The sequence below is a fragment of the Tistlia consotensis USBA 355 genome, from assembly GCF_900177295.1.
Lineage (GTDB): Bacteria > Pseudomonadota > Alphaproteobacteria > Kiloniellales > DSM-21159 > Tistlia > Tistlia consotensis.
Genome location: NZ_FWZX01000036.1, coordinates 1 through 55,964, shown reverse-complemented (window position 1 = coordinate 55,964; position 55,964 = coordinate 1). Strand labels below are relative to the sequence as shown.

Annotated in this window: 51 protein-coding genes (1 of these 51 running past the window's edge); 26 read left to right on the top strand and 25 right to left on the bottom strand. The window is 71.5% G+C overall.

All coding sequences use genetic code 11. From position 1 onward, the window contains the following. Both B9O00_RS27945 and B9O00_RS27940 read right to left on the bottom strand, forming a co-directional pair. Nucleotides 1-934 carry the start of an efflux RND transporter permease subunit gene (locus tag B9O00_RS27945; protein WP_085126018.1) on the bottom strand. The gene continues 2,216 nt to the left of window position 1, outside the view, so 934 of the gene's 3,150 nt are visible here — the first part of the coding sequence; its start codon is at nt 932-934; its stop codon lies off the left edge, out of view. Between the two features lie 23 nt (nt 935-957). Beyond that, nucleotides 958-2,082 carry an efflux RND transporter periplasmic adaptor subunit gene (locus B9O00_RS27940; protein ID WP_085126017.1) on the bottom strand — a complete coding sequence of 375 codons (1,125 nt, stop codon included), beginning with the start codon at nt 2,080-2,082 and terminating at the stop codon, nt 958-960. 247 nt (nt 2,083-2,329) lie between these two features. Here B9O00_RS27940 and B9O00_RS27935 point away from each other — a divergent pair, with 247 nt between their 5' ends. The 5 genes from B9O00_RS27935 to B9O00_RS27915 all read left to right on the top strand — a co-directional run bounded on the left by B9O00_RS27935 (nt 2,330) and on the right by B9O00_RS27915 (nt 10,260). Then, the gene (locus B9O00_RS27935) at nt 2,330-4,015 is read left to right on the top strand and encodes a thiamine pyrophosphate-binding protein (RefSeq protein WP_085126016.1); all 1,686 of its coding nucleotides are present in this window, start codon (nt 2,330-2,332) and stop codon (nt 4,013-4,015) included. Nucleotides 4,016-4,039: 24 nt separating this feature from the next. After that, nucleotides 4,040-5,293, top strand: a complete 1,254-nt coding sequence (locus tag B9O00_RS27930; protein WP_085126015.1) for a Zn-dependent hydrolase — start codon at nt 4,040-4,042, stop codon at nt 5,291-5,293. Between the two features lie 529 nt (nt 5,294-5,822). Continuing rightward, complete coding sequence (locus B9O00_RS27925) at nt 5,823-7,511, top strand: pyrroloquinoline quinone-dependent dehydrogenase (protein ID WP_085126014.1); 1,689 nt, start codon at nt 5,823-5,825, stop codon at nt 7,509-7,511. A 10-nt stretch (nt 7,512-7,521) separates the two neighbouring features. After that, on the top strand, nt 7,522-8,784 hold the full coding sequence (locus tag B9O00_RS27920) for a c-type cytochrome (protein WP_085126013.1): 1,263 nt from the start codon (nt 7,522-7,524) through the stop codon (nt 8,782-8,784). 192 nt (nt 8,785-8,976) lie between these two features. Beyond that, nucleotides 8,977-10,260: an MFS transporter gene (locus B9O00_RS27915; protein ID WP_085126012.1), complete on the top strand. Its 1,284-nt coding sequence runs from the start codon at nt 8,977-8,979 to the stop codon at nt 10,258-10,260. 86 nt (nt 10,261-10,346) lie between these two features. Here B9O00_RS27915 and B9O00_RS27910 read toward each other — a convergent pair whose 3' ends face one another. Next, on the bottom strand, nt 10,347-10,691 hold the full coding sequence (locus B9O00_RS27910; protein ID WP_085126011.1) for a GNAT family N-acetyltransferase: 345 nt from the start codon (nt 10,689-10,691) through the stop codon (nt 10,347-10,349). Between the two features lie 44 nt (nt 10,692-10,735). On the opposite strand from B9O00_RS27910, the gene B9O00_RS27905 reads away from it, so the two are divergent. Beyond that, on the top strand, nt 10,736-11,188 hold the full coding sequence (locus B9O00_RS27905; protein ID WP_085126010.1) for a GNAT family N-acetyltransferase: 453 nt from the start codon (nt 10,736-10,738) through the stop codon (nt 11,186-11,188). Nucleotides 11,189-11,342: 154 nt separating this feature from the next. Here the strand turns inward: B9O00_RS27905 and B9O00_RS27900 are convergent, their stop codons facing one another. Together B9O00_RS27900 and B9O00_RS27895 are read right to left on the bottom strand one after the other, a co-directional pair. Beyond that, nucleotides 11,343-12,371, bottom strand: a complete 1,029-nt coding sequence (locus tag B9O00_RS27900; protein WP_085126009.1) for a histone deacetylase family protein — start codon at nt 12,369-12,371, stop codon at nt 11,343-11,345. Nucleotides 12,372-12,385: 14 nt separating this feature from the next. Then, the gene (locus tag B9O00_RS27895; protein WP_085126008.1) at nt 12,386-13,153 is read right to left on the bottom strand and encodes a GntR family transcriptional regulator; all 768 of its coding nucleotides are present in this window, start codon (nt 13,151-13,153) and stop codon (nt 12,386-12,388) included. A gap of 194 nt (nt 13,154-13,347) precedes the next feature. On the opposite strand from B9O00_RS27895, the gene B9O00_RS27890 reads away from it, so the two are divergent. The 6 genes from B9O00_RS27890 to B9O00_RS27865 all read left to right on the top strand — a co-directional run bounded on the left by B9O00_RS27890 (nt 13,348) and on the right by B9O00_RS27865 (nt 20,085). Beyond that, nucleotides 13,348-14,145 carry a class II aldolase/adducin family protein gene (locus B9O00_RS27890; RefSeq protein WP_085126007.1) on the top strand — a complete coding sequence of 266 codons (798 nt, stop codon included), beginning with the start codon at nt 13,348-13,350 and terminating at the stop codon, nt 14,143-14,145. Nucleotides 14,146-14,250: 105 nt separating this feature from the next. Further along, entirely contained in the window at nt 14,251-15,792 is a 1,542-nt protein-coding gene (locus tag B9O00_RS27885; RefSeq protein ID WP_089229828.1) for an ABC transporter substrate-binding protein, read from the top strand. Nucleotides 15,793-16,002: 210 nt separating this feature from the next. Next, the gene (locus B9O00_RS27880) at nt 16,003-16,977 is read left to right on the top strand and encodes an ABC transporter permease (RefSeq protein ID WP_085126005.1); all 975 of its coding nucleotides are present in this window, start codon (nt 16,003-16,005) and stop codon (nt 16,975-16,977) included. Between the two features lie 22 nt (nt 16,978-16,999). After that, nucleotides 17,000-17,851 (top strand): ABC transporter permease, encoded by an 852-nt coding sequence (locus tag B9O00_RS27875; protein WP_085126004.1) that lies wholly within the window; start codon nt 17,000-17,002, stop codon nt 17,849-17,851. Then, nucleotides 17,851-19,518 carry an ABC transporter ATP-binding protein gene (locus tag B9O00_RS27870; RefSeq protein WP_085126003.1) on the top strand — a complete coding sequence of 556 codons (1,668 nt, stop codon included), beginning with the start codon at nt 17,851-17,853 and terminating at the stop codon, nt 19,516-19,518. The genes B9O00_RS27875 and B9O00_RS27870 overlap by 1 nt, the downstream gene beginning before the upstream one ends. 27 nt (nt 19,519-19,545) lie before the next feature. After that, complete coding sequence (locus B9O00_RS27865; RefSeq protein ID WP_085126002.1) at nt 19,546-20,085, top strand: P-loop nucleotide/nucleoside kinase family protein; 540 nt, start codon at nt 19,546-19,548, stop codon at nt 20,083-20,085. An 83-nt stretch (nt 20,086-20,168) separates the two neighbouring features. Here B9O00_RS27865 and B9O00_RS27860 read toward each other — a convergent pair whose 3' ends face one another. The 9 genes from B9O00_RS27860 to B9O00_RS27820 form a co-directional block, all read right to left on the bottom strand. Next, a complete protein-coding gene (locus B9O00_RS27860; protein ID WP_085126001.1) occupies nt 20,169-20,513 on the bottom strand; it encodes a RidA family protein in 345 nt (114 codons plus the stop codon). Nucleotides 20,514-20,556: 43 nt separating this feature from the next. Beyond that, nucleotides 20,557-21,711 carry an NAD(P)/FAD-dependent oxidoreductase gene (locus B9O00_RS27855; RefSeq protein WP_085126000.1) on the bottom strand — a complete coding sequence of 385 codons (1,155 nt, stop codon included), beginning with the start codon at nt 21,709-21,711 and terminating at the stop codon, nt 20,557-20,559. 4 nt (nt 21,712-21,715) lie between these two features. Then, nucleotides 21,716-23,134 carry an FAD/NAD(P)-dependent oxidoreductase gene (locus B9O00_RS27850; protein WP_200808688.1) on the bottom strand — a complete coding sequence of 473 codons (1,419 nt, stop codon included), beginning with the start codon at nt 23,132-23,134 and terminating at the stop codon, nt 21,716-21,718. Next, nucleotides 23,134-23,475, bottom strand: a complete 342-nt coding sequence (locus B9O00_RS27845) for a (2Fe-2S)-binding protein (RefSeq protein WP_200808687.1) — start codon at nt 23,473-23,475, stop codon at nt 23,134-23,136. The genes B9O00_RS27850 and B9O00_RS27845 overlap by 1 nt, the downstream gene beginning before the upstream one ends. Further along, on the bottom strand, nt 23,453-24,607 hold the full coding sequence (locus tag B9O00_RS27840; RefSeq protein WP_085125998.1) for an NAD(P)/FAD-dependent oxidoreductase: 1,155 nt from the start codon (nt 24,605-24,607) through the stop codon (nt 23,453-23,455). The genes B9O00_RS27845 and B9O00_RS27840 overlap by 23 nt, the downstream gene beginning before the upstream one ends. Then, nucleotides 24,604-25,404 carry an ABC transporter permease gene (locus B9O00_RS27835; protein ID WP_085125997.1) on the bottom strand — a complete coding sequence of 267 codons (801 nt, stop codon included), beginning with the start codon at nt 25,402-25,404 and terminating at the stop codon, nt 24,604-24,606. The genes B9O00_RS27840 and B9O00_RS27835 overlap by 4 nt, the downstream gene beginning before the upstream one ends. A gap of 10 nt (nt 25,405-25,414) precedes the next feature. Then, a complete protein-coding gene (locus B9O00_RS27830; RefSeq protein WP_085125996.1) occupies nt 25,415-26,293 on the bottom strand; it encodes an ABC transporter permease in 879 nt (292 codons plus the stop codon). Further along, the gene (locus B9O00_RS27825; protein ID WP_085125995.1) at nt 26,293-27,381 is read right to left on the bottom strand and encodes an ABC transporter ATP-binding protein; all 1,089 of its coding nucleotides are present in this window, start codon (nt 27,379-27,381) and stop codon (nt 26,293-26,295) included. Before B9O00_RS27825 ends, B9O00_RS27830 begins: the two co-directional genes overlap by 1 nt. Before the next feature lie 129 nt (nt 27,382-27,510). Continuing rightward, nucleotides 27,511-28,560, bottom strand: a complete 1,050-nt coding sequence (locus B9O00_RS27820) for an ABC transporter substrate-binding protein (RefSeq protein ID WP_200808686.1) — start codon at nt 28,558-28,560, stop codon at nt 27,511-27,513. Between the two features lie 162 nt (nt 28,561-28,722). Here B9O00_RS27820 and B9O00_RS27815 point away from each other — a divergent pair, with 162 nt between their 5' ends. Next, a complete protein-coding gene (locus B9O00_RS27815; RefSeq protein ID WP_085125994.1) occupies nt 28,723-29,637 on the top strand; it encodes a LysR substrate-binding domain-containing protein in 915 nt (304 codons plus the stop codon). 6 nt (nt 29,638-29,643) lie between these two features. Here the strand turns inward: B9O00_RS27815 and B9O00_RS27810 are convergent, their stop codons facing one another. The 5 genes from B9O00_RS27810 to B9O00_RS27790 form a co-directional block, all read right to left on the bottom strand. After that, entirely contained in the window at nt 29,644-30,519 is an 876-nt protein-coding gene (locus tag B9O00_RS27810) for an O-methyltransferase (protein ID WP_085125993.1), read from the bottom strand. A gap of 79 nt (nt 30,520-30,598) precedes the next feature. Next, nucleotides 30,599-32,341, bottom strand: a complete 1,743-nt coding sequence (locus tag B9O00_RS27805; protein WP_085125992.1) for an ABC transporter ATP-binding protein — start codon at nt 32,339-32,341, stop codon at nt 30,599-30,601. Further along, nucleotides 32,338-33,165, bottom strand: a complete 828-nt coding sequence (locus B9O00_RS27800; protein ID WP_085125991.1) for an ABC transporter permease — start codon at nt 33,163-33,165, stop codon at nt 32,338-32,340. Before B9O00_RS27800 ends, B9O00_RS27805 begins: the two co-directional genes overlap by 4 nt. 15 nt (nt 33,166-33,180) lie before the next feature. Continuing rightward, a complete protein-coding gene (locus B9O00_RS27795; protein WP_085125990.1) occupies nt 33,181-34,137 on the bottom strand; it encodes an ABC transporter permease in 957 nt (318 codons plus the stop codon). A 30-nt stretch (nt 34,138-34,167) separates the two neighbouring features. After that, on the bottom strand, nt 34,168-35,757 hold the full coding sequence (locus B9O00_RS27790; protein WP_085125989.1) for an ABC transporter substrate-binding protein: 1,590 nt from the start codon (nt 35,755-35,757) through the stop codon (nt 34,168-34,170). A gap of 487 nt (nt 35,758-36,244) precedes the next feature. Between B9O00_RS27790 and B9O00_RS27785 the strand changes: the two genes are divergently transcribed. The 6 genes from B9O00_RS27785 to B9O00_RS27760 all read left to right on the top strand — a co-directional run bounded on the left by B9O00_RS27785 (nt 36,245) and on the right by B9O00_RS27760 (nt 41,377). Further along, the gene (locus tag B9O00_RS27785; protein ID WP_085125988.1) at nt 36,245-37,444 is read left to right on the top strand and encodes a COG1470 family protein; all 1,200 of its coding nucleotides are present in this window, start codon (nt 36,245-36,247) and stop codon (nt 37,442-37,444) included. A gap of 26 nt (nt 37,445-37,470) precedes the next feature. Beyond that, entirely contained in the window at nt 37,471-38,409 is a 939-nt protein-coding gene (locus B9O00_RS27780) for an ABC transporter ATP-binding protein (RefSeq protein WP_085125987.1), read from the top strand. Next, a complete protein-coding gene (locus B9O00_RS27775; RefSeq protein WP_085125986.1) occupies nt 38,399-39,352 on the top strand; it encodes an ABC transporter permease in 954 nt (317 codons plus the stop codon). The genes B9O00_RS27780 and B9O00_RS27775 overlap by 11 nt, the downstream gene beginning before the upstream one ends. Nucleotides 39,353-39,631: 279 nt before the next feature. Continuing rightward, a complete protein-coding gene (locus B9O00_RS27770; RefSeq protein WP_085125985.1) occupies nt 39,632-40,294 on the top strand; it encodes a class I SAM-dependent methyltransferase in 663 nt (220 codons plus the stop codon). 418 nt (nt 40,295-40,712) lie between these two features. After that, a complete protein-coding gene (locus B9O00_RS27765; protein WP_085125984.1) occupies nt 40,713-40,952 on the top strand; it encodes a FitA-like ribbon-helix-helix domain-containing protein in 240 nt (79 codons plus the stop codon). After that, complete coding sequence (locus B9O00_RS27760; RefSeq protein ID WP_085125983.1) at nt 40,949-41,377, top strand: type II toxin-antitoxin system VapC family toxin; 429 nt, start codon at nt 40,949-40,951, stop codon at nt 41,375-41,377. Before B9O00_RS27765 ends, B9O00_RS27760 begins: the two co-directional genes overlap by 4 nt. A 4-nt stretch (nt 41,378-41,381) precedes the next feature. Here B9O00_RS27760 and B9O00_RS27755 read toward each other — a convergent pair whose 3' ends face one another. Together B9O00_RS27755 and B9O00_RS27750 are read right to left on the bottom strand one after the other, a co-directional pair. Beyond that, nucleotides 41,382-42,284, bottom strand: a complete 903-nt coding sequence (locus tag B9O00_RS27755) for an NAD(P)-dependent oxidoreductase (protein WP_085125982.1) — start codon at nt 42,282-42,284, stop codon at nt 41,382-41,384. A 234-nt stretch (nt 42,285-42,518) separates the two neighbouring features. Next, a complete protein-coding gene (locus tag B9O00_RS27750; RefSeq protein WP_085125981.1) occupies nt 42,519-43,721 on the bottom strand; it encodes a mandelate racemase/muconate lactonizing enzyme family protein in 1,203 nt (400 codons plus the stop codon). A gap of 256 nt (nt 43,722-43,977) precedes the next feature. Here B9O00_RS27750 and putA point away from each other — a divergent pair, with 256 nt between their 5' ends. Next, nucleotides 43,978-47,802: a bifunctional proline dehydrogenase/L-glutamate gamma-semialdehyde dehydrogenase PutA gene (putA, locus tag B9O00_RS27745; RefSeq protein WP_085125980.1), complete on the top strand. Its 3,825-nt coding sequence runs from the start codon at nt 43,978-43,980 to the stop codon at nt 47,800-47,802. 90 nt (nt 47,803-47,892) lie between these two features. After that, nucleotides 47,893-48,519, top strand: a complete 627-nt coding sequence (locus B9O00_RS27740) for an exopolysaccharide biosynthesis protein (RefSeq protein ID WP_159460350.1) — start codon at nt 47,893-47,895, stop codon at nt 48,517-48,519. Between the two features lie 172 nt (nt 48,520-48,691). Here the strand turns inward: B9O00_RS27740 and B9O00_RS27735 are convergent, their stop codons facing one another. Beyond that, nucleotides 48,692-49,597, bottom strand: coding sequence for an ATP-binding protein (locus B9O00_RS27735; RefSeq protein WP_085125978.1), 906 nt, complete (start codon nt 49,595-49,597; stop codon nt 48,692-48,694). Nucleotides 49,598-49,915: 318 nt separating this feature from the next. Here B9O00_RS27735 and yajC point away from each other — a divergent pair, with 318 nt between their 5' ends. The 4 genes from yajC (at nt 49,916) to B9O00_RS27720 (ending at nt 53,301) form a co-directional block, all read left to right on the top strand. Continuing rightward, complete coding sequence (yajC, locus tag B9O00_RS27730) at nt 49,916-50,299, top strand: preprotein translocase subunit YajC (protein ID WP_085125977.1); 384 nt, start codon at nt 49,916-49,918, stop codon at nt 50,297-50,299. Between the two features lie 48 nt (nt 50,300-50,347). After that, nucleotides 50,348-51,919 (top strand): protein translocase subunit SecD, encoded by a 1,572-nt coding sequence (gene secD / locus B9O00_RS32765; RefSeq protein WP_089229826.1) that lies wholly within the window; start codon nt 50,348-50,350, stop codon nt 51,917-51,919. Nucleotides 51,920-51,931: 12 nt separating this feature from the next. Next, nucleotides 51,932-52,864: a protein translocase subunit SecF gene (gene secF, locus B9O00_RS32760; RefSeq protein WP_235017216.1), complete on the top strand. Its 933-nt coding sequence runs from the start codon at nt 51,932-51,934 to the stop codon at nt 52,862-52,864. A gap of 65 nt (nt 52,865-52,929) precedes the next feature. Continuing rightward, entirely contained in the window at nt 52,930-53,301 is a 372-nt protein-coding gene (locus B9O00_RS27720) for an Mth938-like domain-containing protein (RefSeq protein ID WP_085125976.1), read from the top strand. Between the two features lie 51 nt (nt 53,302-53,352). Here B9O00_RS27720 and B9O00_RS27715 read toward each other — a convergent pair whose 3' ends face one another. From B9O00_RS27715 to B9O00_RS27705, 3 genes are all read right to left on the bottom strand, one after another. Next, nucleotides 53,353-53,820: a DUF2231 domain-containing protein gene (locus B9O00_RS27715; protein ID WP_085125975.1), complete on the bottom strand. Its 468-nt coding sequence runs from the start codon at nt 53,818-53,820 to the stop codon at nt 53,353-53,355. 127 nt (nt 53,821-53,947) lie between these two features. After that, nucleotides 53,948-54,844 carry a fatty acid desaturase gene (locus B9O00_RS27710; RefSeq protein WP_085125974.1) on the bottom strand — a complete coding sequence of 299 codons (897 nt, stop codon included), beginning with the start codon at nt 54,842-54,844 and terminating at the stop codon, nt 53,948-53,950. Between the two features lie 42 nt (nt 54,845-54,886). Continuing rightward, a complete protein-coding gene (locus B9O00_RS27705; protein WP_085125973.1) occupies nt 54,887-55,360 on the bottom strand; it encodes a MarR family winged helix-turn-helix transcriptional regulator in 474 nt (157 codons plus the stop codon). 61 nt (nt 55,361-55,421) lie between these two features. Here B9O00_RS27705 and B9O00_RS27700 point away from each other — a divergent pair, with 61 nt between their 5' ends. Continuing rightward, nucleotides 55,422-55,877 carry a DUF2000 domain-containing protein gene (locus tag B9O00_RS27700; RefSeq protein ID WP_085125972.1) on the top strand — a complete coding sequence of 152 codons (456 nt, stop codon included), beginning with the start codon at nt 55,422-55,424 and terminating at the stop codon, nt 55,875-55,877. Nucleotides 55,878-55,964 lie beyond the last annotated feature (87 nt).

Below are 55,964 nucleotides of genomic sequence, written 5' to 3'. Positions count from 1 at the left end.
GCAGGGTCGGGTTGATCCTGGCGCTGAGCTCGCGCACCGCGCGCGCCACGTCCAGGGTGTTGGCCTGGGACTGCTTGATGACGCCGATGCCGACCATCGGCTCGCCGTTGCCGCGGAAGAAGGTGCGGGTCTCGACCGCCGCCTGCTCGACCCGCGCCACGTCGCCGAGGCGCACCAGGTAGCCGTCGGCACCGCGCTTCAGCACCAGGCGGGCGAAGTCGTCGGCGTTGCGGAAGCTGCGTTCGATGCGCGCCGTGAAGTTGCGCTCGACCGATTCGATGGAGCCGGCCGGCAGCTCGACGTTGTCGGCGCGCAGGGCGTCCTCGACGTCGGCGACGGTCAGGCCGCGGGCGGCCAGGGCCAGGCGGTCGAGCCAGATCCGCATGGCATAGGTCTGGCCGCCGCCGACCCGTACGCGCGCCACGCCGTCGAGGGTCGAGAAGCGGTCGACCAGGTAGCGGTCGGCGTAGTCGGTCAGCTGCAGCACGTTCATCCGGTCGCTGGCCAGGTTCAGCCAGATGATCACGTCGTCGCTGGAATCGGCCTTCTGGATGTCCGGCGGGTCGGCGTCGGCCGGCAGGTTGTCGACGACGCCGGAGACCCGGTCGCGGATATCGTTGGCGGCGGCGTTGACGTCCCGGTTGGCGTTGAACTCGATCGAGATGCGCGAGCGGCCGTCCTCGCTGTAGGACTCGATGAAGGCGATGCCCTCGATGCCGGCGATGCGGTCCTCGATGACCTCGGTGATGCGCGTCTCGATGACCTGGGCGGCGGCGCCCGGGTACTCGGTGTCGATGGTCACGACCGGCGGGTCGATGTCCGGGTACTCGCGCAGCGGCAGGCGCTGGAAGGCGACCAGGCCGAAGGCGACGATCAGCAGGCTCATGACCGCCGCGACGACCGGCCGCTTGACCGAGAGGTCGGAGAGCATCATGGCGTGGCGTGCTCCATCGCCGTTCAGCCGCCCGCCTTGCCCTTGAGGATCGCCGGCACCGGGTTGTCCTCGCTCTCCGTGCCGAGCAGGCGCACCGCGTCGCCGTCCTCCAGCTTCAGGGTGCCCTGGACGACGACCTGCCGGCCCTCGGCGAGGCCCTTCAGGATCTCGACCTCGCCCGGGCGCCGGGCGCCGGGCTCGACCTGCAGGCGCCGCGCGACCGTGCGGCCGGCCTCCTCGGCGACGACGAAGACGAAGTTGCGCCGGTCGTAGGGGACCAGCGCCTCCTCCGGCACGACCAGGGCCTGGCGCGGGTTCTTCAGCAGCGCCACGGTCATCACCAGCCCGGGGCGCAGGGCGCCGTCGTCGTTCGGCACGACCGCCCGCACGGTGATCGAGCGGGTCACCGGGTCGACCGTCGACTCGACGCTCTTGACCAGGCCGTCGAAGGTCCGGTCGGGCAGGGCGGTCGAGCGGGCCTCGATCGCCAGGCCGGGCTTGAGCGCGGTTAGGAAGCTCGAGGGCACGGCGAAGTCGAGCTTGAGGGGCGAGAGGTCGCTCAGGGTGGCGATCGGGTCGCCCGGCTGGACCAGGGTGCCGACGCTGACGTTGCGCAGGCCCATGACGCCGTCGAAGGGCGCCAGGATCGTGCGGTCCTGCAGGCGCGCGCGGGCGATCTCCAGGTCCGCCTCGGCCTGCTGCAGCGCGGCGCGCCGCTCGTCGAGCTGGGCCGCCGTCGAGAACTGCTGCTGCTGCAGCTTGGAGGAGCGGCCGAAGGCGGCCTTGCGCTCGGCCAGCACGGCCTCGGCGGCGCTGACCGAGGCGCGCTCCTCGGCCTGCTCCAGCAGCACCAGCAGGTCGCCCTGGCGGACCTGCTGGCCGTCGTCGAACAGCAGCTCGACGATGCGCTCGCTGACGTTGGCGGAAAGGATGACGGTCTCGTTGGCCTTGAGGCTGCCGACCGCCTCGACCCGGTCGTAGAAGGTCGTGCGCTCGACCGGCTTGACGATCACCGGCACCGCCGGCCCGGCCCGCTGCTGGGCCGCCGCGGGGGACGCCCCAGGGGCCGCCGCCAGCAGCAGCGCCGCCAGGACGGCACCGAGCCGGCATCCGACCGTCGAAGCCTGCGCCACCCCGTCTCGGGCCATCGGCGATCACCTTTCCGAACGCTGCGGGAAGAGAGCTGTCGCCGCTGAAGCTAGACGCGAAATTCCCCGCGTAAAGTCACCCTTGCGCGACCGGAGCCGCGGTTCGGCCGTCCGGCCGATCCGGGAACGTACCACGACCGTTGCCGCAACGCCGCATCTTCGTCATGGGACCCCAGGGCCGGGAAGACAGCGGCCGGCGGACGCGCTAGATAGAGCGACGGACGCGAGAATCGGCAGCGGGGAGACCATGCGGAGCAACGACGGACTGAGCCTCGAGGGCACGGGCGGCGAAATCCTGGTGCGGTGCCTGAAGACCCACGGCGTCGACACGCTCTACTGCGTGCCCGGCGAGAGCTACCTCGCGGTGCTCGACGCGCTCTACGACGCCCCGGAGATCCGCCCGATCGTCTGCCGGCAGGAGGGCGGCGCCGCGATGATGGCCGACGCCTACGGCAAGCTGACCGGCCGGCCCGGCATCTGCTTCGTGACCCGCGGGCCGGGCGCGACCAACGCCTCGGCCGGCGTGCACATCGCCTTCCAGGACTCGACGCCGATGATCCTCTTCGTCGGCCAGGTCGCCCGCGAGGACCAGGAGCGCGAGGCCTTCCAGGAGATCGACTACCGGCGCATGTACGGCCAGCTCGCCAAGTGGGTCGCCGAGATCGACGACGCCCGGCGCATCCCGGAGTTCCTCAGCCGCGCCTTCCACACCGCGACCTCCGGCCGGCCCGGCCCGGTCGTGCTGGCGCTGCCCGAGGACATGCTGCGCGACCGGGTGACGGCGCCGGCCTGCCTCGCCTACGAGCCGACCGAGAGCGCCATGGGCCTGGGCCAGGTCGAGCGGCTCGGCGCGCTGCTGGAGGCCGCCGAGCGGCCCTTCGCGCTGATCGGCGGCGCCGGCTGGGACGCCACCGCCTGCGAGCGCTTCCGGCGCTTCGCCGAGGCCTGGAAGCTGCCGGTCGGGGCCGCCTTCCGGCGCCAGGACCACTTCGACAACACGCACGGCTGCTACGCCGGCGACGTCGGCATCGGCATCAACCCGAAGCTGGCCAAGCGCGTGAAGGAGGCCGACCTGCTGCTGGTCGTCGGTCCCCGGCTCGGCGAGATGACGACCGGCGGCTACAGCCTGATCTCGATCCCCGAGCCCCAGGGCCGCCTGGTCCACGTCCATCCCGATCCCGAGGAGCTCGGCCGGGTCTACCGCCCGACCATGGCGGTCGCCGCCGACCCGCGCTCCTTCGCCGCCGCCGTGCAGTCGCTGCTGCCGCCGGCCGAGCCGGCCTGGGCCGCCGGGACCGAGCAGGCGCACCGCGACTACCTGGACTGGAACGCGCCGGTCGAGATCGTCGGCCGCCTGCAGATGGCGAAGCTGATGGACTGGCTCGCCGAGACCCTGCCGGCCGATGCGATACTCTGCAACGGCGCCGGCAACTACGCGACCTGGATCCACCGCTTCTACCGCTTCCGCCGCTTCGGCAGCCAGCTGGCGCCGACCTCGGGCTCGATGGGCTACGGCGTGCCGGCGGCGGTCGCCGCCAAGCTGCGCCATCCGGAGCGCACGGTCCTGGCCTTCGCCGGCGACGGCTGCTTCATGATGCACGGCCAGGAGTTCGCGACGGCGGCGCAGCACGGCGCGGCGGTGATCTTCGTCGTCGTCGACAACGGCATGTACGGCACGATCCGCATGCACCAGGAGCGCAACTACCCGGGCCGGATCAGCGCCACCTCGCTCAGCAACCCGGACTTCGTCAAGCTGGCCGAGGCCTACGGCGGCTACGGCGAGCGGGTCGAGCGCACCGAGGACTTCGCCGGGGCCTTCGCCCGCGCCCAGGCGGCGGGCACCCCCGCGCTGCTGCACCTGATCCTCGACCCCGAGGCGATCACGCCGCTGAAGTCGCTGAGCCAGATCCGCGCCGAAGCCGAGAGCAAGTAGCCAGAGCGAGCAGGAAGACCGACGATGGACAGCGCCCTCGGCAGCAACGAGCTGCGCATCGACCGCGAGCGGCTCTGGGCGACGCTCGAGGCCTCGGCGAGGATCGGCCCTGGCCGGGCCGGCGGCCTCAGGCGCCTGGCGCTCGACGACGCCGACCGCGAGATGCGCGACCTCTTCGTCGCCTGGTGCCGCGAGGCCGGCCTGACGGTGACGGTCGACCGGGTCGGCAACATCGCGGCACGGCGGCCGGGCCGCGAGCCGGAGCTGCCGCCGGTCGTCATCGGCAGCCACCTGGACACCCAGGTCGCCGGCGGCCGCTACGACGGCATTCTCGGCGTGCTCTCGGGCCTGGAGGTGATCCGCACGCTGAACGAGCGGGGCATCGAGACGCGCCGGCCGATCGAGCTGATCGACTGGTCGAACGAGGAGGGCGCGCGCTTCACGCCGCCGATGCTGGCCTCCGGCGCCTTCGCCGGCCTCCACCCGGTCGACTGGGTGCTCGGCCGCAGGGACGACGACGGCAAGGTCTTCGGCGAGGAGCTGGCGCGGATCGGCTATGCCGGCGAGGCGCCGGTCGGCGGCCGGCCGCTCGACGCCTACTTCGAGCTGCACATCGAGCAGGGGCCGATCCTGGAGGCCGAGGGCGTGCCGCTCGGCATCGTCACCGGCGGCTATGCGACGCGCGGCTTCAACATCGACATCCGCGGCGAGAACGCCCACAGCGGCCCGACGCCGATGGCCAAGCGGAGGAACGCCCTGGTCGGCGCCGGCTACCTGATCGTCGCGGTGAACGAGATCGGCTGGCAGTTCGCCGAGGGCGAGGGCAAGGCGACGGCGGCGCGCCTCGAGGTCTGGCCGAACAAGGCCGGCATCCTGTCGGACTGGGCGCAGCTGACCTGCGACTTCCGCCATCCCGACCCCGCGGCGACGGCCGAGATGGAGCGCCTGCTCAAGGCGGCGATCCCCGAGGCGGCCCGGAAGGCCCGGGTCGAGATCGAGATCGTCGAGGACTGGACCTTCGGCGACGAGCGCTTCGACGCGGCGTGCATCGGCCTGGTGCGCGAGAGCGCTGCCGAGCTGGGCGTGCCGGCGCGCGACATCCTCAGCCAGGCCGGCCACGACGCCTACCACCTGTCGCGGATCTGCCCGACCGCCCTGCTGTTCACCCCCTGCCGCGACGGCGTCACCCACAACGAGGCCGAGCACATCGAGCTCGACGACACCGCCCCCGGCGTCGACGTCCTGCTGCACGCCGTGCTGAAGCGGGCGAACCGCTGACGGAAAGTTCGGCTGTGACTTTGGAAATTCTCTTTTAGTGATTGTTTTGGTTGAATAATTGGTCGTCAGGGGCGCCGGGTTCGCTTCGCCCTGCGACTCGCTCGGGATGACGCGACTCGGGGATGTCGGCCGGCCGCCGGCGCCCCGTCGCTTCAGGGTGAGCCTGTCGACCCGCCGAGCGAGGCAGGCAGGGACCTGACCGCTTTCCGCGGCCATGGTGGGCGTGGCGGATCGTCGCGGAGGCTTGTCGGCGGAGCGGAGCGTCACGCCGTCGGTCTTCCTACGAAAGTGGCTCTGGCCGCCGCCTCGAGCAGGCGGCCGCCTCGGCAAGCCGTCCCGCCGTCGCCGCGCCGCCGCCTGCGTCGGGTGGGCGCAGTCCCCTGGAACGGCGCCGGACAGAACCCACGATGGCTAGTACAGCAAGGCGGACTCAATCCTTGCGCAGGTATCCCCTGCGCCGCTTTCGGGCGTCGCCAAGGGGGGGCCGGCTCGGGCCGCCGCACGAAGCAAGAAAGGGAGGAAGACGACAATGCAGCGGATATCGACTCTGTTCAGGGGCGCACTGCTCGCCGGCGCGGCACTCGCCCTGCCGGGGCTCGCCCTCGCGGCCTCCGGCAATGCCTCCGGGCCCTCGTCCGACATGCTGCTCAAGGCCGCCGACGACAGCGCGAGCTGGATCCTTCCGGCCGGCAGCTACAGCGGCGACCGCAGCATCACCGAGAGCCAGATCAGCCCGCAGAACGTCGGCAAGATGACGAAGGCCTGGAGCTTCACCATCCCGGCCGGCGGACCGGTCGAGGCCTCGCCGATCGTCTGGCACGGCATGATGTACGTGACCTCGTTCAAGAACGACGTCTACGCCCTCGACGCCAAGACCGGCGAGCTGAAGTGGCAGTACAACCCGAAGCCGATGCAGCTGGTCGGCTTCCCGCGCAACCGCGGTGTCGCGATCCTCGACGGCGTGCTGTTCATGGGCATGGCCAACGGCCACATGGTCGCGCTCGACGCCGAGACCGGCAAGGAGATCTGGAACAAGCAGACCGTCGAGAACCCCAAGAACAGCTTCTACTCGATGCAGCCCGTTCCCTATAAGGGCAAGCTGCTGATGGGCGTGTCGAACGGCGACTGGGGCGGCATCGGCAACATCAGCGCCTTCGACCCCAAGACCGGCAAGCGCATCTGGAAGTGGGAGGCCGTGCCGGGCCCCGGGCAGAAGGGCCACGACACCTGGAGCGGCGATTCCTGGAAGCGCGGCGGCGGCGCGATCTGGAGCGGCCTCGCGATCGATCCCAAGACTGACACGCTCTACGTCGACACCGGCAATCCGCAGCCGGACTTCCTCGGCACGATACGCAAGGGCAAGAACCTCTACACCGACTCGATGGTCGCCCTCGACATCTCCGGCGCCAAGCCGAAGATGAAGTGGTACCACCAGTTCATCCCGCACGACACGCACGACTGGGATCCGGCGATGCCCCCGGTGCTGTTCGAGGGCAAGGTCGACGGCAAGGAGAAGCCGCTGGTCGCCGCCGGCGACAAGGGCGGCAACTTCTGGATCCTCGACGCCACGACCGGCAAGCTGGTCAGCCACACGCCGGTCAGCTACCAGATGGGCCAGAACACCGAGCCTCCGGCCGTGGGCGCGAACTACGCCTGCCCGAACACCAACGGCGGCATCGAGTACAACGGCGGCGCCTACGATCCGGCCACCAACACCTTCTTCGTGCCGAGCACCAACCAGTGCGGCAAGTGGACCGGCAGCAAGAAGGCGGTCTACGTCGCCGGCCAGTTCTACCTGGGCGGCGGCTTCCCCAGCCTGGTCGGGCCCAACTCGGGCTGGTTCAACGCCGTCGACGTCTCGACGGGCGTGTTCTCCTGGCGCCATCACCTGGGGCTGCCGGCCAACGGCGGTGCCCTGGTGATGGACTACAAGGCCGAGAAGGCCTCGGCAGCGTCCGGCTCGCTGGTCTTCACCGGCCTGCTCGACGGCACCTTCGCGGCCTACGATCCGGCCTCCGGCAAGGAGCTGTGGCACAGCGACATGGGCGGCAGCATCGTCGCCCCGCCGGCGACCTTCACGATGGACGGGCGGCGCTACGTCACCGTCGAGGCAGGCGATCCGGGCTTCCTGAAGGTGCCCGAGCTCGGCGAGCCGGCGAAGACCTCCACGCTGACGGCCTTCGTCTCCGCCGCGCCGCAGACCGCCACGTCGAACTGACGGCGGATCCGTGGAGCCTGGCAAGCTCAGGAAGGCGCTGCGCCCCCTCGGGGGCGCAGCGGCCCTTCTCGCGCTGACCCTGCTCGCTGGCAGCGGGGCGGCGGCAAAGGACATCGCGGCGGGGGCGCACGGCGAGGCCCTCGGCGCCCTCACGGACCTGCAATCGGCGCTCGGCGAGCTCGACAAGGCCGCCGGCCTGACGGTCAGCGATCCCGATCCCTACAGACAGGCGGCCCGGCGCGCGGTCAACGCGCTGGTCGGCAAGGCCGGCGCCGGCTTCGACGCCGCGGCCGGCGACCCGGGCGACGCGGCCGGCGCGCTCGGCCATCTCGGGCGGCTGCGCGATGCCGCCGGCGACCGGCCCTGGGCGGCCGCGGTTCAGGCCGCCTGGGTCAACGCCATGGTCGCCAAGGCAGGGCTCGACGACGCGCTGAAGGCCGACGAGCTCGAGGACTTCCAGTCCCGCATGTCGGGCGCGCTCGAAGCGCTGCTGGTCGCGATCGGCCGCGTCTCGGACCGGGGCGCCTTCGGCGGCCTGCGCGGCGCGCTGGCGACGACGGAACTCGGCGTGCCGCCGGATGCGCCGACCCTGCCGGGCTGCGCGCTGCAGTCCGGGACGCTGCCCTCCGGGGCGCCGTCGGACGAGCCCGCCTACGGCGTCGTCGGCGGCTACCTGACCTACGTCGCGGTCCCGACGCACGACGGCAGGACCGAGCTGCCCGAGCCCTTCGGCGTCGGCAGCATCACCGTGCGCGACGGCCGGGTCGTGCTGGAGACGGCCTCCGCGGCGCTGACCGGCAAGCTCTGCGGCAAGCGGCAGCAGGCGAAGGCGGCCGCCCCGACCGGGACCAGGGTGGCGGCCGCCGACCCGGCGCCCGCGCTCTATACCGAGGCCCAGGCCGAGCAGGGCCACCAGATCTTCAAGAGCCACTGCGCCGTCTGTCACGGCGAGCAGCTGCAGGGCAAGTCGGCGCCGACCATCGCCGGCCCGGACTTCCTGAAGAAGGCGCAGCTGCTCGGCTGGTCGGTCGCCGACCTGCGCCAGGTCGTGACGACGACCATGCCGCGCGACAATCCGGGTTCGCTGTCGCCCGAGCAGTACGCCCGGGTGCTGAGCTATCTGCTGGCCGTCAACTGCTATCCGCCCGGCAAGAACCGCTTCCCGACGACGGCGACCGCCAGCCTGCACAAGGCCGCCCTGCAGCCGCCGGACGGCGTCAAGCCGGACCTGCCGGGCCCCGGCATCTGCAGCCTGAAGACCGCGGCCAGGTAGCGGCGGCCCGGCGGCCGCCATGGCCGCCGGGCACGGCTGCCTTGTCCCGGCCGCGCTCGACGCCGCCGGTGCGCCGGTCGACACTGCGATCCGCGGCGCCGTCCCGGACGGCGCCGCGGATCGCAGGCTGAAGGGACGGGCGGAAGCGCGTGGTGGCTGTCGACTCTCGGAATCGCCGCGGACCGGCGGCCGGTGCCTGAGGCTCCGCTGGCGCCAGGGGCGCCGTCACGGGCCGAGGAGCAGGTCTCGGGTGGCTGGGCCGGGCCGCTCGCCGCGATCATCCTGCTGCAGACCTCGGCCGCCTTCCTGCTGCAGCTGCTGCCGGTGCTGGCGCCGCTGATGGCCGGGCGCTTCGGCTGGGACCGCGGCGTGATCGGCTATCTGACCGCCACGACCATGGCCAGCGCGATCTTCTGCCTGCTCGCCAGCAGTCCCTTCGTGCGCCGCCTCGGGCCGATCCGCACGGTCCAGGCGGCCCTGCTGCTCGGCACCGTCGCGGCCGCCCTGCTGTTCATGCCCTTCTGGCTGGCGCCGATCGCCGCCAGCGTGCTGATCGGCATCGCCTACGCCCCGGCGACCCCGGGCGGCGGCGAGGTGCTGCAGCGCTTCGCGCCGCGCCGCCACCGCTCCCTGGTCTTCTCGATCAAGCAGGCCGGCGTGCCGGCCGGCGGCGCCGTGGCCGGCTTCCTGGTGCCGCTGGTCGCCGAGTGGGGCGGCTGGGACGCCGCCGTCGTCCTGGCTCTGGCGCTGCTGCTGACGGCCGTGCTGCTGGCTCAGCTGTTCCGCGGCCGGGCCGACGCCCACCGCGATCCCCGGGCGCCGCTCAGCGCCGCCACGGTGCTGACCCTGCGCAACCTGCTGCTGCCGCTGCAGGCGCTGAGGGCCGGGAGCCGCCTGCTGCCGCTGACCGGCGTGGCGACCGGCCTCGCGCTCGGCCAGGGGACGCTCAACTCCTTCCTGGTGACCTATCTCGTCGTCGGGCTCGGCATCGACCTGCGCACCGCCGGCGCGACCTTCGCCGTCATGCAGGCCGGCGGCGTCGCCGGCCGCGTGCTGCTCGGCTGGCTCGCCGACCGGATCGGCTCCGGCCTGGCGGTCATCCGTCTGGCGACGGTCGGCTCCGCGGCCTCGATGCTGGCCCTGGCGTCGGTGAAGCCGGACTGGCCCCACCCGCTGCTCTACGGCCTCGGCTTCCTCGCCGGCAGCGTCGTCGCCGGCTGGAACGGCGTGCTGCTGGCCGAGGTCGCGAGACGCGCGCCGGCCGGCCGGGTCGGCGAGGCCTCGGCCGGCTCGGCGATCCTGATGTTCACCGGCTTCGTCCTGGGCCCGGCGGCCTTCGCCGGCATCCTGACGACGGGCGGCAGCTTCGCCGCCGGCCTGCTGGTCCTGGCCGCGGTGCCATGCGCGGCGCTGGTCGCCTCGCTGGTCTGGCTGCCGGTCGGCCGCCGCCGGGCTCAGGAGACCGGCAGGGCGTAGAGGATGAAGTCGCTGCGCCGGCCGTAGCTGTCGTAGAGCTTGCGGGCGTCGTAGTTGAACTCCTGGGTCAGCCAGCGCAGGTTGACTCAGCCCTCCTGACGGCAGCGCCCGATCACCGCGTCGATCAGCGCCCGGCCGATGCCGCGGCCGCGCACGGCCGGGTCGGTGAAGAGGTCGCTGAGGTAGCAGACCGTGTTGCCGCCCAGGCTGCGCGGCATGGCGTGGAAGTGGGCGAGGCCGATAGGCCGGTCGGCCTCGTCGACCGCGACCAGGGCCTGCATGACGTGCTGCGGGTCGTGGATCCAGGCCCAGAGCGTGGCGACGGTCGCCGGGTTCTCTGGCACCTCGTAGAAGGCCATGTAGCCGCGGAACAGCGCGGACCAGGCCTCGAGGTCGCGGTCCTCGGGCGGGCGGACGGGGATCTCGGCCATGGCGGGGCTCCCTTCGGGCGGCTGCGACGGGCTATGCTCCGGCCATGGAGGAGATTCGACAAGCCGGCGACGCCGACCGTGCCGAGATCCAGGCCCTGGTCGAGGCTGCCTACGCGATCTACCTGCCGCGCATGGGCAGGCGGCCCGGGCCGATGGACGACGACTACGCCGCGCGCATCGCCGCCGGCCAGGCCTGGGTCGTGCGCGACGAGGCGGGCAGGCTGCTGGCGCTGCTGGTGCTGGAGCGGCAGCCGGGCTTTCTGCTGGTCGACAACGTCGCCGTCGCCGAGGCGGGCCGGGGGCGGGGCCTGGCGCGCCGGCTGCTCGACTTCGCCGAGGCCGAGGCGCGGCGTCTCGGCTACCCGGAGATGCAGCTCTACACCCACAGGACGATGACCGAGAACCAGGCGATCTACCGCCATCTCGGCTGGGAGCTCACCCGCTGGGCGACCGAGAAGGGCTTCGAGCGGGCCTACTTCCGGAAGGCGGTGGCGTAGCGCGCCGCGGCGCGGTCCGTGCCGCCACCCACCCGCCTCGCTGGCGCTCGGCACCCTCTCCCCAGAGCGGAGAGGGTTCACTTTTCCCTCTCCGCTCTGGGGAGAGGCAGGGGCCCGCGCGCAGCGTGGGAGGGTGAGGTGAGCGGACTCGCCGCTACCGCGCCTCCTCGAAGCCGCCCAGGAACGAGGCCAGGTTCCCGCCCAGCTCCGGTGCCAGGTAGCCGCCCTCCTGGACCAGCAGGGTCGGCAGGCCGAGCCTGGCGATGGCGGCGGCGATGCGGGCGAATCCGGGGGTGGTGATCGCGAGGCCCCTCAGCGGGTCGCCCTCGAAGGCGTCGAGGCCGAGGGCGACGACCAGGGCGCCCGGCGCGAAGGCGCGGATCGCCGGCAGGGCGTGGCGCTCCAGGGCCGCGAGCCAGCCGTCGTCGGCCGTGCCGATCGGCAGCGGCAGGTTGAGGTTGTAGCCGAGGCCGGGGCCGGCGCCGCGCTCGTGGCCGTGGCCCCAGAAGAAGGGATAGAAGTCCTGCGGGTCGGCGTGCAGCGAGACGGTCAGCACGTCGGGGCGCTGGTAGAAGATGCCCTGGGTGCCGTTGCCGTGGTGCACGTCGACGTCCAGGATCGCGACCCGCTCGTGGGCCCGGCGCAGCCGCTGCGCGGCGATCGCCGCGTTGTTCAGGAAGCAGAAGCCGCCGGCCATGTCGGCATAGGCGTGGTGGCCCGGCGGCCGGCAGAGCGCGTAGGCCTGCGTCTCGCCGTCCAGCAGCAGCTCGGCGCCGGTCGCGGCGGCGTCGGCCGCGGCGCAGGCGGCGGCGAAGGTGCCGGGGCCGATCGGGCAGGCCGTGTCGGCCATGTGCCAGCCGGCGCGGCCGACGATGGCGCGCGGATAGCTGGCCTGGTGGTGCGCCGGATGGACGTTGGGGATGATCTCGCCGCCGCTGTCGCCGAGCGCCTGCCAGGCGTCCCAGGCCTCCTCCAGGAAGCGCAGGTAGTCGGGCGTGTGGACCGCGGCCAGCGGGCCCGGGCCGAGGCCGGCCGGCGCCAGGATCTCGTCGCCGCGCGCCTGGACGGCGGCGAGCAGGCGCTCGGCGCGCTCCGGCTGCTCGGCGCTCGGCTTCGGCTGGCCGCGGACCAGGAAGAGCTGCGGCTCGTGGCGCGCGTGTTCGGGCGAGAAGACGACCTTCATCGAGGGGGGATCCTTCAGTCCTGTCGGGGGAAGGGGGGCATGACGGGCGGCGGGCCGGGATCGCGGGCGCTGCCGCTGGGCGGCCGTTCGGCGAGGAAGCGCCGGACCTCGCGCCAGGCGACGCCGATGTGGTACTCGAAGGCGTCGGCGATGACGGCCTGGTCGCCGCCCTCGAGCGCCTCCAGCAGCGGCGTGTGGGTCTCGGCGATGACCATCGGGTCGTCGTAGAGGTGGTCGATCATGGCGATCACCATGCGCACGTCGATCGCCATGTCGTCGAACAGGCGCAGCAGCCGCCGGTTGCCCGACAGCACGCAGATCGAGCGGTGGAACTCCAGGTCCGCCTCGACCAGGGCGGCCTCCTTGCCGGCGCGGGCCAGGCGGCGCAGCTCCGCGATGCGGCGCGCCAGCTCGTCGAGGCCCTTGCGACCGGCGTGGCGGGCGGCGAGGCGGCCGGCATAGCTCTCGACCATGATGCGCACGCCGTAGAGGTCGTCGACTTCGTCCAGGCTGAGCTCGCGCACGAAGAAGCCGCGGCGCGGATGGGCGACCAGCAGGCCGCGCTGCTCGAGCCGCCGGGCGGCCTCGCGCAGGGGCGCCCGGCTGATGCCCATCTGGCGGGCCAGCTCGGCCTCGACGAGGCGCTGGCCCGGGGCGAGGCGGCCCTCGACGATCGCCTGGACCAGGCGCTCGCCGACCTGGCTGACCAGGTCGGCCGCGTGCAGCGTCTCGAAGCCGCCGCCCTGCCGGGTGCCCGGGGAAGTGCCTGACCGTTCCGCCATCCTGCTCCGCCTGCCGGGTGCCGTGCCTTTCGGGCCGGCTTCGGCCGTTCTTCTGCGAACCAGACTAGAGTGCGACATGTCGACTGTCGACAGTTGACCGTTGTCGTGGATGGCGAGGCTGTGGCAGTCTTTCCGCCAACAAGGCGAGGCGGCACCGACCGCGGCGCCACGAACGAGGCCGGACAGGGGACAGGATGGACAGCAGGGCGAGCGCGTCGACCCGCGTCGACTCGAATTCGGCGGCGCTGGCCGAGGCCGAGCGCGAGATGCGCCTGGACCTTGCCGCCGCCTATCGGCTGGTGGCGCTGCACGGCCTCGACGACTCCATCTTCACCCACATCTCGGCACGCCTGCCGGGCAGCCACGACCGCTTCCTGCTCAACGCCTACGGCCTGCGCTTCGACGAGGTCACTGCGGGCTCGCTGGTCACCGTGGATCTCGACGGCGAGATTCTCGACGACCCGACCGGCTGGGGCATCAACCCGGCGGGCTTCACGATCCACAGCGCGATCCACGCGGCGCGCCCCGACGTGACCTGCGTGCTGCACACCCACACGCCGGCCGGCGTCGCGGTCTCCTGCCAGCGCGACGGGCTGCTGCCGCTGAACCAGTGGTCGCTGCAGTTCCACGGCCGGCTCGCCTACCACGACTACGAGTCGATCGCCCTCGACCTCGACGAGCGCGGGCGCCTCGCCGCCGACCTCGGCGAGCGGCCGGCGATGATCCTCAGGAACCACGGCCTGCTGACGGTCGGGCGCAGCGTCGCCGAGGCCTGGAAGCTGATGCACAACCTGGAGCGTTCCTGCGTGGCGCAGCTGCGCCTGCAGGCCAGCGGCGCGCCGCTGGTCCAGCCGTCCGAAGCGGTCGCCAAGAAGACCGCCGGGCAATACGCGGCCGCCTACGACGCCATGGAGAGCGGCGCGGCGGCCGATCGCGAGTGGGCGGCCTTCCGCCGTCTGGTCGAGCGCCGCTGTCCCGGCTACGACGCCTGAGGCGACGGCCTCGGGAAACGGGACGGCCGGCGGGAAGAGCAACCGGAACCGAACGGGGAGATTGACGACATGGTGCAAACGACGCGAAGGACCGTGCTCGCAGGGATGGCCGCCAGCGGCGCGATCCTGGCGATCGGCGTGCCCGAGGTCTCGGCCGCGACGCCGAAGCGCGGCGGCACGCTGAACGTGGTGATCCAGCCGGAGCCGCCCGGCCTGATGCTCGGCATCACCCAGAACGGCCCGACCCAGATGGTCGCCGGCAACATCTACGAGAGCCTGCTGAAGTACGACTTCAACCTGAAGCCGGTCCCGAGCCTGGCCAAGTCCTGGGAGATCAGCGACGACGGCAAGGTCTACACCTTCCATCTGAAGCAGGGCGTCACCTGGCACGACGGCAAGCCCTTCACGGCCGCCGACGTGGTCTTCTCGGCCGACGTCTTCCTGCGCCAGACCAACGCGCGCCTGCGCGTCAGCCTGGAGCACGTCGACAAGATCGAGGCGCTGGACGACCACACCGTGCGCTTCTCCCTGAAGGAGCCCTTCGGCCCCTTCATCGGCGTCTTCGAGGGCGGCACCATGCCGATGGTGCCGAAGCACATCTATGAGGGCACCGACTTCAAGACCAACCCGATGAACGCCACGCCGATCGGCACCGGCCCCTTCAAGTTCGACAAGTGGGAGAAGGGCTCCTACATCCACCTGGTCCGCAACGAGCACTACCACGTGCCGGGGCAGCCCTACCTCGACGAGGTCTACTGGCAGGTCATCCCCGACGCCGCCTCGCGCGCCGTCGCCTACGAGACCGGCAAGGTCGACGTGCTGCCCGGCGGCTCGGTCGAGAACTTCGACGTCAAGCGCCTGACCGCCCTCAAGAACACCTCGGTGACCGGCAAGGGCTGGGAGTTCTTCGCGCCGCTGGCCTGGATGTGGATCAACAACCGCGAAGGCCCGCTGTCGGACAAGCGGTTCCGCCAGGCGATCATGTACGCGATCGACCGCAACTTCGCGAAGGACGTGATCTGGAACGGCCTCGGCAAGGTGCCGACGGGGCCGGTCAGCTCCAAGACCCGCTTCTACAGCGACGACGTCGAGAAGTACCCCTACGACACCGCCAAGGCGAAGGCGCTGCTCAAGGAGATCGGCTACGACGGCAAGCCGATCCGCCTGCTGCCGCTGCCCTACGGCGAGACCTGGCAGCGCTGGGGCGAGGCGGTGAAGCAGAACCTCAACGACGCCGGCATCAACGTCGAGATGGTCGCGACCGACGTCGCGGGCTGGAACCAGAAGATCTCCGACTGGGACTACGACCTGGCCTTCACCTACCTCTACCAGTACGGCGACCCGGCGCTCGGCGTCGCCCGCACCTACGTCTCGACGAACATCGCCAAGGGCTCGCCCTGGAACAACGTCGAGGGCTACAAGAACCCGAAGGTCGACGAGCTGTTCGACAAGGCGGCCGTCGCCTTCCCGGACGCCGAGCGGCAGAAGCTCTACGACGAGGTCCAGAAGATCATCGTCGAGGACGTGCCGGTCGCCTGGCTGCTGGAGATCGAGTTCCCGACGATCTACCGCAGCGACGTCAAGAACCTGGTGACCACGGCCATCGGCGTGAACGACGGCCTCGGCGGCGCCTGGCTGGATCGCTAGGGTCCTGACCGGAGCCCCCGCGCTTCATGGTCCGACTGGCTCACCATGAAGCGGCCCCGGGGCCAGGATCGTTGCTGACGGGTCGGGCCGAGTTTCGCGACGAGGCCCGACCCGCCAGCCTTCAAGAGCGGTTCCGTCGCTTCATGGTGAGCCAGTCGAACCACGAAGCGTGACGGCGCGCTCGAGCCGCTTCTCCCCGACGCGGAGGCCATGCAGAAACTCGGCTTCATCCTCAAGCGGTTGCTCAAGGCGGTGGCGGTGCTGTTCGCCATCGTCGTGCTGAACTTCTTCCTGATCCGTGCCGCGCCCGGCGACCCCGCCCAGGTCATGGCCGGCGAGGCGGGGGCGGCGGACGCCAAGTTCATCGAGCAGCTGCGCGAGCAGTTCGGCCTGGACAAGCCGCTGCACGAGCAGCTGGCGATCTACGTCGGCGACATCGTCACCCTCGACCTCGGCTGGTCCTACCGGCAGAACGAGCCGGTCTCGAAGCTGGTCTTCGAGCGGCTGCCGGCGACCCTGCTGCTGACCGGCACGGCCTTCGTCATCTCGATCGCGCTCGGCCTGCTGTTCGGCGCGATCGCCGCCCGCCGGGTCGGCACGCTGACCGACACGGCGGTGACCTCCTTCGCGCTGATCTTCTACGCGACGCCCCTGTTCTGGGTCGCCCTGATGGCGATCCTGCTGTTCTCGGTCGTGCTCGGCTGGCTGCCGGCCTACGGCATGGAGACGGTCGGCGCCCACCTGACCGGCCTGGCCTACGCCGCCGACGTCGCCGAGCACCTGGTGCTGCCGGCCCTGACCCTCGGCCTGTTCTTCATGGCGGTCTATGCGCGCCTGACCCGCTCCTCGATGCTCGAGGTCGCCGACATGGACTTCGTCAAGACGGCGCGGGCCAAGGGCGTCGCGCCGGGGCGCATCACCCGGGTCCACGTGCTGCGCAACGCCGTGCTGCCGGTCATCACGCTGGCCGGCATCCAGGCCGGCCAGCTGGTCGGCGGCGCGGTCCTGACCGAGACGGTCTTCGCCTGGCCGGGCATCGGGCGCCTGATGTACGACGCCCTGTTCCAGCGCGACTACAACCTGCTGCTCGGCATCTTCTTCGTCTCCTCGGCGATGGTGCTGCTGTTCAACCTGATCACCGACGTCGTCTACACCTTCATCGATCCCAGGATCGAACTGAAGTGACCGGCCGGAGGGAGACCCGCCGATGAAACCGGCCACCAAGGACTTCTGGAGGCGCTTCCTGCGCAATCCCGGCGCGCTGATCGGCCTGCTGATCCTCGCCGCCGTGGTGCTGATGGCGATCTTCGCGCCGCTGATTCATCCGCAGGATCCCTGGCGCATGGTGCAGCGGCCCTTCCTGCCGCCCTTCGCGGTCGACGGCTTCTGGTTCGGCACCGACACGCTGGGCCGCGACATCGGCGCCGGGCTGGTCTACGGCGCCCAGGTCTCCCTGCTGGTCGGCATCGTCTCGACCGTCGTCGCGCTGACCATCGGCGTGACGCTGGGCGCGCTGGCCGGCTACTACGGCGGCCTGGTCGACGACGCGCTGATGCGCTTCACCGAGTTCTTCCAGACGATCCCGAACTTCGCGCTGGCCATCGTGCTGGTCGCGATCCTGCAGCCCTCCACGGAATCGGTGATCGTCGCCATCGGCATCGTCTCCTGGCCGCCGGTCGCGCGCCTGGTGCGCGGCGAGTTCCTCTCGCTGCGCAGCCGCGAGTTCGTGCAGGCGGCGAGGGTGGTCGGCCAGTCGAACCTGCAGATCATCTTCGGCCAGGTGCTGCCCAACACCCTGTCGCCGATCATCGTCATGGCCTCGCTGATGGTCGCGACGGCGATCCTGCTGGAGTCCTCGCTGTCGTTCCTCGGCCTCGGCGACCCCAACACCATGTCCTGGGGCTACATGATCGGCGCCGCGCGCACGGTGATCCGCCAGGCCTGGTGGATGAGCGTCTTCCCGGGCGTCGCCATCCTGCTGACGGTGCTGGCGCTCAACCTGGTCGGCGAGGGCCTCAACGACGCCCTCAACCCGCGTCTCGCGCGGAAGGGGCGGTGATGGGGGGGACCGCGACCATGGCCGGCGACCAGACCCTGCTGCAGGTCGAGGGCCTGTCGATCGCGCTGCCCCGGGGGGCGGAGCGGGCGCACGCCGTCGAGGACATCTCCTTCACCCTGAACCGCAACGAGATCCTCTGCGTCGTCGGCGAGTCCGGCTCGGGCAAGTCGATGACCGCCAACGCGATCATGGGCCTGCTGCCGCTGCCCCATGTGCGGCCGGTCGCCGGGCGCATCGTCTTCGAGGGCGAGGACCTGCTGACCAAGAGCGAGGCCGAGCTGCGCCGCCTGCGCGGCAGCCGGGTCGGCATGATCTTCCAGGAGCCGATGACGGCGCTCAACCCGCTGATGACCATCGGCCGGCAGATCGGCGAGGTCTTCGACGCCCACGGCCGGATCGACCGCCGGGAGCGGCGGCGCCTGATCATGAAGCTGCTGGCTGACGTCGGCCTGCCGGACCCCGAGGTCCTGATCGACACCCACCCCTTCCGCCTGTCCGGCGGCCAGCGCCAGCGCGTCATGATCGCCATGGCCCTGGCCCTGGAGCCGGCGATGCTGATCGCCGACGAGCCGACCACCGCGCTCGACGTCACGACCCAGGCGCAGATCCTCGACCTGATCCGCTCGCTGCAGGCCAGCCGGCACATGGGGGTGATGTTCATCACCCACGACTTCGGCGTGGTCGCCGAGATCGCCGACCGGGTCGCCGTCATGCAGACCGGCAAGATCGTCGAGCTCGGTCCGGCCGGGCAGGTGCTGAACGACCCGCAGCACCCCTACACCCGCCGCCTGATCGGCGCGGTGCCGCAGTTCGCGCCGCCGGAACGGCCGGCGCCGGCCGGCGAGATCCTGCTCAACGTCGAGGGCCTGAAGAAGACCTACACGACCTCCCGCGGGCTCTTCGTGAAGAAGCGCGAGGTCGCCGCCGCCAGGGACATCACCTTCGAGATCCGGCGCGGCGAGACCCTGGGCCTGGTCGGCGAGAGCGGCTCCGGCAAGTCGACGGTCGGGCGCTGCCTGGTGCGCCTGCTCGACACCGACGGCGGCCACATCCGCTTCCGCGACCTCGACTTCGCCAGCCTCAGGGGCGAGGCGCTGCGCGCCCAGCGCCGGCACATCCAGATGGTCTTCCAGGACCCCTACGCCTCGCTCAACCCGCGCCAGAAGGTCGGCCGGATCATCGCCCAGGGGCCGCGCGCCATCGGCGTGCCGGAGGCCCAGGCGACGGCGCGCGCCAGGGAGCTGCTCGAGCTGGTCGGCCTCGGCGCCGCGGCCGCCGAGCGCTATCCCCACGAGTTCTCCGGCGGCCAGCGCCAGCGCATCGGCATCGCCCGGGCGCTGGCCCTGGATCCCGAGCTGCTGGTCGCCGACGAGCCGGTCTCGGCGCTCGACGTCTCGGTCCAGGCCCAGGTCCTCGACCTGCTCGACGACATCAAGCAGCGCCTGAACCTCGCCATGCTGTTCATCACCCACGACCTGCGCGTCGCCGCGCAGATCTGCGACCGCATGGCGGTGATGCGGCTCGGCGAGATCGTCGAGTACGGCCCGACCCACCGGGTCTTCAACGACCCGCAGCATCCCTACACCCGGGACCTGCTGGCCGCCGTGCCCGGCCGCGACTGGACGATCCCCGAGGTCGCGCTGCAGGATGGCTCACCCCCGGCCTGAGTGGGGGTGGGAGCGGAGAAGCGGGCAATGCTGGTCATCCTCGGCGGCCTGCCGGGCAGCGGCAAGTCGACGGTGGCGCGCCTGGCCGCCGCCCGGCTCGGCGCGGTGCTGCTGCGCATCGATTCGATCGAGCAGGCGATCCGCGAATCCTGGCTGAGGCCCGCCGACGTCGCCGACGCCGGCTACCGCGCGGCCGGGGCCGCGGCCGCCGACAACCTGCGGCTCGGCCGCACGGTGATCGCCGATTCCGTCAATCCGGTCGAGCTGTCGCGCGCCGGCTGGCGCGCGGTCGCCGAGGGCTGCAGCGCGCCCTTCCTGGAGGTCGAGGTCGTCTGCTCGGATCCGGCCGAGCACCGCAGGCGCGTCGAGAGCCGGCGCCCCGACATCGCGGGCCTGGCGTTGCCCGACTGGGACAAGGTGACGGCGCGCGACTACGAGCCCTGGCCGAACGTCGGCCTCCGGCTCGATACGGCGGTGCTGAGCGCCGAAGCGGCGGCCGCGCGGCTGGTCGCGGCGGTCGGCGATGCCGCTCCTCCTCGTCATCCCCGCGAAGGCGGGGATCCATAGGGACTCTCCGCGCGCGCGGATGACTCACAATGGATTCCCGCCTTCGCGGGAATGACGAGAAGAAGGGCGGTGCGGGAAGGACTCTACTTGTAGGCCGTGATCACGATCTCGATCAGGACGTCCTTGCCGAGGTCGGCGACGCCGAGGGTGGCGCGGGTCGGCAGGGCCTCGGCGGGGATCCAGCTGGTCCAGGCCTCGTTCATGCCGGCCTTCTGGGACATGTCGGTGATGAAGAGCGTCGCGGCCAGCAGCTTCTCCTTCGAGCTGCCGACCTCGGTCAGCAGCTTGTCGAGCTTGGCGCAGATCTGCTCGGTCTGGCCCTTCATCGGCAGCGAGAAGTCGTCGGCGACGACGCCGCCGAAATAGAGCACGCCGTCGTGCTCGACGACGCGGTGCATGATCGGGGTCTGCATGTGGCGCGTGGCCATGCCTGGTCTCCTTGGCTTGGGTGGGAACGGAAGGGAAGAAGGGTCAGTGGACCGGCGCGGTCGCGGCGGCTAGGGAGCCGCCGCCCTGGAAGCGGCCGATCGAGAAGGGCGCGATCGGCGCCTGGGTGGCGCCCGTCGCGACCAGCTCGGCCATGATCGAGCCGACGCCCGGGCCGAGCTGGAAGCCGTGGGCCGAGAAGCCGAAGGCGTGGAACACCCGCTCCTCGGTGGTCGAGGGCCCGATCACCGGGATGTCGTCGGGCATGCGGCCCTCGATGCCGGCCCAGCCGCGCACGATGGTCGCGCCGGCCATGACCGGGAAGACCTCGGCGGCGGTCCTCGCGGTCAGGCGCAGCTCGGCGAAGCGCAGGTCGGTGCGGTCGGTCTCGGGGTCGGCGACGCCGCGCCGGCCGCCGCCGATGACCACCGTGCCGTTGGGCATCTGCTTGAAGGAGAGCGGGCGGCCGGTGGCGCCGACCACGGCGTCGCAGAAGTGCGGCAGGCGCGCAGTCACCAGCATCATCGGCGCGATCGCCTCGACCGGCGCCGGCTCGCCGAGCCTGGCGGCGACCAGGTTGGCCCAGGCGCCGCCGCAGTTGACCAGGGTCTCGGCCTCGACGGTGCCGCGGTCGGTCGAGAGGCGCCAGACCGTGCCGTCGCGCGTCAGCTCCTGCGCCCGCGTCTCCTCGAAGAAGCGCACGCCGAGCGCCCTGGCCTTGCGCTGGAAGGCGAAGGTCGTGAGGTAGGGCACGGCATAGCCGTCGCCCATCGAGGCGAGGCCGCCGACGCAGTGCTCGGCGACAGCCGGCAGCAGCTCGCGCAGGCGGGCCTGGTCGAGCAGCTCCTCGTGCTCGTAGCCGAGGCCGCGCACCAGGGCGGCGCGCTCGCTCAGCGCCGCCAGCTCGGCCTCGGTCTCGGCGACCTTGATCTGCGGCGCCGGCTGGAAGCCGCAGTCGTCGTCGACCAGCTCGGCGATGCGGTGCCAGAGCTTCATCGAGAAGACCGAGATCGGGATCTCCGCCGGGTGGCGGCCGAGCCGGCGCACGCCGCCGGCGTTCACGCCCGAGGCGTGGCGCGCCACGGTGTTCTTCTCGACGACGACGACCGAGAGGCCGCGCAGGGCGCAGTGCAGCGCCGCCGAGCAGCCGTGCAGGCCGCCCCCGACCACCACGACGTCCGCGCGCGCGAGCAGGGCCATGGCGTCAGGCCGCGTCCTGGTCGTCGCCGGCCTCGTCGCCCGCGTCGTCGCCGACGTCGAACGCGGCGAGCTCGGCCAGCGGCAGTGGCTTCAGCGGCGGCCGGATCCGGTAGTAGTCGATGGTCTGCTGCGGCTCGCCGCGCTCGGCGGCGATGACCTCGCTGACCGCCAGGCCGCACAGGCGGCCCTGGCAGGGGCCCATGCCGCAGCGCAGGAACGACTTGGCCTGGTTCGGGCCGGGGCAGCCCAGCGCCACGGCCTTGCGCAGCGCGCCGGCCGTGACCTCCTCGCAGCGGCAGATCAGCGTGTCGTCGGCCGGCGCCAGGATCTGCGCCGAGGGCGCGTAGAGCGCCTCGAGCAGCGGCCTGACCGCGCCGTCCTTGTCGAGGGCGCCGCGCAGCGCCGCGGCCTCGCCGGCGAGCCGCTTGTCCTCGCCGGCGCCGAGCCGGCGCAGCGCGCCGAGCGCCGCGAGGCGTCCGCGCAGCGCCGCCGACTTCGCGCCGCCGATGCCGGCGCCGTCGCCGGCGACGAAGACCTTCTCGACGCTGCTCTCGAACCAGTCGTCGACGACCGGCAGGAAGCAGCGCTGGCCGTCGCTCCAGCGGTGCTCGCAGCGCAGCAGGCGGGTCATCTGCTGGTTCGGCACGACGCCCTGGTGCAGGGCGATCAGCCGGCTCTCGATGCGCTGCCGGCGGCCGCCGGCGGTGAAGGACAGGGCCTCGGCATGGTCCGCGCCCTCGATCGCCAGCGCCTCGGCACCGCGATGGAACGGCACGCCGGCGCGCTTCAGGGCGCGCAGCATCGCGAGGCCCTTGGCGAGGTAGCCGGGCGCGCGCAGCGCCGCCGGCAGGTGCCGGGCGGCGGCGGAGAGCCGGCCGCGCGGCACGGTCTCGACGATCGCCCGGGGGGCGGCGCCGGCACGCGTCAGCTGCTCGGCGAGCAGCAGCAGCAGCGGGCCGCTGCCGGCCAGCACGACGCCCTCGGCCGGCACCAGGCCCTGGGCCTTCAGCAGGATCTGCAGGGCGCCGGCGGTCGTGACGCCCGGCAGGGTCCAGCCGGGCAGGGGCGTCGGCCGCTCGATTGCGCCGGTCGCGACGACGACGGCGCGCGCCCGGCACTGGCGCGAGCGGCCGTCCTGGCTGAAGTCGACGTTGAGCTGGGAATCGACGTTCCAGACCAGGGCGCCCGGCCGGTAGCCGGCGCCCGAGGCGCGGAAGGCGGCGGCCAGCGCGGCGCCGGCGGCGTAGTCGGGGCCGAGCAGGGCGCGGCGCGGCGCCGGCACCGTCTCGATCGCCCGGTAGATCTGGCCGCCGGGGGCCGGCTGCTCGTCGAACAGCTCGACGGCGAGGCCGGCCTCGGCGGCGCGGGTCGCGGCGGCCAGGCCGGCGGGGCCGGCGCCGATCACGGCGAGGTCGCAGCGCATCACGAGCCGGTCCTTTCCGTCTGCGGCAGCGGCACGACCGCCGGCCCGCCGCGCTGGCTGCGCACCGTCATGCCCTCGGCGAGCGGCACCATGCAGGCCTGCCAGTTGGCGACGCCGTCGATCTCGACCAGGCATTCGAAGCAGACGCCCATCAGGCAGAAGGGGCCGCGCGGCTGCCGCGACACCGCGCTCTCGCGGAACTGCAGGACGCCGTTGGCCAGCAGGGCGGCGGCCAGGCTGTCGCCCGCGCGCCCGGTCATCTCCCGGCCGTCGAAGGTGAAGCGGACCGGGCCGGCCGCGCCGGAGCCTCCGCCGTCGTCAAGCTCGAGACGCTTCAGCATCGAACCTCCTGGAGGAAAAGGACGCGAGGGTGCGCGAGAAGCCGCCGTCGCCGATCAGCGGCGCCAGCTTCAGGGCATGGGCGGCCGCCAGGGTGACGCCGGAATGGCAGTTGACCGCGAAGGCCCCGGGATGGCTTTCCGACTCCTCGTAGATCGGGAAGCCGTCTGGGGTCATGACCCTGAGCGCGCCCCAGGCGCGCACCACCTTGACGCTGCGCAGCGCCGGGAAGGCGACCAGCGCACGGCGGGCGATCTCGCTCATCACCGCGGGCTTGGAGAAGGTGTCGTAGCCGACGTCCTCGTGGCTGTCGCCGAGCATCACCGTGCCTTCCTCGGTCTGGCGCACGTTGATGGTCGGCAGCTCGAGGAAGCGCTCGGCGCGCTCGGTCACCAGGATCTGGCCCTTGAGCGGGCTGACCGGGACGTCGAGGCCGACGCCCTTGCCGAGCGCCTTGTTGCCGAGCCCGGCGCCGAGCACGACGCGGGCGCCGCGGAAGCGGCCGTGCTCGGTCTCGACCAGGAAGCCGGCGCCGTCGGACGCGATGCGCCGGGCCCGGCTCTCCGCGCGGTAGAGGCCGCCCAGCTTGAGGAAGCCCTCGTGCAGCGCGCGCAGCAGGTAGAGCGGGCTGACGTGGCCGTCGTGGGGCGAGTAGGCGCCGCCGACGACCTCGGGGCCGACGCCGGGCAGCAGCGCCTCGAGCTCGGCGCGGTCGAGCAGGCGCGATCCGGGATCGCCCCCCGGATCCAGGGCCTCGCCGGCCTGGTTGTGCATGCGCCGGATGCGCAGCTCGACCTCCTCGAGCTCCTGCTCGCTGAGGCAGAGATGCACGCCGCCCGGCTTGCGGTAGCCGACGGCGATGCCGACCGCCTCCTTCAGCTCCTCGGCGAAGCCGGGCCAGAGGTCGGCCGAGCCGCGGGTCCAGCGCGCGTAGTCCTGGAAGCCGTCGCCCTTGGACTGCACCCAGACCAGGCCGAAGTTGCCGCGCGAGGCGCGGTAGGCGACGTCGCCCTCGTCGAGCATGACGACCGACAGGCCCTGGCGCGCCAGGCCGTAGGCGACGGCGGCGCCGACCAGGCCGCCGCCGACCACCACGACGTCCCTGGCGGCGACGTCCTTGTTGGCGCCGCTCATCGCGCCTCTCCGCCGACCAGCAGGCGGTCCAGGCCGTAGAGCCGCTCGATGACGAACATCAGCCCGACGGTGAACAGGATGACCACGGTCGAGATCGAGGCGACCAGCGGGTCGGTCGTCTGGGTGATGTGGTTGAACAGCCGCACCGGCAGGGTGGTGGTGCTGGGATTGACGATGAACACCGTGACCGTCAGCTCGTCGAAGGAGGTGATGAAGGCGAGCACCCAGCCGCCGACGACGCCGGGCATGATCATCGGCAGGGTGATCCGGCGGAACACGGTGAAGTCCGAGGCGCCGAGCGATTCGGCGGCCTTCTCGACGGTGCGGTCGAGGCCGGTCACCGAGGCCAGCACCAGGCGCAGGATGAAGGGCGTGATGATCACGGCGTGGCAGAGGGTCAGGCCGAGGAAGGTGCCGCTGAGGCCGATCTGGCTGAGGAAGCGCAGGAAGGCGATGCCGAGCACGATGGTCGGCACGGTCAGCGGCGACATGAAGGTCGCCAGCAGCAGGTCGCGGCCCGGGAAGCGCCGGCGGCCGATCGCCAGCGCCGCCGGCACCGCGAGCGCGGTCGAGAGGCTCGCCGCGGCGACGCCCAGGTAGAGGCTGGTCCAGCCGGCCTCGATGAAGTCGGGGTTGTCGAGGATCGCCCTGAACCAGCGCAGCGAGATGCCGCTCGGCGGGAACTCGAGGAAGCCCTCCGGGGTCAGCGACACGCCGATCACGACGACCAGCGGCGCCGCCATGAAGAGCACGAAGAGCGCGTTGAACAGCAGGGCGAAGGGGCCGTTCCTGGTCATCGCTGCGTCCTCACCCGAAGACCTGGGAGAAGCGCCGCTCGACGACGCGGTTGTAGCTGACCATGACCAGCAGCACCGCGACCAGCAGCAGGATTGCGATGGCCGCGCCGAGCGGCCAGTTCAGCGTGTTGAGGAACTCGTCGTAGACCGTCGTCGAGACGACCTTGACGCGCCGCCCGCCCAGGATCGCCGGCGTCGCGAAGGCGCTGGCCGAGAGTGAGAAGACGATCAGCGAGCCCGACAGCACGCCCGGCATGGCCTGGGGCAGCACGACCCGGAAGAAGATGGTCAGCGGGCCGGCTCCGAGCGATTCGGCGGCCTGCTCGGTCGCCGGGTCCTGGCGGTGCAGGGCGGCCCAGACCGCGATCACCATGAAGGGCACCATGACGTGGACCAGCGCAATCACGATGCCGCCGGGCGTGTACATCATCTTGATCGGCCGGTCGATCAGCTCGAGGTTCATCAGCGCCGTGTTGATGACCCCCCGGTTGCCCATCAGGATCGCCCAGCCGAGGGTGCGCACCACGACCGAGATCAGCAGCGGCCCGATCACCACGAGCAGCAGCGCCGAGCGCCAGCGCGAGCGCATGCGGTAGAGGATGTAGGCCTCGGGCGTGCCGATCGCGGCGCACAGCAGGGTGGTGACCAGGGCGATGCCGAAGGTGCGCGCGAAGATCTCGTGGAAATAGCTGTCGCCCAGCACGTCGAGGTAGTTGTGCAGGCCGAAGGTCGGCTCGATGCCGGTGTAGAAGCCGAAGGAGTGGAACGACAGCACGAAGGTCATGACCAGCGGCACGACCATCAGCGCCAGGAACAGGGCCAGGGCCGGCGCGCAGAGCCACCAGGCGCGGCGCCGTGCTTCCCTGTCGACGGCGGCGGCCGGCGCCATCACGCCGTCTCCTCGAAGGGCAGCAGCCGGACCTGCGCGGCGTCCCAGGCGAGGCCGACCGAGCCGCCGGTCTCGACCTCGGCGGGGCCGACGTTCTGGCGGGTGACCAGCAGCACGCCGAGCGGCGTCTCGATCTGGTAGAGCCAGTGGTCGCCGAGGAAGATGCGCGCCGCCACGGTGCCGTCGACGAGGCCGGCGCCGGCGGCGCGGAACTCGACCTTCTCGGGCCGCACCGAGACGATGACCCGGGGCCGGGCGTCCTTGCCGATTTCCGGGGGCGGGGCGGGGGCCGCGAAGACCGTCTCGCCGACGGCGACGCGGCAGAGATCACCGGCGCGCTCGCCGGCGCGCTCGACGACCTTGCCTTCCAGGCGGTTGGTCTTGCCGAGGAAGGAGGAGACGAAGTCGCTGCGCGGATGCTCGTAGGCCTCGAGCGGGCGGGCGACCTGGACGAGCCGGCCGCGGTGCATGACCGCGACGCGATCGCTCAGCGCCATCGCCTCGGTCTGGTCGTGGGTCACCAGGATCGTCGTGACGCCCATGCGCTGCTGGATGCCGCGCAGCTCGAGCTGCATCTCCTCGCGCAGCTTGGCGTCGAGGTTGGAGAGCGGCTCGTCGAGCAGCAGGATCTCCGGCCGGATGACCAGGGCGCGGGCCAGGGCGACGCGCTGACGCTGGCCGCCGGACATGGCGCGCGGATAGCGGTCGGCGAGCGCCTCGAGATGCACCAGGGCCAGCGCCTCGGCGACCCGCTGCCGGCGCTCGGGGGCCGCGATCTTGCGCATCTCCAGGCCGAACTCGACGTTCTGCGCCACCGTCATGTGCGGGAACAGGGCGTAGCTCTGGAAGACGATGCCGATGCCGCGGCTGCGCGCCTTGATCGCCAGCAGGTCGCGGCCTTCCAGCGTGATCGAGCCGGCGCTCGGCGTCTCGAAGCCGGCGATCATCTGCAGCGTCGTGGTCTTGCCGCAGCCCGAGGGCCCGAGCAGCGAGACGAACTCGCCGCGCTCGACCGAGAGGTCGAAGTTCTCGACCGCCGCGATCTCGCCGAAGCGCTTGGTCAGTCCCTTGAGTTCCAGGAAGGCCATGGTGGGTCCGAATGCTGGAGGCGAAAAGGCCGGTGCGTGTGTCCCCCTCACCCTCCCGCTACGCGGGTCCCTCCCTCTCCCCTCAGGGGAGAGGGTCGGGGTGAGGGGGACGGCTGCTCGCAGTCTAGCCTAGCGCTCGACCTCGCGGGCCCAGCGCTGGGTCCACTCCTCGCGCTTCGGATTGATGACGTTCCAGTCGACCGCGACCAGCTTGCTGATCTTGTCCGGGCCGTAGGGCAGCGACTGCAGCGCCTCGGGCAGGACCGTCTTCTTGTTGGTCGGGCCGAAGCCGTTGGTCGCCGCCAGCTTCTCCTGCACCTCGGGCTGCAGCAGGTAGTCGACGAAGGCCTGGGCCTCGTCCGGCACGTCGCTGTGGGTCACCGGGCAGGCCGCGACCATCAGGGCGACGGCGCCCTCCTTGGGATAGGCGAACTTTACCGGGAAGCCGGTGTCGGCCAGGGCCTTGACGCGGCCGCTGCCCCAGATCGAGAGAGCGATCTCCTTGTTCTGGAACAGCTCGGACATCTTGCCCGAGGAGGGCTCGAAGACCAGGACGTTGGGGGCGACCTTGTCGACCATGGTCTTGAAGCCCGGGTCGATGTCCGTCTCGCTGCCGCCGTTGAGCCGCGCCATCATGACCAGGGTGTGCAGGCCGTAGGTGTTGGAGATCGGCGGGATCGACTCGAGCTGGTCGAACTTCGGATCGGCGAGGTCCATCCAGGAGCTCGGCGGCGCCCAGCCCTTCTCCTTGAACATCTCGGCGTTGTAGGCGAAGCCCGTGGCGACGAAGCCGATGCCGATCGCCTTGTCGGTGCCCATCTTGGCGATGTCGTAGATGTCCGGCAGGCTCGGCACCTTGGTCAGCGGCGCGCAGAAGCCGAGCGCCACGGCCTGGTACATCGGTCCGTCGTCGAGGATCACCACGTCCATCTCCTGGTTGTCCTTCTGCGCCTGCAGACGGGCCAGGTTCTCGGTCGAGTTGCCGGGAACGAACTGGACGGTGACGTTGTGGGCCTTCTCGAAGGGCGGGATGATGTGCTCCTTCATCAGGGTCTCGAAGGAGCCGCCGTAGCCGCCGACCGTGAGAACCTTCTGGGCCCAGCCGGGCTGCGGTGCCAGCAGGGCGGTGGCGGCGGCCAGCGCGGCCGCGGCGACGCCTGCCTTCAGGGTGATGCGCACTTCCTGTTCTCCTCTGCTCTTGTTCTGTCGCTGCACGTTCGTGGCAGTGCGAACAGTGGACGGCCCCGGCCCATTCCGGTCAAATCGCAATTCTTGTGGACCTTATAACCAGACCTCATAGTAGCGTCGCTTTGCCGCCGCTGCCTGCAGGGAATAAAGCCGATGTCTCGTCCCGCGATCCGCCAGATCGAGGCCTTCAACGCGGTCATGGAGCTCGGCTCGGTGACCCGCGCGGGCGAGGCCATGTACATCTCGCAGCCGGCCGTCTCCAAGCTGATCAAGGCCTTCGAGGAGCGCTGCGGCTTCCCGCTCTTCGCGCGCCGCGGCGGCCGGCTGGTGCCGACCCGCGAGGCACGCCAGGTCTTCGTCGAGACCCAGCGCCTGTTCTCCGGCGCCGACCGGGTGTTCCATACGGTCGGCGCGATCCGCGACCGGCGCCGCGGCGAGGTCTCGATCGCCGCCTTCGCGGCCCTCTCGGCCCACCTGATCCCGGCGGCGGTCAGCCCCTTCCTGGCGGCCCGACCCGACGTGCACTTCGAGCTCTACAGCCGGACCTCCAACTCGGTGCCGGACATGGTGCAGAGCCACCGGGCCGACTACGGCCTGTCGCTGCTGCCGACCAGCCATCCGACCCTGGAGTGCCGCGAGTTCTTCACGATGGAGATGGTCTGCGTGCTGCGCGCCGACAGCCCGCTCGCCGAGAAGCGGACGATTACCGCGCGCGACCTCGCCGACGTGCCCCTGATCTCGCTCAGTCCGGAGGACCGCTCACGCCTGCTCATCGACGAGGCCTTCCATCGCGAGGGCGTCGCGCCCAGGACGCAGATCCAGGTGCAGATCGCCGAGACGGCCTGTTCCTTCGTCGCCAACGGCGGCGGCGGCGCCTCGATCGTCACCTGGGTCAACCGGCTCGGTCGCTACGACCCGCGGATCGCCTACCGGCGCTTCGAGCCGCGGCTCGCGCACACGGTCTGGCTGATCCAGTCGGCGGCCGAGACCCCCTCGCGCCTGGCCACGACGATGGTCGAGCTGATCCGCGACAAGCTCGTCGAAGAGTCGGCGAAGCCGCTGTCCTGAGGCGGCTCAGGCCAGCGGCACGGTGAAGGCCGCCTTGTGCAGCGGCCGGGGATTGACGCAGACGAGGCCCATGGCGCCGAGGTCGACCGAGAGGTCGACCGCCGGGTGCTCGACGAGGCGCCGCCAGCCGCGGCGCATGCTCTGGTAGACGGCGATGTCGTCGACCAGCAGCACCGAGCCCTCGGCGAGATAGGGCAGGGTGCCCTCGAAGTAGTCGAGCAGGGCGTCGCCGTCGTGGTGGCCGTCGTTGAACAGGAAGTCGATCGGCCGCTCCTTCTCGAGGGTCGGCCCCAGCGTCACCTCGAAGGGGCCGACGACGATGTCGAAGTTGTCGAAGCCGAGCCCGGCCAGGTTCTGGCGGGCCTTGGCCGCATAGGCCGGGCCGCCCTCCAGCGTGACCAGCCGGCCGCTGCCGTTCTGCGCCAGGGCGGCGCACTGGTAGGCGGCGGAGAGGCCGAGGCAGGTGCCCATCTCCAGGCAGCGGTCGGGCCTGAGGGCACGGACCAGGTTGAAGATCAGGCCGCTCCAGGGCTGGCCCTTGCTGGTGCTGGTCGCGAGGCGGCTGACCGGCATGGTGACCGGCACGCCGCGGCGCGCCTCGCTCCTGGCCCGCGGCGCGCTCGCGTCGCCGGCGCCGAAGTCGAGATGCTCGATGGTCTCGTCCGAGGCGGCGAGGTCGCGCCGCAGCCGCTCGATGCGCTCGATCGCCTGCCGCTCGTCGCGGGTCTGGGCCGGTTCGGCGGCGCCGCCGATCGCGTCGGCCAGCGCATTGGCCAGGGGATGCCCGAGGGCGCGCAGGCGGCCCAGCTCGGACCTGCGTGCCTGGCGCAGCACGCGGCGCCGCTGCCAGGCCCGGTAGCGTCGCGGCAAGGCGGTGATCATCCGTCCGCTCCCTCGCTCGGGTGGGCTGTGAGCGAGGCTGCGCCCGGAAGGTGGCCGTTCTGGGGAGGGCCTGCGGCGGCTAGTTGTCCGCCGCTTCGATCTTGCCGCCGGCCTCGCCGCGGGCGCGGGCGGCGAGCAGCTCGTCGAGCCAGTCGGGGTCCATCTCCGGCACCGAGGAGAGCAGCAGCTCGGTGTAGGCGTGGTGCGGCGGCGTGAACATCTCGCTCTTCGGGCCGGACTCGACGACCTTGCCCTGCAGCATCACCACGACCTCGTCGGCGATCGCCTTCACGGTCGCCAGGTCGTGGGTGATGAACATGTAGGCCAGGCCGAGCTCGCCCTGCAGGCGGTCGAGCAGCTTCAGGATGCCCTCGGCGACCAGCTGGTCGAGGGCCGAGGTGACCTCGTCGCAGATGATCACCGACGGCTCGGCGGCGAGCGCGCGGGCGATGCAGATGCGCTGCTTCTGGCCGCCCGACAGCTCGCCCGGCAGGCGGTCGATGAAGTCCTTGGGCTCGAGCTCGATCAGCGACAGCAGCTCGCGGATCCGCTCCTCGCGCTGGCGGCCGTTCATGCCGAGATAGAACTTCAGCGGCCGGCCGATGATCTCGCGCACCGGCTGCTTCGGGTTCATCGCGGTGTCGGCCATCTGGTAGATCATCTGGATGGTCTTCAGCTGCTCCTTCGAGCGGTCGCTGAACTTCGGCGGCAGCGGCTTGCCCTTGTAGAGGATGCGGCCCTCGAGCGGCGGCAGCAGGCCGGTGATGACCCTGGCCGTGGTGCTCTTGCCGCTGCCCGACTCGCCGACCACCGCGACGGTTCGCTGGCGGTGGATCTCGAAGGAGACGTCGTGCAGCACCCGGGTCTTGCCGTAGGCGGCGGTGACGTGCTCGACGGCCAGCACCGGCGTCTCGCCCGCGGGCCGCGGGCGCTCCTCGGCATGGAACGAGCGCACCGCCCAGAGCGACTTGGTGTAGTCCTTCTTCGGCGCCGACAGCATGGTCCGGGTCGGCGCCTCCTCGACCAGCTTGCCGTAGCGCAGCACCATGATGCGGTCGGCCATCTGGGCGACCACGGCGAGGTCGTGGGTGATGTAGATCGCCGCCGTGTCGAACTGCTGGACGATGTCGCGGATCGCTGCCAGCACCTCGATCTGGGTGGTCACGTCGAGCGCCGTCGTCGGCTCGTCGAAGATGATCAGGTCGGGCCGGCAGGCCATGGCCATGGCGGTCATGGCGCGCTGCAGCTGGCCGCCCGAGACCTGGTGCGGATAGCGGAAGCCGATCTCCTCGGGATTGGGCAGGCGCAGGCGGCGGTAGAGCTCGATCGCGTCCCGCTCGCTCTCGGCGCGGCCGGCGATGCCGTGCTGGACGGGCGTCTCGGTGTACTGGTCGATCAGCTTGTGTGCCGGGTTGAAGGCGGCCGCCGCCGACTGGGCGACGTAGGCGATGCGGCTGCCGCGCAGGCGCCGGCGCTTGCGCACGCCCGCCTTGACCAGGTCGAGGCCGTCGAACTCGACCGAGCCGCCGCTGATCCGGCAGCCGTCGCGCGCGAAGCCCATGGCGGCGAGGCCGATGGTCGACTTGCCGGCGCCTGACTCGCCGATCAGGCCGAGCACCTCGCCCTTGTGCAGGTCGAGGTCGACGCCCTTGACGATCTCGCTCCAGGTCTCGCCGCTGCGGCCCTCGATCTTCAGGCCGCGGATCCTGAGCAGGATCTCGGCCGGCTTGTTCGAGCGGCCGACGCCGGCCTCGACCGCGCCGCTGCCGTCATGGCCGGAGCCGTCGCGGCCCGCACCGTTCTTCACCGTCTCGTCGCTCATGTCTTCAACCCGCTGGTCTTGTGCAGGAACCAGTCGACCACGAAGTTGACGCCGACGGTCAGCAGCGCGATGGCCGCGGCCGGCAGCAGGGGCGTGATGTCGCCGAAGGTGATCAGGGTCGCGTTCTCGCGCACCATCGAGCCCCAGTCGGCGGTCGGCGGCTGGATGCCGAGGCCGAGGAACGACAGCGCCGAGATGAACAGGAAGACGAAGCAGAACCTGAGGCCGAACTCGGCGACCAGCGGCGGCAGCGCGTTGGGCAGGATCTCGCGGCGGATGATCCAGGCCAGGCCCTCGCCGCGCAGCCGCGCGACCTCGACGAAGTCCATGACCACGATGTTCATGGCGACGGCGCGGGCCAGGCGGTAGACGCGGGTCGATTCCAGCACCGCGATGACGCAGACCAGGGCCGGTATCGAGGTGCCGACCACGGTCAGGATCAGCAGGGCGAAGATCAGCGCCGGGATCGCCATCAGCACGTCGATCGCGCGGCTGAACAGCTGGTCGACCCAGCCGCGCAGGGTCGCCGCCAGCAGGCCGGTCAGGCCGCCGAGCAGGAAGGCGAGGCAGGTCGTCAGGAAGGCGATGCCGACGGTGTTGCGGGCGCCGAAGATCAGCCGGCTCAGCATGTCCCGGCCCAGGTTGTCGGTGCCGAGCAGGTACTGGTCCGACCAGGGCAGGTACTCGGCGCCGACGATCTGGGTCTCGCCGTAGGGGGCGAGCCAGTGCGCGAAGATCGCGACCAGCACGTAGGTGACGATGACCGTGACGCCGAAGATCGCGGTGGCCGGCGCGCTGCGCAGCAGCTTCAGGGCGGCTTCCATGGTGCGGCCTCCCTTCTAGCGCGCGTGCATGAGCCGCGGGTTGCTGACGATCGACAGCACGTCCGCGGTCAGGTTGAGGAGGACGTAGGTCGCGGCGAAGATCAGCGAGCAGGCCTGGACCACGGTGATGTCGCGCTTCGAGACCGAATCGACCATCAGCTGGCCGAGCCCGGGATAGACGAAGACGACCTCGACCACGACCACGCCGACGACCAGGTAGGCGAGGTTGAGGGCGACCACGTTGATGATCGGCGACAGCGCGTTGGGCAGCGCGTGGTGCAGGATCACGCGGCGCGGCGTCAGGCCCTTCAGGCGCGCCATCTCGATGTAGGGGCTGGCCATCAGGTTGATGATCGCGGCGCGGGTCATGCGCATCATGTGCGCCATCACGACCAGGGTCAGGGTCAGCGCCGGCAGCAGCGAGCGGTAGACCCGCTCGAAGAACTCGGTGTTCGGCCCGATGTTCGAGATGCTCGGGAACCAGCCGAGCTGCACCGCCAGGAACAGGATCAGCACGTAGGCGATGAAGAACTCGGGGAAGGACACCGAGGACAGCGCGAAGACGTTGACCGCGCGGTCGAAGAAGGTGTTGCGGTAGAGCGCCGCCAGGATGCCCAGGGTGAGGGCCAGGGGCACCGAGATCACCGCCGCCAGGCCGGCCAGGAACAGCGTGTTGCCGAGCCGGCCCGAGATCAGCTCGGCGATGTCCCGCTTGTTGGCCAGGCTCTGCCCGAAGTCGCCCTGCAGCATGCCGCCCAGCCAGTGCAGGTAGCGGATGTGCGCCGGCAGGTCGAGCCCGAGCTGGTGGCGGAACACGGCCACGGTCTCCGGCGTCGCGCCCTGGCCCAGGATCTCCTGGGCCAGGTCGCCCGGCAGCAGCTCGACGCTGAGGAAGATGATCAGCGAGACGATGAAGAGCGTCAGGAGGCCCAGCGCCAGGCGCTGGGCCACCATGACCAGGATCTTACCCATCGCAGGGGCCGCCGGGCGCCACGCGACGACTCAGGCGAACCACCAGCGCTCGGTGAGCTTCAGGCCGTCGAGCGCGTAGTTGCCGGCGATGTCGCCGTGGCCGATCTTGTCGGTCGCGGCGTCGACGTAGCTGGCGAACAGCGGGATGATGGTCCCGCCCTCGTCGCGCACGATCAGCTGCATCTCGCGGTACATCTGGGCGCGCTTCTCCTGGTCCAGGGTGGCGCGCGCCTCGACCAGCAGCTTGTTGAACTTGTCGTTGGTCCAGTAGGCGTCGTTCCAGGGCGCCCCGGCCGAGTAGACCGTGGTGAACATCTGGTCGGCGGTCGGACGGCCGCCCCAGTAGCACATGCAGAAGGGCTTCTTCAGCCAGACGTTCGACCAGTAGCCGTCGTTCGGCTCGCGCACGACCTCGATCTCGATGCCGGCGGCCCGGGCCGAGGCCTGGTACAGCACGGCCGCCTCGACGGCGCCCGCGAAGGCCGCGTCGGCGGCGCTCAGCTTGACCTTGAGATTCTCGCGGCCGGCCTTCTTCAGGTGGAACTTGGCCTTGTCCGGATCGTAGGTCCGCTGCTCGATGTCGGTCGCGTAGAAGCGGTTGGCGGGCGCCAGCGGCTGGTCGTTGCCGACCCGGCCGTAGCCGCGCAGCACCTTCTCCAGCAGCTCCTCGCGCTTGACCGCGTACTTCAGGGCCAGGCGCACGTCGTTGTCGTTGAACGGCTCCTGGGTCGTGATCATCGGCATGGTGTAGTGCTGCAGGCCGACGGTCTCGATGACGTTGATGCCGGAGCGGCGCTTGAGCAGGTTCACCGTCTTCAGGTCGACGCGCTCCATGACGTCGACCTCGCCGGTCGTGATCGCGTTGGTGCGCGCCGCCGGGTCGGTGATCGACAGCAGCTCGACCGAATCGAACCAGGCGCGGTCGCTCTTGAAGTAGTTCGGGTTGCGCTTGGCGGTCGCGCGCACGCCCGGCTCGAAGTTCTCCAGGATGAAGCCGCCGGTGCCGTCGCCCGAGGTCGCGTCCACCTTGCCGTCCTTCGAGGGCAGGATGCAGAGGTGGTAGTCGGCCATGTAGTAGGGGAAGTCGGCGTTCCCCGAGGTCAGCTTGAAGACGATCTTGTCCGGCCCGTCGGCCTTCATCGACTCGATCGACTGCACCAGCGGCTTGGCCGCCGACGTCGAGTCCTTGGCGCGGTGGTGCTCCATCGAGGCGATGACGTCGTCGGTCGTCACGGTCTTGCCGCTGTGGAAGGTGACTCCCTTGCGCAGCGTGAACACCCAGGTCGAGGCGTCGGGCTGGGCCTCCCAGCTCTCCGCCAGCTCGGGACCGACCGAGCTGTCGGCCTTCACCTCGGTCAGGCAGTTGCGCAGCGTGCCGTAGCCCAGAATCTGGTTGAAGGTGCTGTCCAGGGTCGCCGGATCCAGCGAGTCCGTGGTCGAGCCGCTGCCCAGCGCGAGGCGCAGGTGGCCGCCCTTCTTCGCCGCGGCACGCGCGGTGTTGCTCCACAGGCTCGAGGCCGCGCCCACAGTCAGGCCCAGCGCCAGCGCGCCGGTCATGAAACCCCTGCGGTCGACCAGGCCGGACTCGGCCAGATCGGTCAGACGGCTGATCTTGTCCATGTAAGTCTGATGCTCCCTGCTCGTTGCTCGTCTTGATTTTTCGCTCGCGGATCTCGACCGCAGGAGGGCCGGCTGGCGCGAGGCTTGTTGCGATGCATTGTCACCGAAGCGGCCGGCATTGCCAACCTTTCGCTCGAATTCGCCGCATCGCAACGTCCTCGAAACGCGTGCTGCCTACGGCAGACGCCCGTTCACCGACCCCCCGCCGGTGACCCCCGATCCCTCGTAGATCTACGCTTTCGGCGGCCGGCCGACTGACGGAAAAGCGGCACTTCTTGCGCCGTTAGGAACGGGGCCGACCAGCGAGCGGCCGCCGGGTCGGCGCGCGAGCAACAAAGTACCGCGCCGGCTGTCTGTAATGAACATTAAAATCACTTAACATGAACATAATTTAAGGAAGTTTCCACATTCGAGCCACATTCCCGGCAGCCAATCTCCAGCCCGAAACCGAGGTTTTGGACACTTCAAGAAGCAGGAGAATCACCCCATGCGTCATGGGCGAACTCTGCTGTCCGCGCTGGTCGTTGCCGGGACAGCCCTTTTCGCACTGTCTCCCCTTCATGCCGGGACCGCCGCGGCCGAGACGCCGCAGCTGACCGGCCTCTGGCTGACCACGGACTATCCGGAGCGCAACGCCGATTTCGGCGATGCGATCCGCATCGGTCTCGACCTGATGAACAAGAACCTGCCGCCGCAGCGCGTCGAGCTTTCCGTCGACGGCCTGCCGGACGGCTGGAAGTCGGAGATCGACGGCGGCGGCGCGGCGATCGAGGCCGCGATGGTCGGCACCGACCGCACGGTCTCGCTCGACCTGCACCTGACGCCGCCCAAGACCGCCAAGGCCGGCACCTACGCCTTCGAGGTCGAGGGCAAGGTCGTCGGCCAGGGCGAGGGCCGGACCATGACCCTGCCGGTCAAGCTGACCCTGGCGGCGCCGAAGCCGGCCAAGCTGACGCTCGATCCGAAGCTGCCGGACCTGCGCGGCACGGCCAAGTCGTCCTTCGACTTCGAGCTCACCCTGAAGAACGAGAGCCTGAACGACACGGTGGTCAACCTGGCGGCCGCCGCGCCCGACGGTTTCGAGGTTGCCTTCACCGAGGGCTACGGCAGCCAGGAGATCACCAGCCTGCCGGTCAAGGCCGGCGCCTCCAAGACCGTCCACGCCAAGGTGCACCCGCCGCAGAACGTCGCGGCCGGCCACTACCAGGTCCAGGTCGGCGCCCAGTCCGACGTCGCCAAGGCCTCGGCCAACCTGGAGCTCGACGTCACCGGCCAGCCGGCCGTCGCGCTGGAGGGCCCGAACGGCATGCTCTCGGGCAGCGCCACCGCCGGCGAGGAGCGCGACTTCACCTTCACCGTCGCCAACAGCGGCTCGGCCCCGGCCCACGACCTGAGCCTGCGCGCCGACGCGCCCTCGGGCTGGAAGGTCAAGGTCGATCCCAAGACCCTGCCCGAGCTGCAGCCGGACCAGCAGCAGAAGGTCACGGTCGAGGTCACGCCCGGCGACAAGGCCGTGGCCGGCGACTACATGATGAGCGTGCGGGCCAACGGCAAGGGCGTCTCGAACAGCGCCGATTTCCGGATCACGGTGATGACCTCGACGATGTGGGGCATCATCGGCGTCGTGGTCATCCTGATCGCCCTGATGGTGCTGGCGGTCGGCGTCCGGCGGTACGGCCGGCGATGAGCGCGCCGGGAAAGACGGCTCCGCGGATGGGCGGCCCGGTCCTGGAGGTCCAGGGCCTGGTCAAGCGCTACGGCGCGGTCGCCGCGGTCGACGGGCTCGATCTCGCCGTCGAGGCCGGGGAGGTGTTCGGGCTGCTTGGCCCGAACGGCTCCGGCAAGACCACCATGATCCTGATCCTGCTCGGCCTGACCGAGCCGACCAGGGGACGGGTCAGCGTGCTCGGCCTCGATCCTCTGCGCCAGCCGCTCGCGGTCAAGCGGGCGGTCGGCTACCTGCCGGACTCGGTCGGCTTCTACGACCAGATGACGGCGCGCGAGAACCTGCGCTTCACCGCCAAGCTGATGGACGTGCCGCGCCGCGAGATCGAGCGGCGCATCGGCAGCGCCCTCGAGCGGGTCGGTCTCGGGCAGGTCGGCGACCGGCGGGTCGGCGGCTTCTCCCACGGCATGCGCCAGCGCCTCGGCGTCGCCGAGGTGCTGGTCAAGGACTGCCGCATCGCGATCCTCGACGAGCCGACCAACGGCCTCGACCCGCAGTCGACGACCGAGCTGCTCGGCCTGATCCGCCAGCTGCGCGACGACGGCCGCACGGTGCTGCTGTCGTCGCACATGCTGTCGCTGGTCCAGACGGTCTGCGACCGGGTCGCGCTGATCAACCGCGGCAGGATCGGCCTGACCGGCGCGGTCGACGCGCTGCGCGACCGGGTGCTCGGCGGCTCCTACGTCATCGAGGTCGAGGCCGTGGGCCTGCCGCTCGCCGAGGTGCTGCGCGATCTCGAGGGCGTCGGCCGGGCGGAGATGACCGGCCGGCGCTCGGCGAAGATCCACGCCGTCGAGGACATCCGGCCGGCGATCGCCGAGCGGATCGTGCAGCGCGGCGGGGCGCTGCAGCGTCTCGCCATGCACCAGCCGAGCCTCGACGACGTCTATGCCCGCTACTTCGAGGAGGTGAGGAATGCGGCGTGAAGGATCGCCCTGGACCGGGCTCTCCACGATCGCCGTCAAGGAGGCGGCCGACCACCTGACCAGCGCGCGCATGCTGTTCGCCATGGCGCTGGTCGTGCTGACCGCGATCGGCTCGGTCTACGGCGCGATCGGCCAGCTCAAGACCACGGTCGGCGAGGATCCCTTCCTGTTCCTGCGGCTGTTCACCACGGCCCAGGACCCGCTGCCCTCCTTCGTCGGCTTCCTGTCGTTCCTGCTGCCGCTGGTCGCCATCGCGCTCGCCTTCGACGCGATCAACGGCGAGTACCAGCGCCGCACCATGAGCCGCCTCCTGGCCCAGCCGATCTATCGGGACGCCCTGCTGGCGGGCAAGTTCCTGGGCGGCCTGCTGGTGCTCGGCATCTGCGTCGTCGTGCTGTGGCTGCTGGTCACCGGCATGGGCATCCTGCTGCTCGGCCTGCCGCCGAGCGGCGAGGAGATCCTGCGCGGCCTCGGCTTCCTGGTCGTCTCGCTGGCCTTCAGCGCGGTCTGGCTGGCGATCGCCCTCTGGCTCTCCAGCCTGTTCCGCTCGCCGGCGACCTCGGCGCTGGCGGCGCTCAGCCTGTGGCTGCTGTTCTCGGTGTTCTGGCCGATGCTGACGCCGCTGGTCGCGGGCGTGCTGGTGCCGCTCGACCCGCTCAACCCGATGACGGCGATCCAGCAGTTCGAGCTGCAGCACAACCTGTCGCGGCTCTCGCCCAACGTGCTCTACGGCGAGATGCTGACCGGCCTGCTGCATCCCTCGACGCGCTCGCTCGGCATCCTGTTCCGCAGCCAGATGGAGGGAGCCCTGGTCGGCACGCCGCTGCCGTTCAGCCAGAGCCTGCTGATCATTTGGCCCGATTTCTCCGCTCTCGTCGCCGGCATCGTCGTGGTCTTCACCCTGGGCTACGTGTCCTTCCAGCGCCAGGAAGTCCGGGCCTGACCAGCCCCCCGACCTGTCGGTGACGCCCGCGGGGAGCGACCGGCCCCGCGGGCAGGAGGGCGCCGCCCGCAGCGCAACCGGGCGGCGCCCTCCGTGCGTTCCGGGCCGGAGCCTGGCGAGCGGACCGGACTGCGGTCCCGCTGCGCGAGGCGCTCGCCGTCGGAAGCGAGGCCAGCTCGACGGCGCCCGAGCTGCCGGTGGCGGGGTGCGTCAACAGGCAGGCTTGTGCTTTCCGGACCTGCCGCCGGATCGTTCGCGCCGACTCCTGGGGGATCGACGATGGCCGTCTTCGAAACGCTCACTTCCGCGGAACGCGCCAGACAACTCGGCAACCCCGAGGGTGCCGTGGGCCTCGCCGTTGCCGATTGGCTGAACGAGAACAACAGGCAGGCGAATGCCAGGAGCGTTGCACTTCTGGGCGTGGAAGCGGGCAACCGCGTGCTCGAAATCGGCTTCGGCAGTGGGCGCACGGCGCCCGACGTGATCGCTCAGGCGGCGGACGTCACCTATTGCGGGATCGACATCTCGCCGACAATGGTCACGGAAGCCGCCACCTTCAACGCCGCTCTCGTCGCTTCCGGCAAGGCGAGCTTCGATCTCGCCTCGGCGGAGAACATGCCTTTTGCCGAAGGCCGCTTCGACCGGGTCTTCTCGATCGGCGTCATTCATTTCTGGACGGAGCCGGCGACCGCTCTGGCGGAAGTGCGCCGGGTGATGCGCCCCGGCGGCTCGATGCTGATGGCCTGCCTGGCGCCAAGGGAAGCGCCGGATTTCGCCCGGCCGGAATACGGCTTCCACCTCCGCGACGGCGCTGGCTGGGATGCGCTCTGCCGCGCCGCCGGCTTCACGGACGTGGATGTCGAGACGGTCGAATCCGAGCAGATTGCTCCCGATGGTGCGCCGATCCGGCGCTATGCGATCATCGTCAGGGGACGCGCATAGCCATCCGGCGATCCTTGATCGTCGGCTCGGAATACGGTCGTTCGGACGGGGAGCGTTACCCCCGGCAGCCTTTGCGGTGCTCTCAGCCTTTGCGGTGCTCTCGGGCCGCTGCCGACGCTGGCGCTGTCCGAGTCGGCGACGCGGCTCGCCATCGAGCTCGATCACCGGGCCGACGGCTGCCGCTTCGTCACGGCAGACGAGAGACTGCGGCGCAAGCTGGGGCGGGGGTGCCATCCGCGCCTTCGCGACCGCGCCGTCTCCCCGACGGGTGGGCGCTGACGCGCCGCTCCGTCGGCCACGCCGGGAGGCCGGCCGCGCGGAGGCCGGTGCCCTCCATGCGTTCGAGCGGGGGCCTGGCGAGTGGACCGGACTGCTCCCATGTGAGAGCATTGCTCCCAGTGAGAGCAGAGGATAGCGAATGTCCGGGAACCTTCACGTGCGCAATCTCGACGACGAGCTGATCGCCCGCCTGAAGCGGCGGGCCGCCCGGCACGGGCGCTCCGCCGAGGCCGAGCATCGGGAGATCCTTCGCCAGGCCCTGAGCGCCGAGGTCGAGCCGTCGTTCGAGAGCCTTGCCGCCGAGCTGCGTGCGCTGACCAGCAGCCGCGTGCAGACGCCGTCGGAGGTCCTGCTGCGCGAGGGACGCGACGAGCGGTGAGCCCCCTCGTCATCGACGCCAGCATCGCCGTCAAGTGGGTCGTCGAGGAGCAGGGGACCGCCGAGGCGCTCGCCCTGCGGACCGACGCCAGGTTGCTGGCGCCGGAGCTGCTGGTGGCGGAGTGCGCGAACATCCTGTGGAAGAAGGTGCAGCGCGCCGAGCTTTCCGAACGGGAGGCGCTGCTCGCGGCCCGGCTGCTCGAGCGCGCGGACATCGAGCTGCTGCCGACGCGCGCGCTGCTCGAGCCGGCGACGCAGCTCGCCATCGAGCTCGATCATCCGGCCTACGACTGCCTCTACCTCGCGCTGGCGGAGGCCAACGACTGCCGCTTCGTCACGGCCGACGAGCGGCTGCTGCGCAAGCTGGGGCAGGGGCGGCATCCGCGCCTTCGCGACCGTGCCGTCTCCCTGACGGGCGGGCGCTGACGCGCTACTCGGTCAGCTTCTCCGGGAAGCCCGGCGCCCGCAGGTCGGTGCCGAGGGCGTCCTCGAGCAGCTTGACGACCTGGGTCGACTGGGCCTGGCCGCCGTACTGGGCGCGGGCGCGCACGAAGGTCTGCTCGGTCAGACCGGCCAGCTCCAGCGGCACGCCGAGGGCGCGGCCGTAGCCGGCGGCGAAGCCGAGGTCCTTGCAGGCGAGATCCATGGTGAAGCCGACGTCGTAGCTGCCGTTGAGGATCAGCTGGCCCTCGGTCTCGTGGACGAAGGAGCTGCCCGAGCTCGCCTTGATCGCCTTCCAGGCCTTGCCGAGGTCGAGGCCGCCCTTTTTGGCCAGCATCAGCGCCTCGCCGTCGGCGATGAGGTGGATGAAGGCCAGCATGTTGGTGATCACCTTGATCAGCGCCGCCGAGCCGAGCGGGCCCATGTGGATCACCTCGCCGCCCATCGCCTCCAGGGCCGGGCGGTGCTTCTCGAAGATCGCCTCGGGGCCGCCGGCCAGCACGGTGATCTCGCCGCTCGCGGCGCGGTGCACGCCGCCGGTGACCGGCGCCTCGAGGGTCGCGATGTCCTTCGAGGCCGCCAGCTCGGCCAGGCGCGCGATCTCCCGGTGGTCGTTGGTGCTCATCTCGATCCAGGTGGCACCGGGCGCCAGCGCCTCGAAGAGCTGGGGCGCCACCGCCGCCGAGGCGGCCGGCGAGGGCAGGCAGGTGATCGCCGCGTCGGCCGCCGCGGCGGCCGACTTGGGATCGTCCGCCCAGCGCGCGCCGGCGGCGAGCAGCGACTCCGCCCGGGCCTTGTCGAGATCGCTGACCGTGACCGTGAAGCCGGCCTTGACCAGGCTGCCGGCGAGATGCCGGCCGAGGTTGCCGAGGCCGACGAAGGCGTAGTGCATGGGGTGTCTCCTGGATTCTCTCGCGTTCACTCTAACCCGTCATCCCGGGCGCTAGGCGAGCCCGAAAGCCCGAGGGGCTTTCGGGTTTGCGAGCCTTGCGACCCGGACCCAGGGCCGTATCGCACTGGCTCGTGGCCCTGGATCCCGGACAGCTCGCTTTGCCGTCGGCAGCGGAGCTGCCGGGCAAAGCGGCTTCCGGGATGACGGAGAGAGGAAACAAGGCGGGCCGACAGCTCATTCGGCCGGCCGCCAGGGCACGGGGTCCTGCGCCATGTCCAGGTGCAGTTCCTCGCCCTCGTAGGGATGGGCCAGGGCGACGGCCTCGTCGAGCTCGACGCCCAGGCCCGGGGCGTCGGGCACCAGCACGTAGCCCTCCTGCCAGCGGATCGGCGTCTTCAGCAGCTCGGCGTGGAAGCCACCCCAGGTCTGGATCGACTCCAGGATCAGGAAGTTCGGCAGGGTCGCGGCGAGCTGGATGTTGGCGGCGCCGACGACCGGGCCGCAGTAGAGGTGGGGCGCCACCTGGGCGTAGCGCGCCTCGGCCAGGCCGGCGATCTTCTTGGCCTCGAGCAGGCCGCCGACGCGGCCCAGGTTGGGCTGCAGGATCGCCGCCGCGCCGGCGTCGAGCAGGCGCGCGAACTCGTACTTGGTGGCCAGGCGCTCGCCGGCCGCGACCGGGATCGTCGTGCCGCGCGCGACCAGCGCCATCTGCTCCGGCATCTCCGGCGGCGTCGGCTCCTCGAGCCACAGCGGGTCGTAGGGCTCCAGGCGCCGGGCCAGGCGCAGGGCGCCGGCCGGGGTGAACTGGCCGTGGGTCCCGAACAGGAGGTCGGCGCCGCCGCCGACCGCGGCGCGGATCAGCCGGCAGAACTGCTCCGAGCGGGCCAGCGATTCCTGGTCGGGCATGCGCGGGTCGAAGGCCGAGTAGGGGCCGGCCGGATCGAACTTGATCGCCGTGAAGCCCTGGCGGACATACTCGGCCGCGCGCTCCGCCGAGCGCTCGGCGTCGTGGTAGAAGTCCGCCGTCTCGCCTTCGCCGGGATAGAGATACGTGTAGCTCCTCAGGCGCTCGTGGACCCTGCCGCCGAGCAGGGCATGGACCGGCTTGCCGGTCTCCTTGCCCAGGATGTCCCAGCAGGCCATCTCCAGGCCGCTCAGGATGCCGGCGACCGAGAGGTCCGGCCGCTGGCCGTAGCCGGCCGAATAGACCCGCCGCCACAGGCTCTCGATCCGCGTCGGGTCCTGGCCGACCAGGTAGCGCCCGGCCAGGTCCTCGATCATCGCGACCACGACCCGGGGATGGAACGGCAGGCAGTAGACCTCGCCGAGCCCCTCGACCCCGCCGTCGGTGACCAGCTTGACGAAGACGAAGTAGCGGCCGCCGAAGGACGGCGGCGGGTTGCCGACCACGAAGGTCCGGACGTCGGTGATCTTCAAAGGGAGGCTCCCCGCTGCTGCCCTGGCGCGGCAGGCTCGCGCCAAAGACCCGCATCGGGCAAGGGGAAGGGATGGCCTGCGGTCCTCCTCGGCGGTCAACAGACTGCCTATGCGCCGTAATAGCGGGAAAAATGACTGCAAATGTGGATCATCCCGGATGTTAGGACCAGGAAGGTCGCCGACAAAAGGGCCACGGCCTATCGGGTTTCTGGCAGAGTCGCGTGACCCGACGCCCTGCTGCCAGGACTCCTGCGCCATGCCCCTCGATTCCGCCGATCCCGCCGACCCGCAGCCGTCGGACCCGCTCGTCGCCGCGCGCGCTCGCGTCCGCCGGCTCTACCTCGCCGACGAGGCGGCCTGCGTCGCCGACCTGGCCGCTTCGCTCGGCCTCGACCGCGGGCAGCGCGACCGGATCGTTGAGGGCGCGGCCGGGCTGGTGGCGGAGATCCGCGACGACCAGCGGCCGGGCATGCTGGAGGCCTTCCTGGCCGAGTACGGGCTCTCGACCAAGGAGGGCATCGCGCTGATGTGCCTCGCCGAGGCGCTGCTCCGGGTGCCCGACGCCGAGACCATGGATGAGCTGATCGAGGACAAGATCGCGCCAGGCGAATGGGACCGCCACGTCGGCAGGTCCGGCTCAGCGCTGGTCAACGCCTCGGCCTGGGGCCTGATGCTCACGGGCAAGATCCTCGACGAGGAGGCGAGCCGGCAGGAGCTGACCGGCGTGCTGCGCCGCCTGGTCAAGCGCCTGTCCGAGCCGGTGGTGCGCAGCGCCGTGCTGCAGGCCATGAAGATCCTCGGCCGCCAGTTCGTGCTCGGCGAAACCATCGAGGAGGCGCTGGAGCGCGGCCGGCCGCTGCTGTCCAAGGGCTACTCCTTCTCCTTCGACATGCTGGGCGAGGCGGCGCGCACCGCGGCCGACGCGCGGCGCTACTTCCGCAGCTACGCCGCGGCGATCGCCGCGATCGGCGAGGCTTCGAGCGGAGACGACGTGCGCGCCAACCCGGGCATCTCGGTCAAGCTCTCGGCGCTGCATCCGCGCTACGAGTTCACCAAGCCGGCGCGGGTCATGGACGAGCTGGTGCCGCGCGTCGCGGCGCTCTGCCAGCTCGCGCGCAACGCCGGCATCGGCCTCAACATCGATGCCGAGGAGGCCGAGCGCCTGGACATCTCGCTGGCGGTCATCGAGGCGGTCGCGGCGAGCCCCGACCTTAAGGACTGGCCGGGCTTCGGCATCGTCGTCCAGGCCTACCAGAAGCGCGCGCCGGCGGTGATCGACTGGCTCGACGCGCTGGCCAGGAAGCACGGCCGGCGCTTCATGGTGCGCCTGGTCAAGGGCGCCTACTGGGACAGCGAGGTCAAGCTCGCCCAGGTCCAGGGCCTGGCAGGCTACCCGGTGTTCACCCGCAAGGCCGCGACCGACGTCTCCTACCTCGCCTGCGCGAGGCGGCTGCTCGACGCCTCGGAGCGGCTCTATCCGCAGTTCGCGACCCACAACGCCCATACGGTGCAGGCCGTCCTGGAGATGGGCGGCACCAAGGCCGAGGGGCGCGATTTCGAGTTCCAGCGCCTGCACGGCATGGGCGAGGCGCTGCACGAGCGGGTGGTGGCGCGCAGCGGCCGGATCTGCCGGATCTACGCGCCGGTCGGCGAGCATCGCGACCTGCTGGCCTACCTGGTCCGCCGCCTGCTGGAGAACGGCGCCAACTCCTCCTTCGTGCACCGCATCCTCGACGCCAAGGTGCCGCCGAGGGAGGTCGTGCCCGATCCGCTCGACCTGCTGGAGCGCCAGGGCGGCGTGCCGAACCGGTCGATCCCGGCGCCGCCGGCGCTCTACGGCGACGGCCGCAAGAACGCGCGCGGCTGGAACCTCGCCGATCCCGACGCCCTGGCGGCGCTGGAGGGGGCGATGGCGCCGTTCCGGCGGCATCGCTGGCTGGGCCGGCCGCTGGTCGCCGGGCGGCCCCTGGCGAAGGGGGCGGAGGACGAGGGGGCGGAGCGCCTCAATCCCGCCGACCACGGTGATGGCGTCGGCCGGGTGATCGACGCCGACGCGGCCTCGGTCGAGGCGGCGCTGGCCGCCGCCGGGCAAGGCTTCGCCGACTGGAGCCGGCGCACGCCGGCCGAGCGCGCGACCGTGCTGCGCGAGGTCGCCGAGCTCTACGAGGACAACGCGCCGGAGCTGATGGCGCTGGCGACCCGCGAGGCCGGCAAGTCGCGCTTCGACGCCATCGCCGAGATCCGCGAGGCGGTCGACTTCCTGCGCTACTACGCGAACGAGACGGAGCGGGTCTGCGGGGAAGCCGGGGGCGGACCGGGGCTGAAGGCGCGCGGCGCCTTCGTCTGCATCTCGCCCTGGAACTTTCCGCTGGCGATCTTCACCGGGCAGATCGCTGCGGCGCTCGGCGCCGGCAACGCGGTGCTGGCCAAGCCGGCCGAGCAGACGCCGCTGATCGCGACCCGCGCCGCCGAGCTGATGCACGAGGCCGGCGTGCCGCTGGCGGCGCTGCAGCTGCTGCCGGGTGACGGCGCGACCGTGGGCGGCGCGCTGGTCGCCGATCCGCGCACGGCCGGCGTCTGCTTCACCGGCTCGACCGCGACCGCCCAGGCGATCCACCGGGCGCTGGCCGCCGCCGGCAAGGCCGAGGCGCCGCTGATCGCCGAGACCGGCGGGCTCAACTGCATGATCGTCGACTCGACGGCGCTGCCCGAGCAGGCGGTGCGCGACATCCTGGCCTCGGGCTTCCAGAGCGCCGGCCAGCGCTGCTCGGCCCTGCGCATGCTGTGCCTGCAGGAGGACGTCGCCGAGACCGTGCTGACCATGCTCAAGGGGGCGATGGCCGAGCTCGCGCTCGGCGATCCCTGGGCGCTCTCGGTCGACGTCGGCCCGGTGATCGACGCGGAGGCCCGGGCCGACATCGAGGGCCACTGCGCGGCGCTGGAGGCGCAGGGCCGCCTGGTCGCGCGCACGCCGCTGCCGCCCGAGGTCGCGGCGCGCGGCACCTTCGTCGCGCCCGGCGTCTACCGCCTGGACGGCATCGAGCAGCTGGAGCGCGAGGTCTTCGGGCCGGTGGTGCACGTCGCGACCTACCGGGCCGAGGAGCTGGAGAGCCTGGTGGAGCGCATCAACGCGCGCGGCTACGGCCTGACCCTGGGCGTGCACTCGCGCATCGAGGACCGGGTCGAGGCGATCGTCGGCCGCGCCCATGTCGGCAACCTCTACGTCAACCGCAACCAGATCGGCGCGGTGGTCGGCGTCCAGCCGTTCGGCGGCGAGGGCCTGTCGGGCACCGGGCCGAAGGCCGGCGGCCCCTTCTACCTGCGCCGCTTCCTGGTGCGGGACGGCGACGCGGCCGCGCCTGCGCCGGCCGCCGCCGCGGGCGAGGCGGCCGGGGCGCCGCAGCCCTGGCCCGAGCTGACGGCGGCCCTGGCGGCGACCCTGGCCGACCACGGCGCCTGGCGGCACCTGGCGGATCGCATCGAGCGGCTGCGCCGCGCCGCCGGGCTGGCGCTCGAGGGCGAGCCGCTGCTGCAGGGGCGCAGCCTGCCGGCGGCGCTGCGCGGCGCGCTCGAGGACTGCGAGCCGCTGGTCGGCTGGATCGCCGAGCTGCCGGGCCCGACCGGCGAGCGCAACACCCTGCGCCTCGCCAGCCGCGGGCCGCTCGCCGTCCTGCTCTCGGCCGAGGGCGAGCCGGCCGAGGCCTGGGCCCTGGCGGCGCGGGCGCTGGCCTTCGGCAATCCGACCCTGCTGGTCCTGCCGGAGGCCGAGGCCGGGCCGGCGCGGCGCTTCGCCGAGGCGCTGGCCGGCAAGGGCCGCAGCCCGCTCGCCGTCGTCGGCCTGCCCGACGAGGCCTCGGCGCTCGCGGTCGCGGCGCTGCCCGGCCTGACGGCGCTGGCCGTCGCCGGGCCGCGGGACCTGGCGGTCGCCCTGCGCCGCGTCGCGGCACAGCGGCCCGGCGCGATCCTGCCGCTGATCCATCCGGGCGACGAGCCGACCCGCTTCGCCGTCGAGCGCTGCGTCTCGGTCGACATCACGGCCTCGGGTGGCAACGCGGCGCTGCTGGCCAACGCGGAGGGGTAGGGCGTCGGCCGAGGTCGCGGCCTGCGGAACCTTGGCGGCACCCGGCGTTTACTCTCTCGGCGGTATCGAGCAGAGGAGCCGGGAACCCTGGTGGAGAGCAAAGACGCAGGCGGCTGCGTCCGGCAGGCGGAGTCGCTGCGCGGGCTGGTCCACCGGCTCGTCGAGAACACCGAGGGACGGACGGTCAGCCTCGGCCAATTGCTTGAGGCGGTCGGCATGCAGGCCTTCGGGCCGCTGCTGCTGGTGCCGAGCCTGATCGCGGCGCTGCCGGTGATCGGCGCCATCCCGGGCATGTCCGTGGCGACCGGCACGGTGATCGTGCTGATCGCCGGCCAGGTGCTGATCGGCCGGCGCGAGCCCTGGCTGCCGGACCGGCTGACCGGCTTCTCCTTCGAGCGGCAGCCGCTGAAGAAGGGCATCGCCTGGGCCGAGCCGAAGCTCGCCCGACTCGACCGCTTCATCCGGCCCTGCCTGGGCTTCATGGTGCGCGGGCCCGCGCGCTACCTGGCCGCGCTGGTCGCGATCCTCGACGCCGCCCTGTTCTATCCGGCGGCCTTCCTCCCCTTCGCCGTCGAGGCGCCGGCCTGCGCGCTGATCGTGCTGGCGGTCGGCGTGACCACGGCCGACGGCCGCTGGGTGATCGCCGGCTACGGCCTGACCCTGGGGTCGCTGGGGCTGATGGCCTGGCTGTTCTTCTCGGGCACGATCCCGATCTGAGGCGCGAGGTCACCCCTCACCCTCCCACGGCCTGACGGCCGCGGGCCCCTCCCTCTCCCCTGAGGGGCGAGGGATTCGATCGGGCGCCCGCTTCCACCCTCGCCCCTCGGGGGAGAGGGAGGGGCCCACGCGATAGCGTGGGAGGGTGAGGGGGACGCTAGGCGCGCCCTCCTCAGTCGAGCGGCCTGCCGAGCCGGCCGGCGAGGTCCTGGACGTACTGCCAGGCGACGCGGCCGGAGCGCGAGCCGCGGGTCACCGACCACTCCTTGGCCTCGGCGTGCAGCTGCTCGAGCGGGATGTCGAGGCCGTAGCGCCGGGCATAGCCCTCGATCATCTCGAAGAAGGTCGGCTGGTCGACGTTGTGGAAGCCGAGCCAGAGGCCGAAGCGGTCGGACAGGGAGACCTTCTCCTCGACCGCCTCGGAGGGGTTGATCGCGGTCGAGCGCTCGTTGTCGATCATGTCCCGCGCCATCAGGTGGCGGCGGTTCGAGGTCGCGTAGAACACGACGTTCCTCGGCCGGCCCTCGACGCCGCCCTCCAGCACCGCCTTCAGCGACTTGTAGCTGGCGTCCTCCTGGTCGAACGACAGATCGTCGCAGAACAGCACGAAGCGGCGCTCGGCGGCGCGCAGGTCGGCGAGCAGGCGCGGCAGCGAGGGCAGGTCCTCGCGGTGGATCTCGACCAGGGCGACCGTCGGGTACTCGCCCTCGGGCGCAGCCTCGTTGACTGCGGCCTGCACCGCCTTGACCAGGGACGACTTGCCGGTGCCGCGCGCGCCCCACAGCAGGGCGTTGTTGGCCGGCAGGCCGCGGGCGAAGCGCTGGGTGTTGGCGAACAGGGTGTCGCGCTGGCGCTCGACGCCCTTGAGCAGCTCCAGCGGCACGCGGTTGACCTCCGGCACCGGCTCCAGCCGACCCTTGTCGGCCGCCCAGACGAAGACCGCATGGGCGAAGAGGTCGGTCGGCAGCGGCGGCGGCGGCGACAGGCGCTCCAGCGCCGCGGCAATACGCGCCAGCAGCACGGTGACGTCGTGGGGCTCCGCGGGGAAGGGCTCGGCAGGACTCTGGTCGGCGGTCATCGCGTGTCTCGGGCGGGTTCTCGGGCGCCCCGGGGCCCCGTGGGGCGCCGGCCGGGGCCTTGGGCGGCGGCGCGGAAGCTAGGCGAGGGCGGGGGGCGCGTCAACGCGCCCCGGGCGGCGCCGGCGGCGGGGCCGGCCCCGCGCCCCGGGACGCTCGGGGGGCGGCTTCCGGGGCGGCTTCCGCTATCATTGCAATTCGGCAACGCCCGGCTATAGTCCGGCGCGTCTTTACCAGGGCTCCGCGCCTCCGGTCCGCCCGGGGCGCAGCGCGCAGTTGCGGTGCGCCGCTCCACCAATCAAAGGGACACCGACGTCGCCATGCTGATTTCTCCGGCCTACGCGCAGGGCGCGGCAGCTGCTCCCCAGGGCGGGATGCTGGTCACCATCCTGCCGCTCGTCCTGATCTTCGTCGTCTTCTACTTCCTGCTGATCCGTCCGCAGCAGAAGAAGATGAAGGAGCACAAGGCGCTGGTCGCCAACCTGAAGCGCGGCGACCGCGTGGTCACCTCGGGCGGCCTGATCGGCACGGTCGCGCGCGTCCTCGACGAGGAGATCGAGGTCGAGATCGCCCAGGGCGTCAAGGCCAAGGTCGTGCGCTCGATGGTCTCCACGGTCGTCTCGAAGACCGACGTGGCCGCCCGCAAGAAGGCGGAGAAGGCCGACGACAAGGCCGCCGAGCCCGAGGACGAGGCGAAGAGCTGAGCGTCCCTTAAGCGTTCCTGAGGCCCAAGCGTTCCAAGGCGTCGATCCATGGTTCAGACCTCGCGCTGGCAGCTTCTCGCCGTCCTGGCCGTCATCCTGCTCGGCATCGCCTTCGCGGCGCCGAACTTCGTGCCGCGCGACAAGCTGCAGGAGCTGCCCGACTGGCTGCCCCGGCAGCAGGTCAACCTCGGCCTCGACCTGCAGGGCGGCGCCTACCTGCTCTACGAGGTCGACCTCAAGTCGGTCTTCGAGGAGCAGCTCGAGAACCTGGTCGACGCGATCCGCGTCGAGCTGCGCGAGGCGCGCATCGGCTACACCGGCCTGGCCGCCCAGACCGCGGACAACGCGGTGGTCTTCCAGATCCGCGATCCAGGCCAGGTCGCCGCGGCGCGCGAGCGCCTGGCGCCGCTCGCGTCCGGGGCGACCTTCACGCTCGACGACAACGGCGCCGGGCGCATCCGCCTGACCCAGAAGTCGGTCGAGGAGCGCAAGGCCCACGTCGTCCAGCAGGCGATCGAGGTGATCCGCCGGCGCATCGACGAGACCGGCACGCGCGAGCCGTCGATCCAGCGCCAGGGCGACGAGCGCATCCTGATCCAGCTGCCGGGCATCGGCGATCCGGAGCAGGCCAAGGAGGTCATCGGCAAGACCGCCAAGCTGACCTTCCGCTTCGTCGTCGACGGCGTGCGCCCCGGCGTCGACCCGATCCCGGCCGGCGCCGAGGTGCTGCCCTCCGACGACCGCCTGGCCAGCGGCCAGACCCGCCAGTACGTCGTGCGCAAGCGGGTGATGATCAGCGGCGACAACTTGGTCGACGCCCAGGCGACCTTCCAGCAGGGCCAGCCGGTGGTCTCGTTCCGCTTCGACTCGATCGGCGCCCAGCGCTTCGCCCAGGCGACCAGCGAGAACGTCGGCAAGCTGTTCGCCATCGTGCTCGACGACAAGGTGATCTCGGCGCCGGTGATCCGCGAGCCGATCCTCGGCGGCAGCGGCGTGATCAGCGGCAACTTCAACGTCAAGAGCGCCAACAACCTGGCGCTGCTGCTGCGCGCCGGCGCGCTGCCGGCGCCGCTCAAGCTGCTCGAGGAGCGCACGATCGGCCCGGGCCTCGGCGCCGACTCGATCCGCGCCGGCGAGATCGCCTCGGTACTCGGCATGGTCTTCGTCGTGGGCTTCATGGGGGTGGTCTACGGCCTGCTCGGCATGTTCGCCAACGTCGCCCTGCTCGCCAACCTGGTGCTGATCCTCGCGGCGCTGACCGGGCTGCAGGCGACGCTGACCCTGCCCGGCATCGCCGGCATCGTGCTGACCATCGGCATGGCGGTCGACACCAACGTGCTGATCTTCGAGCGCATCCGCGAGGAGCAGCGGCTCGGCCGCGGCCCGGTGATGGCGATCGACGCCGGCTACAAGCGCGCGATGACCACGATCATCGACTCGAACCTGACGACGCTGATCGCGGCGATGCTGCTGTTCTACTTCGGGACCGGCCCGATCAAGGGCTTCGCGGTGACGCTGACGCTCGGCCTGATCACCTCGATGTTCACGGCGATCATGATCTCGCGCCTGCTCGTCGTCGCCTGGTTGCGCCGGCGGCGGCCCAAGGAACTGGCGATCTAAAGGACGCGGACAGTGGCTCTCATCAAGCGCGTGCCCGCGGACCTGGGCATCGAGTTCATCGGCAACCGGCGGCTCTGCCTCGCCTTTTCGGCGCTGCTGCTGCTCGTCTCCGTGGGCTCGTTCTTCTGGCAGGGGCTGAACTACGGCGTCGACTTCCGCGGCGGCGTCCTGATCGAGCTCAAGACCAAGGGCGCGGCGGACGTCGGCGACATCCGCAACCGCATCTCGAACCTCGGCATCAACGGCGCGACGATCCAGTCGTTCGGCGAGGCCGACGACGTGCTGATCAACCTGCCGTCGGCGGGCGACAATACCGCCGATGCGCAGCCGATGATCGACAGGGTCAAGGCTGCGCTGACCGACGTCGCGGACAACTACCGGCGCGTCGAGTTCGTCGGCCCGAAGGTCGGCAACGAGCTGCGCGAGGCGGGGGCGCTGGCGACCGTGCTCGCCCTGCTCGGCATCGCCGCCTACATCTGGTTCCGCTTCGAGTGGCACTTCGCCGCCGCGGCGCTGATCGCGCTGGTGCACGACATCATCGCCACCGTCGGCTTCTTCTCCATGACCCAGATGGAGTTCAACCTCTCGACCCTGGCGGCCGTGCTGACCATCGCCGGCTACTCGATCAACGACACGGTGGTCGTCTTCGACCGGGTCCGCGAGGACCTGCGCAAGTACAAGAAGATGCCGCTGCCGTCGCTGCTCAACACGGCGATCAACCAGACGCTGACGCGCACGGTCCTGACCTCCTCGACCACGCTGCTCGCCCTGATCGCGCTCTACGCCTTCGGCGGCGAGGTGATCCGCGGCTTCAGCTCGGGCCTGATCTACGGCGTGGTGATCGGCACCTACTCGTCGATCGGCATCGCCTCGCCGCTGCTGATCTACTTCGGCCTGCGGCGCACTGACATCTCGCTGCCCGACGCCGAGACGGCGCAGCCCTGATCGGCCGCGGCGGGCGGCGCTTCGCCGCCTTGCGCGCGCGCCGCGGGCGGCGCAGGTAGAGGGCCATGGACATCACCCCCCGACTGCCCGAGGGCCGGCAGGTCGTCGAGCGCTACGGCGCCGGGCGCTTCCGCATCTCGGGCCGCGCACACGAAGGCTCGGTGCTGGTGACGCCCGAGGCGACCCTGGCCTGGCCGGTCACGACCTTCGCGGAGATCACCCTGGAGAGCCTGGAGCCGCTGCTGCTGGCCGGGCTCGACGTGTTGCTGCTCGGCTGCGGGCCGAAGCTGCTGCTGCCGCCGAAGCCGCTCAAGCAGGCGGTGCGCGAGCGCGGCGCGGTGCTGGAGCCGATGGACACCGGCGCCGCCGCGCGCACCTTCAACGTGCTGATGGCCGAAGAGCGGCGCGTCGGCGCCGCCCTGATCGCGGTGGAGTAGGGGAGCGGGCCGGGCGCCGGGCTCCCCCGATGCCTAGCGCCGCCCCGATGTCTAGCCCCGCATGGCCCAGGCGGTGTTGACGCCCAGGTCGTAGACCAGCTTGCCGCCGAAGTAGGCGGTCGCCACGACCATCCCGACCAGCGCGATCTCCAGCACCACCACGGCCGGCTTGCGGCCGCCCTCGAGCGACAGGCCGCGCCACCAGGCCAGCGCGCGCAGCACCGCCCAGGTCAGCGCCAGGATCGCCGTCCAGGTGCCGAGCCCCTCGTGCTGCTCCAGCTTGGCTTCCGGCATGCCGTGGGCCACGGCGATGTCGAAGGCCATGTCGCCGAGCAGGAAGGTGACCCCGGCCGCGACCCCGGCCAGCACCGCGAGGCCGGTCGAGAGCGCGGCGGTGCAGCTGCGCCCGGAGATCGAGCTGCCGCGCACCAGGCACACCAGGTCGAAGACGCCCAGGCAGAGCAGGAAGACGATCGGGAAGTGCACGACCATCGGATGGAGCTGCGAAAGCGGAATCATCGAGGATCCTCGGCGAAGCGGCGGGGAGGGGCCGGCAGGCCGCGGACGGCCCCGGCCGAGGACGCCGTGGATAGCCGGGCAAGCTGACGAGAAGCTGACGAGAAGCTGACGGCCGGCCGGCGGCGGCTCAGCGCGACGCGACCAGGGCGCGGAAGACGTCGCGGCTGGCGGCGCGGTAGGAGGGCGCCTGGACCTCGATCCGCTCGCGCAGCAGGGCGTGGGCGCGCGGCAGGGCGTGGAAGGGCGCCGCCGGCCAGGCGTGGTGCTCGGCGTGGAAGGGCATGTTCCAGGCGAGGAAACGGACCAGCGGGCCGGTCTGCGTCGTGCGGCTGTTGCGCAGCATGTCCGGCACCGCCGGGCAGCCGCCGTGCTCGGTCAGCAGGTAGAGCCTGAGCACCGGCTGGCCGGCGAGCATCGGCAGCAGCCAGAGCCAGACCGCGGCCCGGCTCTGCAGGGCCAGCGACAGCAGCGCGACCAGGGCGTAGGCCGCCAGCATGATCCGCGCCTCGCGGGTCACGGCGGCCCGCTCGCGCGGCGGCACGAAGGAGTCGGCGTTGCGGCCGGCGGCGTTTCTCAGGAGCGTCGCGATCTCGCTCTTCCAGACCGGCAGGCCGCTCAGGTGCAGCAGGTAGGCCGCCAGGCTGTGCGGCTTGGCCGCGGCCAGCTCCGGGTCGCGCCCGGGATCCTGGGTCCAGCGGTGGTGCGCCAGGTGGAAATGCCGGAACCAGCGCGGCGGGATCAGGAGGACGAGGCCGCAGAGCCAGGCCAGGGCCCGGTTGAGCCGCCGCGAGGCGAAGGGCGTGTAGTGCACCGCCTCGTGCAGCGCGCAGAACAGGAAGACCAGGGCGACGCCTTCGACGAGCAGCGCCGGCAGCACCCAGGGGCTGTCGCGGGTCGTCCAGACCAGAGCCCCGGCCAGGACGATCAGCCCCAGGTGCCCGGCGGCCTGCTGCAGGCCGCGCCGGTCCGAGGGCGTCGAGAGCGCCTTCAGGGCCGCCGCGGTCTCGGCGTCGAAGCGTTGCATGGCGCCAGTCTAGGACGGCGCCGGCCGCGTATCAAAGCCGGGTCAGCGGCCGGCCGCGAAGCCGCCGAGCCGGCGCAGGGCCTGCCAGAGGCGCTCGGCCTGCTCGGCCCCGAGCTCCTCGCGCAGGGCGGCGTTGTAGGCGGCGATGCAGCGGCCGAGCGGCGCCTCCAGCGCGCGGCCCCGGGCGGTCAGGCGGATCAGGTTGACCCGGCGGTCGCCGCCGGGGTCCGGGCTGCGCTCGACCAGCCCCGCCTTCTGCAGGCGGTCCAGCACGCCGGTGATGGTCGCGCTGTCGAGCACCAGGCGCTGGCCGATGCGGGCGCCGCTCTGGCCGTCCTCGTCCCAGAGCGCGGCCAGCACGGCGTACTGGATCGGCGTCACGCCCCAGGGGTCGAGCGCCTCGCGGATGTCGCGCGTGACCCGCTGCGCGGCCTTGCCGATCAGGAATGAGATGCAGTCCTCCAGCCGCTCGCGCGAGGCCGCGCCCTTCCCTTGCCGCTCGTCGATCTCTTGCATGTCATCTCCTTCTATGCAAAAGACTCGCATACAAGAGATTTGTCTGCAAGAGGATCCGGCCATGGAGCAGGACAGCGAAGGGGACGCGGCCATGCGCTGCGTCGCGGTGATCGACCGGGCGCTGCCCAAGGGCAAGGCCGCCAATGCCGCCGCGGTGATGGCGCTCAGCCTGGGTGGCCGCCAGCCTCAGCTGATCGGCGAGCCGCTGGTCGACGCCGGCGGCACGGCGCACGTCGGGCTGATCCCGATCGGCATCCCGGTGCTCGGCGCGCCGGCCGAGGACCTGCCGCGACTCTGCGCCAAGGCGCGGGCGGCCGGCATCGAGGTCGTCGACTTCCCGGTGCAGGGCCAGGAGACGACGGACTACGGCCGGTTCCGGAGCCTGGTCGCCGCGACCGCCGGCGCGGAGCTGCGCTACCTCGGCGTCATGCTCTACGGCGAGCGCCGGAAGGTCGGCCGGCTGGTCGGGCGCTATCGCCTGCTGGCCAACGAGCCGGCGGCGGGCCAGGGCGCCTAGGAGCCTGTCCGAGTAAGCGCCTTTGTCTCGACGCTCGGCAGTGGTCGTGATTCACTACGGTTCATGGGCAAGACCTATCGGGCTTGG

Coding starts and splice junctions, on each gene's coding strand:
- B9O00_RS27770 (WP_085125985.1), top strand. CDS start 39,632: ATGGCCGTCTTCGAAACGCTCACTTCCGCGGAACGCGCCAGACAACTC.
- B9O00_RS27705 (WP_085125973.1), bottom strand. CDS start 55,360: ATGCAAGAGATCGACGAGCGGCAAGGGAAGGGCGCGGCCTCGCGCGAG.
- B9O00_RS27785 (WP_085125988.1), top strand. CDS start 36,245: ATGCGTCATGGGCGAACTCTGCTGTCCGCGCTGGTCGTTGCCGGGACA.
- B9O00_RS27925 (WP_085126014.1), top strand. CDS start 5,823: ATGCAGCGGATATCGACTCTGTTCAGGGGCGCACTGCTCGCCGGCGCG.
- secD (WP_089229826.1), top strand. CDS start 50,348: ATGGTTCAGACCTCGCGCTGGCAGCTTCTCGCCGTCCTGGCCGTCATC.
- B9O00_RS27830 (WP_085125996.1), bottom strand. CDS start 26,293: ATGGCGCCGGCCGCCGCCGTCGACAGGGAAGCACGGCGCCGCGCCTGG.
- B9O00_RS27865 (WP_085126002.1), top strand. CDS start 19,546: ATGCTGGTCATCCTCGGCGGCCTGCCGGGCAGCGGCAAGTCGACGGTG.
- B9O00_RS27860 (WP_085126001.1), bottom strand. CDS start 20,513: ATGGCCACGCGCCACATGCAGACCCCGATCATGCACCGCGTCGTCGAG.
- B9O00_RS27765 (WP_085125984.1), top strand. CDS start 40,713: ATGTCCGGGAACCTTCACGTGCGCAATCTCGACGACGAGCTGATCGCC.
- B9O00_RS27900 (WP_085126009.1), bottom strand. CDS start 12,371: ATGAAGGTCGTCTTCTCGCCCGAACACGCGCGCCACGAGCCGCAGCTC.
- B9O00_RS27930 (WP_085126015.1), top strand. CDS start 4,040: ATGGACAGCGCCCTCGGCAGCAACGAGCTGCGCATCGACCGCGAGCGG.
- B9O00_RS27805 (WP_085125992.1), bottom strand. CDS start 32,341: ATGAGCGACGAGACGGTGAAGAACGGTGCGGGCCGCGACGGCTCCGGC.
- B9O00_RS27890 (WP_085126007.1), top strand. CDS start 13,348: ATGGACAGCAGGGCGAGCGCGTCGACCCGCGTCGACTCGAATTCGGCG.
- B9O00_RS27845 (WP_200808687.1), bottom strand. CDS start 23,475: ATGCTGAAGCGTCTCGAGCTTGACGACGGCGGAGGCTCCGGCGCGGCC.
- B9O00_RS27835 (WP_085125997.1), bottom strand. CDS start 25,404: ATGACCAGGAACGGCCCCTTCGCCCTGCTGTTCAACGCGCTCTTCGTG.
- B9O00_RS27810 (WP_085125993.1), bottom strand. CDS start 30,519: ATGATCACCGCCTTGCCGCGACGCTACCGGGCCTGGCAGCGGCGCCGC.
- B9O00_RS27895 (WP_085126008.1), bottom strand. CDS start 13,153: ATGGCGGAACGGTCAGGCACTTCCCCGGGCACCCGGCAGGGCGGCGGC.
- B9O00_RS27870 (WP_085126003.1), top strand. CDS start 17,851: ATGGGGGGGACCGCGACCATGGCCGGCGACCAGACCCTGCTGCAGGTC.
- B9O00_RS27935 (WP_085126016.1), top strand. CDS start 2,330: ATGCGGAGCAACGACGGACTGAGCCTCGAGGGCACGGGCGGCGAAATC.
- B9O00_RS27735 (WP_085125978.1), bottom strand. CDS start 49,597: ATGACCGCCGACCAGAGTCCTGCCGAGCCCTTCCCCGCGGAGCCCCAC.
- B9O00_RS27800 (WP_085125991.1), bottom strand. CDS start 33,165: ATGGAAGCCGCCCTGAAGCTGCTGCGCAGCGCGCCGGCCACCGCGATC.
- B9O00_RS27780 (WP_085125987.1), top strand. CDS start 37,471: ATGGGCGGCCCGGTCCTGGAGGTCCAGGGCCTGGTCAAGCGCTACGGC.
- B9O00_RS27850 (WP_200808688.1), bottom strand. CDS start 23,134: ATGCGCTGCGACCTCGCCGTGATCGGCGCCGGCCCCGCCGGCCTGGCC.
- B9O00_RS27775 (WP_085125986.1), top strand. CDS start 38,399: ATGCGGCGTGAAGGATCGCCCTGGACCGGGCTCTCCACGATCGCCGTC.
- B9O00_RS27790 (WP_085125989.1), bottom strand. CDS start 35,757: ATGGACAAGATCAGCCGTCTGACCGATCTGGCCGAGTCCGGCCTGGTC.
- B9O00_RS27875 (WP_085126004.1), top strand. CDS start 17,000: ATGAAACCGGCCACCAAGGACTTCTGGAGGCGCTTCCTGCGCAATCCC.
- B9O00_RS27885 (WP_089229828.1), top strand. CDS start 14,251: ATGGCCGCCAGCGGCGCGATCCTGGCGATCGGCGTGCCCGAGGTCTCG.
- B9O00_RS27905 (WP_085126010.1), top strand. CDS start 10,736: ATGGAGGAGATTCGACAAGCCGGCGACGCCGACCGTGCCGAGATCCAG.
- B9O00_RS27720 (WP_085125976.1), top strand. CDS start 52,930: ATGGACATCACCCCCCGACTGCCCGAGGGCCGGCAGGTCGTCGAGCGC.
- B9O00_RS27700 (WP_085125972.1), top strand. CDS start 55,422: ATGGAGCAGGACAGCGAAGGGGACGCGGCCATGCGCTGCGTCGCGGTG.
- B9O00_RS27880 (WP_085126005.1), top strand. CDS start 16,003: ATGCAGAAACTCGGCTTCATCCTCAAGCGGTTGCTCAAGGCGGTGGCG.
- B9O00_RS27710 (WP_085125974.1), bottom strand. CDS start 54,844: ATGCAACGCTTCGACGCCGAGACCGCGGCGGCCCTGAAGGCGCTCTCG.
- B9O00_RS27715 (WP_085125975.1), bottom strand. CDS start 53,820: ATGATTCCGCTTTCGCAGCTCCATCCGATGGTCGTGCACTTCCCGATC.
- B9O00_RS27825 (WP_085125995.1), bottom strand. CDS start 27,381: ATGGCCTTCCTGGAACTCAAGGGACTGACCAAGCGCTTCGGCGAGATC.
- B9O00_RS27940 (WP_085126017.1), bottom strand. CDS start 2,082: ATGGCCCGAGACGGGGTGGCGCAGGCTTCGACGGTCGGATGCCGGCTC.
- B9O00_RS27795 (WP_085125990.1), bottom strand. CDS start 34,137: ATGGGTAAGATCCTGGTCATGGTGGCCCAGCGCCTGGCGCTGGGCCTC.
- B9O00_RS27840 (WP_085125998.1), bottom strand. CDS start 24,607: ATGAGCGGCGCCAACAAGGACGTCGCCGCCAGGGACGTCGTGGTGGTC.
- yajC (WP_085125977.1), top strand. CDS start 49,916: ATGCTGATTTCTCCGGCCTACGCGCAGGGCGCGGCAGCTGCTCCCCAG.
- B9O00_RS27910 (WP_085126011.1), bottom strand. CDS start 10,691: ATGGCCGAGATCCCCGTCCGCCCGCCCGAGGACCGCGACCTCGAGGCC.
- putA (WP_085125980.1), top strand. CDS start 43,978: ATGCCCCTCGATTCCGCCGATCCCGCCGACCCGCAGCCGTCGGACCCG.
- B9O00_RS27815 (WP_085125994.1), top strand. CDS start 28,723: ATGTCTCGTCCCGCGATCCGCCAGATCGAGGCCTTCAACGCGGTCATG.
- B9O00_RS27755 (WP_085125982.1), bottom strand. CDS start 42,284: ATGCACTACGCCTTCGTCGGCCTCGGCAACCTCGGCCGGCATCTCGCC.
- B9O00_RS27855 (WP_085126000.1), bottom strand. CDS start 21,711: ATGGCCCTGCTCGCGCGCGCGGACGTCGTGGTGGTCGGGGGCGGCCTG.